We start from the raw sequence: 56676 nt of genomic DNA on the forward strand, positions 1-56676 counted from the left end.
AAATCCAGAATTCCAAAAAGATGTTTCGAAAATGAAAATGTCTGCTGAAACAGCAAATAAACTAGCAGCAGTTACAGATGACGATTATAAAGAAGGTCTTTCTTATAAACAAGCATTAGACCAATTTATAGTTCGTGTTGCATCTGATAAAAGTGCAGTAAATGGTTATCAAAAAATTCATGGCGACTTACTAGAAGGTATTCAACAAGAAAAAATGAGCGTTGAAGGTGTAAATATGGAAGAGGAAATGGTAAATTTAATGGCCTTCCAAAAATATTTCGTCGCAAACTCTAAAGCTATTACTACGATGAATGAAGTGTTTGATAGTCTATTTTCGATTATTCGATAAGTGATAATAATTGATTGGAAATATATAAGGAGGAGATAGAAATGAGAGTATCTACATTTCAAAATGCAAACTGGGCAAAGAATCAGTTAATGGATTTGAATGTGCAACAACAATACCATAGAAACCAAGTAACTTCAGGGAAGAAAAATCTTCTTATGAGTGAAGATCCACTTGCAGCGAGTAAATCATTTGCGATTCAACATTCATTGGCGAATATTGAACAAATGCAAAAAGATTTAGCTGACTCAAAAAATGTATTAACACAAACTGAAAATACTTTGCAAGGTATTTTTAAATCTTTAACGAGAGCAGATCAATTAACGGTACAGGCATTAAATGAGCCAAATGGTGAAAAAGAATTGAAAGCCATCGGTGCAGAGATTGATCAAATTTTAAAACAAGTTGTATATTTAGCGAATACGAAAGAGCAAGGTCGTTATATTTTCGGTGGTGATAGTGCAGAAAAGTCACCATTTACAGAAGATGGTACGTACCAGGGTGGACAAAATGATGTGAACTGGCAACTAAATGACGGTTATGAGTTAAAGGCATTCCGTAACGGAGAAGCATTATTATCCCCGGTTATAAAAACGTTAAAACAGATGAGCGAAGCGATGCAAAAAGGTGACCAAAAAGCGTTACAACCGTTATTAGGAGAAAATAAGAAAAACTTAGATGGCATCATTAACCGTACAACTGAAGTTGGTTCAACAATGAACACAATGGAGACGTTTAAAACAATTTTAAGTGAGCAAAATTTAGCGCTTCAAGAAAACCGTAAAGAAATTGAGGATGTTGATTTAGCGGTCGCAATTTCTGACTTGGCATATATAAATGCGACGTATGAAGCGACACTTAAAGCAGTTAGTACGATGAGTAAAACGAGTATTTTAGACTACATGTAATCTACAAGGAGTGAGAAAAATGGCAGGAACAACGATGACAGGTATTGGTGGTAGACAACAAATTTGGAACCTCGGAAATAATATGATCGATACTTCTAACCTAGTAGAATTAGAAATGCAAGCGTTAGATATGAGAAAAACACCATATACGAAAGAAAAGAACGACCTTACAAATGATAAATTATTATATACAAGTTTAAAATCAGAATTTAGTTCTTTCACACAAACGTTTAAAAACTTAGCGGCTTTTAAAGGGAATGAGAAAAAAGTAACGACAACACAAGAAGGTTATATTAATGTAAAAGCAGATGGTGGTGCGATTGCAGGAACTTTTAATATGACAATTACACAGCTCGCGCAACGTCATCAAATAGCTTCTAATGAAATTAAAGATATAAATGCGAAACTTCCTAAAGATGAAACATTAAAACTAGGTGGTAAAGAATTAAAAGTAACAACTGATATGACATATAAAGATTTAATTAATAAGATTAATGATGGAGATTATGGCGTATCAGCTTATACACTTGGAAATAAAATTTTCATGACCTCGAAAAAAGAGGGAACAGATGGACAGATTAAGTTTGAGGCGAACACATCTACACTATTTCAAGATATGGGTTTAGCTAAGGCGGATGGCACAGCGCTCAATACAATCAATGAAGCACAAAATGCTATGTATACTATTAATGGTATCAAAGGGGAAGGTTCTACTAATACAATTGAAGCTCTTCCTGGTGTGAAAATTGAGTTGTTAAAGGTAACTGAGCCGAAAGTAGAAGGAGCGCCAAATGCTGGTACAACAACAGATCCAAAAGCAAAAGGTATAGATCTAAAATTTACAGTAAATGACTCAAACGTAACAGACGCATCGAATGTTATTAAAAAAATGGTAGCTGATTATAATAAAGCTGTTTCTACAGTAGATATCTTTGCTGGAAAAGGTGGAGCTTTCCAAGGTCAAGCTATTATGCAAAGTGTACGTCAGGCAATGAACAATGTCGTAACATTTTCTCAAGATGGTAATTATTTATTCACATTTGGTATTCAATTAAAGCAAGATGGAACGATGGAAGTTAATGATGAAAAATTAACACAAGCATTAAAAGAAAAACCCGATGCAGCGAAGCAATTTTTCTTTAGTTCTAACGGTTTAGGAAAAATGATGGAAGAACCGCTTGATAAACTATTCGGTGATAAAGGTGTAGTCGGCGAGAGAGTTAAAAACATTGACTCACGTGTAAGTGATTTAGATAAAAAGATTAAAGATATTGAGACGCAAAACTTGCAAAAGCAAGATGAAATCGTGAAGAAGTATCAAAAGCTAGAGAGTACATTGGCGGCGCTTGATAGCCAACTCAAAACAATTAAAGCAATGACAAAACAAAAAAGTGATGATTAATGAAAGTTGAGGAAGTGATCGTATGCAAGCATGGCAACGTTATATGCAAAATGATATTATGACGAGTAATCCGATTAAAAATACAATTTTTATTTATGAAAGATGTATTGTAGAGTTTCGTAATTTAGAAGAACTTTTACATACTTTTAAACTACAAGAAGGGGACGCACTTCTTGAAAAATTAGAACGTATTTTTGAAGAACTAAAGCTTCAATTAAATCCTGAAATTACGAAAGATTTATATGATAGTCTCTATGGTTTATATGATTGGATTAGCATTCAAATTCAAACGATGAAAGTAACGCGTGAAGCGAAAGATATTGATGCAATTGTGAAAGTGTTACAAGATTTAATAGACGGTTACCGCGGAGCACTTGAAAATGAACAATGATATTTATCGGACGTTTGTCAGCTGTTTTAATGAAATCGGTGAATTGCAAGTGTCAGACAGAGAGTTTGCTGAGAAGAGTGAGATGTTAAATCGCTGGATGATGACATTGGATGAAGAAACGCGTGCACAAGTTGCGGCGGAGGTAAGCCCGTTCATTATTAAGGCAGCACAGCATATTCGGGATAAGCAAAAGATTTTGGAAGAAATGATTATGACAAATGATGGGCGAATGAAGGCTAATTCATTTTACGGTAAATATTAATAATAACGTCTGGAAACAGGTTCCCCTTTTAAAAGGGGGTCTATTCCTTCGTTTACATAAAGAACCCGCTGATTGAGGTTTCATTTTATGACTGTGATGAAATAATAATTGTAATCTAAATAATAGAAAAATGGACTTTAGTTTATATATTGAAATGTTCTATAGATTACCGTGTGTATACAGTTTTTTGCATTCTTTTTTATATTTTTATATTTTTCTAAAGACAACAATGAAAAAATGGAATAAAATATGTAAGGGTACATAATAGTAAATATTTTAATAAATGCATATAAGAAAATAAATAATGAAGTGAAACTTCTATCAGTGGATCATTAAGTTAGAAAAGGAAGGGTGTGGAATATGCCAGATTTAGTGAGTGATGTAAGCCATTATATGAATTATTTAGTGACGAAACGAAATACGGTTTCTAGTAATATTGCAAATGCGAATACACCTGGCTATAAAGCACAAGATGTAACATTTGCTGAGCAGATGAATAAAAGTAGTGCATTATATAAAAACAATGCGGCAGATTTAAAGAGCAATCCAGATTTATATCAAACGAATGAAATGCACTTGCCGACAGTAAATACGAAAAATACATATGCAAAGATTCAAACAAAATCAATGCAAACGAATAAAGACGGAAATAGTGTGGATGTAACGACAGAAATGCTAGATTTAATGAAAGCGAATCAGTTATACGGTATTTCAATTAACGCAATTAATACACAATATGCAATTAACCAAGCGGCACGCGGACGTTAAAAGTAGAAGGAGAGACAACGGATGTTTCAGGCAATTAATGCAAGTGGCTCAGGGCTAACAACAGCGAGAAAGTGGATGGAAGTTACTTCTAACAATATTGTAAATGCAAATACGACGGCGGCTCCGGGGGCAGATTTATATGAGCGTCGTAGTGTGGTGCTAGAATCAAACAATAGTTTTGCAAGTATGTTAGATGGGGCTCCTACTAACGGAGTAAAAATAAAAAGTATTGAAGCAGACAAAACGGAAAATTTAGTGTATGATCCGACGCATCCGCACGCAAATGAAGAAGGATATGTACGTTATCCCAATATTGATGTAACTGCTGAAATGACGAATGTAATGGTTGCTCAAAAAATGTATGAAGCGAATACGAGTGTATTAAATGCGAATAAAAAAATGCTTGATAAAGATTTAGAAATCGGCCGAGGATAAGGGGGAAGATAGTAATATGAAAATTCAACCAATGTTACATACACAACCATTTGGAGCAATTCAGTCAATTGGTGCACCGAAAACTTCTCAAACATCTGTAGTTGAGGGGAAAAAGTTTATTGATTTATTGGAAGATATGAATCAAACGCAAAACAATGCGCAAACAGCAGTATATGATTTACTAACTAAAGGGGTAGGAGAAACACATGACGTTTTAATTCAGCAAAAGAAAGCTGAGTCTCAAATGAAAACAGCTGCTCTCGTACGTGATAATCTTATTGAAAATTATAAGTCACTAATTAATATGCAAATTTAGGAAAGTGGACGGGTGTGTTTAAATGGAAAAGATGAAAAATGTTATCCAATCGTTAAAAACGTGGCATAAGTTAGTAATCGGTGCTGCGCTTTTAGCGATTGTAACAGGAGCACTTTTATACTTCACCTTGCCAGATAAATATGTTGTTGTATATCAAAATTTAAATGATGCAGATAAACAAGAGATTACAGCAGAATTATCGAAGTTAGGTGTCGATTACCAATTAGCGGCCGATGGTTCAATTCGTGTGCAAAAGAATGATGCTCCATGGGTTCGAAAAGAAATGAATGGGATGGGCTTACCGTTTAATTCGAAAAGCGGTGAAGAAATTTTATTAGAAAGCTCTCTCGGTTCAAGTGAACAAGATAAAAAAATGAAGCAAATTGTCGGTACGAAGAAGCAATTGGAGCAAGATATTGTAAGAAACTTTGCGACAGTTGAAACGGCAAATGTTCAAATTACATTGCCTGAAAAAGAGACAATTTTTGATGAAGAAAAAGCAAAAGGAACAGCGGCGATTACGGTTGGAGTGAAACGTGGCCAATTGTTAACAGCTGATCAAGTTGCAGGTATACAGCAAATGATTAGTGCAGCAGTTCCTGGTGTGAAGGCAGAAGAAGTAAGTGTTATTGATAGTAAAAAAGGTGTTATCTCAAAAGGAGCAGATGAAGCACATTCTAGTAGTTCCTCTTCTTACGAGAAAGAAGTAGAGATGCAGCACCAACTTGAAGGTAAATTAAAGCAAGATATTGATGCAACGTTAATGACGATGTTTAAACCGAATGAATATAAAGTGAATACGAAAGTATCTGTAAACTACGATGAAGTTACACGTCAGTCAGAAAAGTATGGTGATAAAGGTGTACTTCGTAGTAAACAAGAGCAAGAGGAAAGCTCTACTGCGCAAGAAGGGGCAGATACGAAGCAAGGTGCTGGTATTACAGCGAACGGTGAAGTGCCAAACTACGGTACGAACAATAATCAAAATGGTAAAGTTGTCTATGATAATAAAAATGGTAACAAAATCGAAAACTATGAAATAGATAAAACAGTTGAAACAATTAAGAAACACCCAGAATTAACGAAAACAAATGTTGTTGTATGGGTAGATAATGATACGCTAGTAAAACGTAGAATTGATATGACAACTTTTAAAGAAGCAATCGGAACAGCGGCAGGACTTCAAGCTGATCCGAACGGTAACTTTATAAATGGTCAAGTTAACGTTGTAACTGTTCAGTTCGATCAGCCGAAAGCCGAAAAAGAGAAAGAGCCAGAAAAAAGTGGTATGAACTGGTGGTTATTCGGTGGAATTACAGCTGGCTTATTAGCGATTGGTGGCCTAGTATGGTTCTTATTAGCAAGACGTAAGAGAAAGAAAGAAGAAGAGGAATATGAAGAATACTTAGCAGAAGAGGAAATTGCTGCAAGTAATGAAAGTATCTTGGAAATTCCTGAAGAAAAAATAGTGCCAGAGCCAAAACCTGAACCAGAAGAACCGAAAGAACCAACGTTAGATGAACAAGTGCAGGATGCTACGAAAGAACATGTAGAAGGAACTGCAAAAGTAATTAAAAAATGGTTAAACGGACAGTAAGGGAGGAACAACGATGTTAGATGAAATCTCCTCCAAAGAAAAAGCTGCCATCCTTATTCGTACATTAGAAGAAGGGGTGGCAGCAAAAGTCATTGAATATATGACAGCTGAGGAAAAAGAAGTATTACTTCGTGAAATCGCAAAGTTTCGTGTATACAAACCAGAAACGTTAGAAAATGTACTAGGAGAGTTCTTATATGAACTAAATGTAAAAGAATTGAACTTAGTCACTCCAGATAAAGAATACATTCGTCGCATATTTAAAAACATGCCAGAAGACGAACTGGAAAAATTATTGGAAGATCTTTGGTATAACAAAGATAATCCGTTTGAGTTCTTAAATTCACTTACAGATTTAGAGCCACTTCTTACAGTGCTTAATGATGAGTCACCACAAACAATTGCAATTATCGCTTCTTATATTAAACCGCAACTTGCGTCTCAATTAATTGAGAGATTGCCAGATCATAAGCGCGTTGAAACGGTAATGGGTATAGCGAAACTAGAACAAGTTGATGGTGAGTTAATTAATCAAATTGGTGAGTTGTTAAAATCGAAATTAAATAATATGGCATTTAGTGCAATTAATAAAACTGATGGCTTGAAAACAATCGTAAATATTTTAAATAATGTTTCACGAGGTGTTGAAAAAACAGTCTTTCAAAAGCTGGATGAAGTCGATTATGAGTTATCTGAGAAAATTAAAGAAAATATGTTTGTCTTTGAAGACTTACTTGGTCTTGAAGATCTTGCGCTTCGCCGTGTATTAGAAGAAATTACAGATAACGGTGTTCTTGCGAAAGCACTTAAAATTGCAAAAGAAGAAATTAAAGAGAAATTATTTACATGTATGTCTTCAAACCGTAAAGAGATGATTCTAGAAGAATTAGATGGCTTAGGACCGCTTAAGATGACGGATGCTGAAAAAGCGCAGCAAACGATCACTGGTACAGTGAAAAAGCTAGAGAAAGAAGGAAGAATTATCGTTCAAAGAGGTGAAGAGGATGTCCTTATTTAAAAACAGAATTCCGAAGAATTCTGTTTCTTTTTCTGAAGAAACGTATGAATTACAATTTCCAAAACCAGCTTCAGTTCAAATAGAAGAGGAAGAATTACAAGCTGATCATGCAGAACTTCGCGCCCAGCAAGAATCATTACATATGGAAATGAATCAGCTAAGGCAAGAGAAGCAAATGCTAGAACGAGAGCGGCAGCAGTTATTACAAGATAAAGAACAATTTCAAATGCATATTCATGAGCAAATGGAACAGATGGAAGCAGCGCGTGTGCAATTTCAAAAAGAACAACAAGAAACAGCATATGAATGGACAGAGTTATTATGGGATCAATCTTTTCATCTAGCAGAAAAAATCGTGAATCAAGCGGTAGATTCACGATTGCTTGATGTGTTACCTATTTTAACTGGCATCGTGCAAACATTGCCAACTTCGTTTGAAAAATTAATCATTACAGTACATCCAGAAACGTTTGAACGTATTCAAGAAGAGAAGGAGAATACGAAAGAATATTGGTTACTACAATTAGTAGAATGGAAATATGATTTCTCCTTGCAGTTTGGTGAATTTGTTCTGGAAGAAGAGAAAGAGTTCTTTGAATTTAAATTTGCACCTATATTTGCAAAACTTCGTCAGAAATGGGAAGAAGAGAAGTTATTTGAGGAGCAAAATGTATGAGCCGCCTGTTAATGAATGAGAACGAAAAATGGAATAAGTTTATTAAAACACCGCTGTATACGAAAGTAGGCAAAGTTCATAGTGTACAAGAACAGTTTTTCGTAGCAAAAGGGCCGAAAGCGAAGATTGGAGATGTTTGCTTCGTTGGAGAACATAACGTCTTATGTGAAGTGATTGCCATTGAAAAAGAAAATAATATGCTACTTCCATTTGAACAGACAGAAAAAGTATGTTATGGAGATTCAGTGACATTAGTTTCAGAAGATGTTGTTGTACCACGTGGTAATCACTTGCTCGGAAAAGTGTTAAGTGCAAATGGTGAAGTGTTAAATGAGGAAGCTGAAAACATTCCATTACAGAAAATAAAACTAGATGCACCACCTATACATGCATTTGAACGTGAAGAGATTACCGATGTATTTGAAACAGGAATAAAATCAATTGATTCTATGCTAACAATTGGTATCGGTCAAAAGATTGGTATTTTTGCTGGGTCAGGTGTTGGTAAATCAACTTTACTTGGAATGATAGCAAAAAATGCAAAAGCTGATATAAATGTTATTAGTTTAGTAGGGGAACGTGGCCGGGAAGTAAAAGACTTTATTCGAAAAGAGTTAGGCGAGGAAGGTATGCGAAAAAGCGTCGTTGTTGTAGCGACGTCAGATGAAAGTCATCTTATGCAACTTCGTGCAGCGAAACTCGCAACGTCTATTGCTGAATACTTCCGTGATCAAGGTAATAACGTATTACTTATGATGGACTCTGTTACTCGTTTTGCCGATGCACGAAGAAGTGTTGATATTGCTGTTAAAGAGTTACCGATTGGTGGTAAAACACTGTTAATGGAAAGTTATATGAAGAAGTTGTTAGAGCGGTCCGGAAAAACACAAAAGGGATCTATAACAGGTATTTATACGGTGCTTGTTGATGGGGATGATTTAAATGGTCCTGTACCAGATTTAGCACGTGGTATTTTAGATGGACATATCGTATTAAAGCGTGAGCTTGCAACGCTTAGTCATTATCCTGCAATTTCAGTATTAGATTCAGTAAGTAGGATTATGGAAGAAATTGTTTCGCCACATCATTGGCAACTTGCAAATGAAATGAGAAGGATTTTATCAATTTATAAAGAAAATGAATTGTATTTTAAGCTAGGAACGATTCAAGAAAATGAAGAAAATGCTTATATTTTTGAATGTAAAAATAAAGTAGAAGGCATAAATACATTTTTAAAGCAAGGTCGATCGGATAGTTTCCAATTTGATGATATCGTTGAAGCGATACAGCATATAGTATAAGGCCTCTGCCCAAGAGGTCTTATTTTTTTGTTTTTTAATATTTCACAGATTTTTTTGGAAAAAAACTATATAATAGAAAAAGAGAACGTTATAATAGAAAGGGGCTATGAAAACAGGTGGATAAACAGCAGTACGACACAATAAAATTGCAAATAAACCAAGAAAAAGAACATATTTTAAAAGAAGTGTATGAATTAACAGCTGAAAAAAGAAAAATAGAACAAAAAAAAGAATATGATTTATATGTTGTGAAATCGCGTAGTAAAGTCGTACAAACTGGGCAACGTATTATGGCTGGCATGCTTTCTTCACATACGTTTTCACCTGAAAGAATAGAAGAATGGAATCGAAAAATTAAAAAAACGGAAGGTTTTATTCAAAAAAATGAAAGCCTTTTAGAGCAAGTAAAAGAAAAAGAACGTGTCATTGATGAGATGTATCAAGAAGATTGCAAAAAGCTTGTGAAAGCACAAGAAAAGCTGGAAGAAAAAATGCTTCTGGATTTGAAAATGTGTATGAATGGATGAGGTGAATGTAGTGATACAGTCTGTATTACCGGTGCAACAAAGTTTACCTCCGCAAAAAGAAAAAGGGCTAGAAGTACAATCAAAAAATGAAGATTCTTCATTCGATCGTACGATGAGAATCGAAAATAAAAAACAGCCGCAAACGGAGAAAACGAACCGAGAAGAAGCACCAAAAGAAGAGAAAAAAGAATATAACCTTTCTAAACCATCGGTAACGAAAGAAGAACCAATTGTAAAGAAAGAAGAAAAAAAAGAGACAGAACAGTTGTTATTAGCTGTATCTGAGCAAATGGTTGCAATTGAGCAATTACATGTGCAGCCGGAATTGTTATATCAATACATACAAAAAATACAAGAGCTATATAAAGAATATGGCAATATTAAACTTAATGAATTACCTGTAGCTGAATTACAACAATTACAAGAACTTCTTTCAAATATGAATATCAAAAATGCTATATGTTTAGAAGATACAATGCAAATGGTATTAGACAAAATGAAGATGCCAGAGCAAGCGATGCAAGCATTGAAGGCTGTAGAAACAGAAACTTGTAATATTGCAAAGAAACAAGAAGAGTTTAAAGACGTAGATCTTCCGAAAGCTGAGAGCGATGATGCAAAGATAGAGTTGCCAGAAGTTGATGCATTAAACGATTCGAGCTCTGCAGGTGCAGAATTATTAAATAAAACAACGAGTACCGAACAAATAGGGAAATCAAATAGTGGTGCTGAGAAAGTTTCATTACCTGACTTAGGAAAGAAAATGGAAGCGCAAGTAGAATCGCTGCAAAAATTTGTAGTGAAACAAGAACGTGTTTTATTTCAGTTAAATCCAGAAAAACTTGGTACATTAACAGTGTTTATGAAAAAACACGGAGATCAAATTGACGTTCACGTAGAAATGGAAAAACACGATGCGAAAAAACGTGTTGAAATCATTTTTGATGAATTGAGATTAAAGTTAAAAGAAAAAGAAATCAATATTCAAATTAGCTATTCAGATAAAGATGAAAATCGTAAAGAACAGCGAGAACAAGAGCAAAGGCAAAAACAGAAATTAGCAAATACAAATCATGAAAAACAACAATCAACAGAATTTGCGGGATTATTGGAGGAATAAAGCGTGCCAACAGTTGGATTAAATACAACGAGTACAAATCATATTCCGTTACAAGCAGGAGCGCAAAAAAGTAATGTACCTGTTAATGGTGTACAATCGCCAGTGCAACAAAGTAATGGAGTTTCAGCAGGAGCGCAAAAGACTCCTGGGGTAATGGGGAAAGATGATTTCTTAAAATTGTTTTTATCAAGTTTCCAACATCAAGATCCATTTAATGCGATGGATATGAATCAAATGATGAATCAGACAGCGCAGTTATCTCTTATGGAACAAGTACAGAATATGACGAAAGCAGTAGATAAGCTGCAATCAACGATGTATTCAACAGCACTTGATGGTGGAATGAAGTTTTTAGGGAAATACGTAAGAGGTGTTGACGGTGACGGAAACAAAGTAACCGGTCAAGTAGAAACAGTTCGTCTTGCGGAAAATAACGATGTACAGCTCGTTATTAATAATAAAGTTGTCTCTCTTCGTTTCGTTGAGAGAGTGTCTGATAAACCGATTGGGGAAACGAACCCAGAAGACGCAAAGAAAGACGATCAAAAAGTAACTGAAGAAGTAAAAAATACAAATTCATAAGGAGTGTCCATACGTTATGATTAAAGCGTTATATACAAGTATTACAGGGATGAATGCAACACAAAATGCATTAAGTGTAACTTCAAATAATATTGCCAATGCACAAACAGTAGGTTATAAAAAACAAAAAGCAATGTTTGATGATTTACTATATAACAATTCGATTGGTGCAAAAGCCGATGATAAATATGCTGGAACAAACCCAAAAAGTATCGGTAACGGTGTAAAATTGAGCGGAACGGTTACCGATTATAGTGATGGTACAATTACGTTAACAGGTGGTAAAACACAAGCAGCAATGGAAGGTAATGGTTTCTTCGTTGTAGGTGATTCAAAAGGCGGAAATATGGAATTTACTCGTAAAGGTACGTTTGGGATATCTTCAGATTACTATATTACGAATACTGAAGGTCAATACGTATTTGCATACCCTGCAAATGAGGCAACTGGTGAAGTTGATTTATCTGGAATTCCAGGACCGTTGCAAATTCCAATGGGAACGGCAATTGGTGGTATTCGAACATCAAAAGGTGTAGTTGGAGGGAATATTCCAGCTGATGCAAAAGCAATCTCACAAGAGATACCTATATATGATAATGCTGGTAACACTTGGACGATGCGTGTGGAGTTTACACAAACGAGCGAACATAATTATTCATATAAAGTACAGATGCGCAATGATTCGAAAAAAGAAGGGTTTAAGGATGTTGAAGGTGCAGGCGGTAATATGGCATTTGATGCTGTTGGAAATCCAAGTCCGAAAGAGCAAGCAGCTAATATTCCATTTAATGGCGGCAATATAAAACTAGACTTAAGTAATTTAACGAATCATCCAACAGATAAAACATTATCAGTAACAGGCGTAGATGGTAGAGCGGCGGCGACTGTTAAAGATTGCTTCATTGCTGATGGTGGATATGTGATGGTAAAATATTCTGATGGAAGCATGAAAGCTGCTGGCCAATTAGCTGTTGCGATGTTCCCGAACGAAGGCGGACTAATGAAAACTGGTAATGGTAACTATACAGCGACGAATACGACGGGTATTTTAGCTCTTGGTGCATCTGGACAAAATGGAGCAGGAAAAGTACGTGGTAGTGCACAAGAAGGTGCAAACGTAGATTTATCTGTAGAATTTGTTGACTTAATGTTATACCAACGCGGATTCCAAGGAAATGCGAAAGTAATTAAAGTTTCAGATGAAGTATTAAATGAAGTTGTAAACTTAATTCGATAATATATCGCATGGAAAAAATGTAATGGAGTAGAAAGGGTTTTTTATTCGTATGACAAGACAAGAGCGAATTTTACAATTGCCTTTTTTCGAAAATAAACGTGAACTTGCCGAGCAAGTATTAAAAATAGAACGAGAAGAGCATGTATATTTACCAGATCAATTTGAAATTAAGCAAGTGCCTCCGTATTCATTTGGCGAAAAACAAGCGATCATTGGCCGTATCCATGAGTTTTATTTCATAAGTGTTGGTAGCGATAGTGTTTGGAAGTATCAACTGTTTAAGGATGAGATGAAGTGTCGTGAGTTTTTTGTTATGTTGCCAAATATTACGGATCAGCAGATAGCGTTTTGGTTTAATAACATAGAGTTATTGAAAGGTTCTTAAAAGCACTTTTTAGGTTTTGAGAGAGGACCTGGCGATGTTTTGGAGCGGTTAGTGCCTAATAGAGTCCCGACCGATGTGTAAGACCAGAGATATGTAGCGTTACTAGAGTAGTGTGGTAGTGTAAGAAGTGGTAATATAAAATAGTTTTAAGTTAATTTAAGGTAGTTGTATATACAATTAGACTGAATTTCTATAAAAGGAGAGGTGAGGAGGATGGCGCAAAATAAGTATCGCGTTACATTCATTTCGCCGAGTGAGGTTGAGCAGCGGACTGTAATGGCGGCGAATAGTTTGCCAGATTTAATTCGTAAAGTAGAAAGTATTATCGCAGATCCAAACGGTTATTTTGTGAATGATAAAAAAAATAATTGTTATTTTAAAGTGATTAAAGAAAATGTTACGTTTATTCAATATGAGTTACTATTTTCGGATAAGGAAATTCATATTGAAAAATTAAAACATATAGCACCGGTAGTATTAAAGCGATTATTCGAAAAAATAAATGACCCGGAATTATATGCACTCGCGCTACTTGATGTTGATATAGCAACGAAAGAATATGTGCTAGCAGAAATGAATTCTGAACTGAGAATAAGAGTAGAGACAGAGCTTTCGAAAAAATGGGAAGCAATGCCGACGGAAATTGTAGGTGCACAAGAAGTTTTATTAGAGGCACTTGCTTCGTTTATACAAGATTAATTGTTTTTTTATAAAATGAATCGTTCGACTATCTATATTTTTTATATAGGTAGTTGACTTTTTCTCTTTTATAAAGCTTAATAATTAGATATACGGAATTAATGGAAGGGGAGCGACACCTTTATGTCACAAGCACAAAGTATTTTATTAGAAAGCGGAACAAATGAATTAGAGATTGTTACGTACACTGTTGGTGAAAACCTATTTAGTATTAATGTAATGAAAGTACGTGAAATCATTAATCCATTCCCTGTTACAACTGTGCCAGAATCTCATCATGCAGTTGAAGGTGTTGTTCAAGTACGTGGTGAAATTTTACCTGTTATTAACTTGGCAATGGCTCTTAATTTAAAGTCAACAAAGCCACTTGATCAAACGAAATTTATCATCTCAGAATTAAACCAAATGAAAGTTATTTTCCGCGTTGATGAAGTGCATCGTATTCAACGTATTTCGTGGGAACAAATTGATGAACCAGCTTCATTATCTATGGGACTAGAAGAAACGACATCTGGTATTGTAAAACTAGATGGAAAAATCATCTTACTATTAGATTATGAAAAAATTGTATGTGAAATTAGCGGCACTGGTTATGACAATAAATCAATTGCAGGATTAGAACAAAAAACAGATCGAGCTGAAAAAGTAATTTACATTGCAGAAGATTCAGCGATGCTTCGCCAAATATTAGAAGAAACATTATCATCAGCTGGATATACAAAAATGAACTTCTTCAGCAATGGTGCAGAAGCGTTAGCGCAAATTGAAAAATTAGCGAAAGAGCAAGGCGAAAAAATGTTTGAGCATATTCACTTGCTAATTACGGATATTGAAATGCCAAAAATGGATGGACATCATTTAACGAAAGTGGTTAAGGATAGTGAAGTAATGAATCGTTTACCAGTCATTATTTTCTCTTCATTAATTACAAATGAATTATTCCATAAAGGTGAAGCTGTAGGAGCAAATGCTCAAGTAAGTAAGCCAGATATTCAAGAGCTAATTGGTTTAGTTGATAAGTTAGTGTTGTAAGAAAAGCACTTTTTTAGCTGGAATAGAGGAACTAGCTATGTGTGGCAGCGGTCAGTGCCTAATAGAGACCCATGCGATGTAAGACCAGAGATATGGAGTGTTTTTTAGGTAAATGGGACGAGATAGCCGCCGAGATAGCTTTAGAAGAAGCGAGACTTCGATTGAGGATTTGAAGACTGGGTTTATAACTCTATTTTGTTAGAGAGGAGAAGGAATTAGCCAATGCTACATATGGCTAATTCCTTTTTAGTATTCTATACTCTAAACTGGTAGAAAAATGAAAGGTTTCTTGGGTGTTTGTCGCTGTATGTGTGAATAATCTTCATTTAGAGATTTTTAATTTAAAAATATGAGTGAACGTATTTTTTTGGATTACTTTAGTAACATTTCGTGGTAACGCAAATTTTTTCGGTGAAAAAACATCCGAAATACCATATAATATAATTAAATGTAATTAATATGCAATTTTACATATTATTAAAAAACATTTTCCAAATTTTTATACTTTCTATACATTTTTGTATGTTTATTATTTGACAGATAATTTCGAACTGTTATAATATGGATATGTAAAAATTGCTATTTTCTTAAAAGACATGGGAGTCAGATGAGAATTGTGAAAGGATGAGGGGGAGTGGCACAGATTATGTATCACCACACAGCAATTAATGTATTAGGTCTTTTACAAAACATGTCAAATAATAAAATGAACGATATGCAACTAGAAGCGGAATTAAAAAAAATAGAAAAAGAATTCCAAATAAAGTATGAAGAGTTAGTTGATTTACATAATAGAATGGTATTATTTCAAATAGATATAGAAAAAAATGGCGGGATGCGAGCATATGAAAAATCAGCAATTACATGGCTGAAGTCTGAACTAGAGCTACTGTATGAAGTGTATCAATTTTGTCAACGTCACGGTTTAAACATTTTAAATATTTCAAAATACGTAAGTAAAAATGAACTAAATCTTTTTCCAAAAACAGAAAGTCAATTGCAAAATACGTATTATAAATTGAAAAAACGTGAAATACCATTTGAAAATATTGAAAAACAAAAACCGGGACGAAAGCGAAAATATATACCAGTAAAAGAGACAATCGTTGCAAGAAAACAAGAAAACGAGTACGAATTAAAAGAAGAAATCCAGCATAAAGAGGATGAAAAAAATCTTGTAACAGTTATATCTGGTATCGTTGATAACTTTGAAACAATTAATCAATGTAGTGAAAGGAAAGAAGACGAACTACATCAGTTTATGGAAGGTATTTATAAGCTTTCTAGCATGGCAGCAGGGCGTTCTAGAGAAGCAAAGAATACACGTAGTCTAGAAGGCGAATTGCAGTCGTTACAACTAGAAAATGAAAGGCTAAAACGAGAGAAAGAAGAGCTTGTACAAGATATTAAAGGCATGACGCAGCTTTTAATTCATTTCATTACAAGTTCTGATATTGATCAAATTCGTAAATTACCAACTTTCGTACAAGATTGTAAAATGGAATTACATAAACTAGGGCTATATAATGCACAAGACGGAAAAATGAAAATAATGGTTGACCGTAGCGGACAAGTTATGACGGTAACACAGTAATAAAATTTGGGTACAAAATAAAAGGGAGATACATAGTTTATATGTATTTCCCTTTTGTTTTGTATGGAATCGTTCCAAAGATGGAAGATTCATTTTTAAGATTGTAGTAGTTTAGAGACCATTTTCGGAATTTGGTTCGCTTGTGAAACCATACTAATTGCAACTTCAGTCAATAATTTGAACTTTAAAAAATCACTCATCTCCTGCGCCATTTCTGCATCTTCAATTCGAGATGCAGCATCTGTTAACGCCATACTTTGGCTATTTAAATTTTCAATATTAAACTGTAAACGATTTATCATTGCACCAAGGTCGGCACGATGAAGTGACACACTTTGCAAAGCCTCTTCAATTTTAAGGAGCGCCGCTCTGGCTTCTTGTTCTGTTGAAATCTTGATGTCGTGTTGTGTAGGGGAAGGGGGAATATGTTTCGTCATATTTATCGTATGATCGATATCGTCTAATGTAATAGGGCGGTTTTGACCGTCAAATACAGATAAATCATTAAACTCAGTCGTCTCGCCAATATAGCCAATTTGTTCTGTTAAAGACTGAAACTCTTTATTCAGCGAATGACAGTTTTTATTTGAATTTGTACCGTTTGAGGATTGAACGGCCAAATCACGCATACGCTGTAAAATATTCGTCACAGTTTGAAGGGCAGCTTCGGCCGTGCGAAGCATCGATATTGCATCCTCATTATTACGAATCGCCACGCGCATACCACTTGCTCTCGCATGCATACGAGTCACAATTGCAACATTAGCGGGATTATCAGAAGCATGGTTTAACTTCTTACCAGTCGCCAAATGCTCCATTACAACATTCATACGCTTTTCATTCTCATACAACGACTGCCTAGCATTCCTACTTAAAACATTCGTACCAATACGCATAATAGACACTCCTTATAGATTGATATAGTCAGTGTTCTAAAGCTAATAAACGGTTATGAAGAGAAAAAGAGACTTATGCTCACTTTATCTTTTTGTTTTCATACACGGAACGAGAATAAAATAGGCCCTGACCGCTACTAAATATGGCTAGAGCTTCTCTTTAAGCTAAAAAAAATCTTTCAATCTATCTATATAGAAAAAATAAACCTCTCTGCAAGCAGAGAGGTTTATTCAGGAAACTAACTCAAATGGCTTATTGTAATAATTTAGAAACCATTTGTGGAGTTTGGTTTGCTTGAGAAAGCATGCTGATACCAGCTTCGTTCAAGATTTTGAACTTAGTCATTTCAGACATTTCTTTCGCCATGTCAGCGTCTTCGATTTGAGAAGCAGCTGAAGCCATGCTAGCAGATTGGCTCTTAAGGTTGTTTACGTTAAAGTCAAGACGGTTTAATGTAGCACCTAGAGTTGCACGGTTGTCGGCAACTGTTGTTAGAGCTTTATCAATTGCTTTAACAGCTTCTAAAGCATTATCTTTTTCAGCTGCATCTGTTGCTTTAGGAAGTACAGCTGCTTTTAAAGCATCTTTAATATCATCTACGCCAGCTGCAGTATCATCTGCTGCACCTGTTTTAAATCCTTTAAGAGCATCTTCAATACCTTTAACTTGTGTAGCGTCCATACTCCCTTTGATGTTATTAAGAGCATCTTTAATAGCTGTAACATCAGCATCCTTAGAATCTTTTGTTAAGTCAGCAATTCCTTTAGTAACTGCGTCAATGTCTTTTTGTTCAATTTTAGTACCAGCACCAGCACCAGCACCAGCAACAGCACCAATAGAAATTTTATCAATTCCTAATTTTTCAAGAGTAACTGCTTTTAAATTAATACCAATTTGTTGTTCAGAACTACTTGAATCAAGTGTTTGAATCTTAACTTCGCTATCTTCTTTTAATAAGTTCTTATCATTAAATTGAGTGTTGTCTGCAATGTAAGTGATTTGTTTTTGTAATTCATCAAATTCTTTTTGTAGTGCAGATTTGTTTGAATCAGTATTCGTACCGTTAGCTGATTGGTTAGCGATGTCACGCATACGAAGTAAGATGTTAGATACTGAGTTCATTGCTGAATCAGCTGTACGGATTAATGACATACCGTCTTGTGTGTTGTTAGCTGCTACATTTAGACCGCTTTCACGTGCACGCATACGAGTTGCGATTGCAAGACCAGCAGCATCGTCAGAAGCGTTGTTGATACGTTTACCACTTGATAAACGATCCATAGAATTGCTCATTTTTGATTGGTTTTGACGCATGTATTCTTGCGTACGTAAACTGTTAATGTTTGTATTAATTCTCATAATTAAGAACCCCCATTTTTTTATATTGACTTTTCTGCAAATTGAAAAACGGTAATATGCGAAAAAATCAATTTCGAGATTTATTGTAATCCCTGTCATAGCGGGTGTCAACTAAAAATTCGAATTAATAAATATAAAAAAATAACAGTTTAACAATATATTCATTTTTTTATTACATAATTATTAAAAGGATTATTGCAAACTTTAAAAAAAAACTCTAATATTAGATTATCTTTGTTTACCGAAAAGGTGATATTATGATAGTTGGAAATATAGTAAAAGAAGTGCTTGCATATAAGAAAGGACAAATTCAGCAAAAGCTAAGTAGTCCACAAGCATTCGTTAGTAGTCGTTTTCAAGAGAAGTTGCAGAGTGAACCTGCGAAGGAGACGAAGGCTACTACGCAGCCGGCAAAAGTAGAAGATATGAGTCAGCCGGTACAATCTACGAAAATAGAAGCGGTTGTTAATAAACCCGTAGAAACTATTAATAAAGTAGAGGAAGCGAGTAAGTCTGAAGAAAAGGCTGAAACGAAGAAAGCAGATGAAGTGCAAGTTGCGCAAAAAGAGTTTGAACGACGTTTCCCAGAAACGAAAAATGAGGCTGCTGATACGTGGGAATTAACGAAGAAGTATAATATTCAAAAAATACGTTCTTCCAATGAAGGGAAGTATGAGGATATTATTGATCGTGTAAGTCGTACATATGGAATTCCGAAAACGTTAATTCAAAAAATGATTGAAGTAGAGTCTAATTTCAATCCGAAAACGGTGTCACATGCCGGTGCGATGGGACTTATGCAGCTTATGCCAGCGAATGTGAAGGAGATGGGTGTGAAGAATCCCTTTTCACCAGCTGAAAGTATTGAAGGTGGCGTGAAAGAGTTAAGCGGTTATTTAAAGAAAAATAACGGCGACTTAGTATTGGCACTTGCTTCTTATAATGCTGGTCCTGGGAATGTGAGAAAGTACGGAGGCGTACCGCCATTTAAAGAAACGCAAGGATATATTAAAAAAATATTAAATATCGACGTTTCAAAATAAGAAGTTTCATATATAGAGAGAACATGAAATTTTCGTGAACATGATATGGGAGTTGGCTAGATTTGAAATTACAAGATGATATTCCGTTAACAATTTATTTTGAAATCGGAAATACGAAAAAGAAAATTGAAGATCTGCTTCATATTACGAAAGGTACATTGTATCGTCTTGAAAATTCAACGAAAAATACGGTGCGTCTTATGCTTGAGAATGAAGAGATTGGAACCGGAAAGATTTTGACGAAGAATGGGAAGATGTACGTTGAAATCGTTGAATTGAAAAGGTAGGGAAGGGGATTGTCATGAGTGGCGAAAAATTAAGCCAAGAGCAAATTGATGCCCTGCTGAAGGCGGTAAATGAAGGCGAGGAAATGCCAGCTTTCGCACAAGAAGCAGGAAAGCAAGAGAAATTTCAAGAGTATGATTTTAATAGACCAGAGAAGTTCGGTGTTGAGCATTTACGTAGTTTGCAAGCGATTGCTTCTACGTTTGGAAAACAGACGTCACAGACGTTATCAGCGCGTATGCGTATTCCAATTGAACTAGAGCCTTCAACAGTTGAGCAAGTTCCATTTACGAGTGAGTATGTGGAGAAAATGCCGAAAGATTATTATTTATATTGCGTAATTGATCTCGGTTTACCAGAGCTTGGAGAAATTGTTATTGAGATTGATTTAGCATTCGTTATTTATATTCATGAATGTTGGCTTGGCGGAGATAGTAAGCGTAACTTTACGATGCGCAGACCGTTAACAGCATTTGAGTTTTTAACGCTTGATAATATATTCTTGCTTCTTTGTAAAAATTTAGAGCAATCATTTGAAAGTGTTGTTGCGATTGAACCGAAATTTGTAACGACAGAAACAGATCCGAATGCATTAAAGATTACGACAGCGAGTGATATCATTTCATTACTTAACGTAAATATGAAAACAGAGTTTTGGAATACGACGGTGCGTATCGGAATTCCATTCTTATCTGTTGAAGAAATTATGGATAAGTTAACGTCTGAAAATATTGTCGAACATTCTTCAGACAAGCGTAAAAAGTATACGTCTGAAGTGGAAATAAAAGTAAATCAAGTGTACAAACCTGTTCACGTTGCAATTGGTCAGCAGAAAATGACAATGAGTGAGATTGAACAAATTGAAGAAGGCGATATTATTCCGCTTCATACGAAAGTTTCGGATGAATTACTTGGTTATGTAGATGGAAAGCATAAATTTAATTGTTTTATTGGAAAAGATGGAACGCGTAAGGCGCTCCTATTTAAAAGTTTTGTAGAGTAGGAGGATCCATATGAAGCATGAAGTATCTCCCGTGTCATTAATGGGATTAGAAGATTTTGCAGGAAAGCGAAATGAAGCAGGTAAAGCACATATTGATACTGTTTCAGATATTTCGATTGAACTTGGTGTAAAGCTTGGAAAGTCATCTATTACACTTGGTGATGTAAAGCAGTTAAAAGTTGGCGATGTTCTTGAAGTAGAGAAAAACTTAGGACATAAAGTAGATGTGTATTTAAGTAATATGAAAGTCGGCATCGGTGAAGCAATCGTAATGGACGAGAAATTCGGTATTATCATTTCTGAAATTGAAGCTGATAAGAAACAAGCGGCGCTTATGAAAGCGCAAAGTCAAATGCAAGATAAAGAGTAGAGGAGGAGTCATATGTCGTATATGACGACCTTATTTCAAGTCGTTTTACTGTTTGGTGCGCTCGGCTACGGTGCATATTATATGACGAAAAAGACGCGCAAACAGCAGTTTTTTAAGCAGGGTGAAAATGGCCATATACAAGTAAAAGACGGCGTTTATTTAAATCATCAAACGAGTGCCTTTTTATTTGAAGTGGACGGAAAGCAAGTGTTCACTGTTATTAGTAATAACGGTGTGCAGTCTGTGCAATTAACCGGAACAGGAAATCAGTTTCAACAAGCACTAGAAGACGCGGTGAAGAGTGAAACGAAAAAAGTAGAGGATCCATCATGAGAATAAAGAAACAGTTATCATTATTAGCCGTTATTTTCGTATTTTCTATCGTTTTTTCAATTATTTTTGTAAATCCAGCGTATGCAGCCCCGAACGGTTTTATTAATTTCGAAAATGGGAAAGAGTTTACGAGTAATTCAAGTGTACAACTATTTGCGCTCGTTACCCTTTTATCATTATCTTCTTCTATCGTTCTATTATTTACACATTTTACTTATTTTATGATCGTTCTAGGGATTACACGTCAAGGACTTGGGGTAATGAATTTACCACCAAACCAAGTGCTTGTTGGACTTGCATTATTTTTATCACTCTTTACGATGCAGCCTGTACTTGGGCAACTGAAGAGTGATGTGTGGGATCCGATGACGAAAGAGAAAATAACAGTAAGTCAAGCTGCGGAAACGACAGCTCCTATTATGAAAGAATATATGTCAAAGCATACGTATAAGCATGATTTAAAAATGATGCTGAAAGTACGCGGAGAAGAGTTGCCGAAAGATTTGAAAGATCTTTCACTATTTACGCTCGTACCATCCTTTACGTTAACGCAAATTCAAAAAGGTTTACTAACAGGGATGTTCATTTATTTAGCGTTTGTATTTATAGATTTGATTATTAGTACACTTTTAATGTACCTCGGGATGATGATGGTACCGCCGATGATTTTAAGTTTACCGTTTAAAATACTCGTTTTCGTATATTTAGGTGGATATACAAAAATCGTCGACATTATGTTTAAAACGGTCGCCTGAAGCGTTTGATGCTATGTGATAGGAGTCATATAAATGAATACGTCACCAATTATAGATATTTTTCAAACCTTTTTTTATAAAGGGGTTATGATTTTAATGCCGGTTGCCGGCGTAAGTATGATTGTCGTTATTATCATCGCTGTCATTATGGCGATGATGCAAATTCAAGAGCAAACGCTGACGTTTTTACCGAAAATGGCGAGTATTGTCCTCGTTATTATCATTTTAGGTCCGTGGATGTTCCAAGAGTTAACGACACTTATTTTAGATTTATTTGATAAAATCCCATCGCTATTGCGTTCGTACTAAGATAGGTGAACTGAAATGAATATGGAATTATGGGCGGCAACGTTTTTTGCGTTTTGCCGCATTACTTCATTTTTATATTTTTTACCGTTTTTCTCAGGACGATCCATTCCAGCAATGGCGAAGGTTACAGTTGGACTTGCTCTTTCAATTACAGTGGCTGATCAAGTGGATGTCTCTCACATCAAGACAGTTTGGGACGTTGCAGCTTATGCAGGAACGCAAATTGTAATTGGATTATCACTTTCAAAAATTGTAGAAATGCTGTGGAACATTCCTAAAATGGCCGGGCATATTTTAGACTTTGATATCGGTTTATCACAAGCAAGTTTGTTTGATGTAAATGCGGGCTCACAGTCTACTTTACTATCAACCATTTTTGATATATTTTTTCTCATTATTTTTATTTCACTTGGCGGCATTAATTATTTCGTTGCCACGATTTTAAAGTCGTTTCAATATACAGAGGCGATTTCAAAATTGCTGACGACTAGTTTCTTAGATAGTCTACTCGCAACGCTATTATTTGCGATCACATCAGCGGTTGAAATTGCTCTTCCGCTCATGGGAAGTTTATTCATCATTAACTTTGTTCTTATTTTAATTGCAAAAAACGCTCCGCAATTAAACGTTTTTATGAATGCATACGTAATTAAAATTACGTGCGGTATTTTGTTTATTGCGATGAGTGTACCGATGCTCGGTTATGTGTTTAAAAATATGACGGATGTATTACTTGAAGAGTATACGAAACTATTTAACTTTTTCTTAACGAAGTAGGGGGACGCGCATGGCAAAGGATAATAAAACAGAAAAGGCCACCCCGCAGAAGCGTAAAAAATCGCGTGAAGAAGGGAATATTGCCCGGAGTAAAGATTTAAATAATTTATTTTCCATTCTCGTATTAGCAGTTGTCGTTTATTTCTTCGGAGATTGGCTAGGGTATGAGATTGCGAATTCCGTAGCGGTGCTGTTTGATCAAATTGGAAAAAATACAGATTCAACCGAGTATTTTTATTTAATGGGGATTTTATTACTGAAAGTATCGGCTCCGATATTAATACTCGTATACGCTTTTCATTTATTCAATTATATGATTCAAGTCGGGTTCCTATTTTCTTCTAAAGTCATTAAACCGAAAGCATCACGTATTAATCCGAAAAACTATTTTACGAGACTGTTTAGTCGTAAAAGTTTAGTAGATATTTTGAAATCACTGTTTTATATGGGATTAATCGGTTACGTCGCTTACGTTCTTTTTAAAAAGAATTTAGAGAAAATCGTGAGCATGATTGGATTTAACTGGACTGCGTCACTTACTGAAATTATTAGGCAAATTAAATTTATTTTCTTAGCAATTTTAATTATTTTAATCGTTCTTTCTATTATTGATTTCATTTATCAAAAATGGGAGTACGAGCAAGATATTAAGATGAAAAAAGAAGAAGTGAAACAAGAGCATAAAGATAATGAAGGGGACCCGCAAGTAAAAGGGAAACGAAAAAACTTTATGCATGCAATCTTGCAAGGAACAATTGCGAAGAAGATGGATGGCGCAACGTTTATTGTAAACAACCCGACTCATATTTCGGTCGTACTTCGTTACAATAAACACGTTGATGCAGCACCAATTGTCGTTGCAAAAGGGGAAGATGAGCTCGCGTTATATATACGAACGCTTGCCCGTGAACAAGAAATACCAATGGTGGAAAACCGTCCGCTTGCTCGTTCTTTATATTATCAAGTCGAGGAAGATATGGCGATTCCAGAAGATTTATACGTAGCTGTAATTGAAGTTATGCGCTATTTAATTCAGACGAACGAACTTGAAGTATAATAGCGCGTTTGGAGGAGATCTCTTTGTTTAAGATAGAGTCTGCAAGAACCTATTTTTCTATCTTTTTAGCAGCGTCATTCGTAGTGGCGCTCTTAATTCCACTTCCACCATTTATACTTGATATCATTATCGTTTTTCTACTAAGTATGTCAGTGCTTATTTATATGCGAGCGACAAGTATTAACGAGTGGGATGAATTAAAGTCATTTCCAACGATGTTGTTATTAATCGGGATTTTCCGCGTATCGATTAACGTTTCGACGACGCGAGCGATTTTGACAGATGGAAATGCAGGTCATGTTATTGAAGAGTTCGGCCAGTTCGTAATTGGCGGAAACTTATTAATTGGTATCGTTATTTTTACAGTATTAATCATATTCCAGTTTATTGTTGCAAACGGTGCGTCTCGTACAGCTGAAGTCGCAGCTCGTTTTACACTTGATTCTTTACCAGGGAAACAAATGTCTATCGATGCTGATTTAAACCAGCGTATTATTTCAGAAAAAGATGCACAAGCAAAACGAAAAAAATTAAATATGGAAACAGAGTTTTATGGGGCGATGGATGGTGCCGGAAAGTTCATTAAAGGGGACGTTATTTTCGGGATTGTCATTTTATTCGTAAACATTATTTTCGGTTTAATTGTCGGAATGATGCAGCAAGGGATGAGCTTTGCAGATGCGGCTCTTCATTATACACAGTTAACTGTCGGTGACGGAATCGTAAACCAAATTGGATCGCTAATGCTTGCAATTTCAACAGGTATTATCGTAACGCGTGTATTTGACGGCTCACCAGATACAGTAACAGAAGGTATCTTTAAAGAGTTATTAGCGCATGAAGTCGTTGTATATGCGCTCGGTGGTTTATTTATCGCAATGGGTATTTTTACTCCGCTACCGTTTCTACCATTCGCACTCGTTGGCGGAACAATTATCTTCTTAGGAATTCGTAATAAAAATCGAATAAAGAAAGAAAAAGAAGACGAGCTTCAAAAAGAAATAGAAATGATCCAAGGCGAAGATGAGCAACTGCAACAAGTAGAAGATTCATTTGGAGTATTTACGGATAAATATCCAATTATAGTAGAACTCGGTTTAGATTTAGCAGCACTTGTAAAGCAGAAAATTAACGGGGAAACAGCGCGTGATAAAGTTGTTCTTATGAGGAAGTCAATTATTACTGACCTTGGTATTAACGTTCCTGGAATTAACTTTAAAGATAATACGAGCTTTAGACCACGCGGACGTTACATTATTCGAATTAAAGGTGCGAAGGCGGCTGAAGGTGTTTTAAAATCAGGTTATTTATTAGCACTGAAAACACCAAACGTAATGGCTGATTTAGATGCAGAGCCAGCGAAAGATCCAATTTTTGGTGAAGATGGATATTGGATTTTAGAGCATATGGTGCAAGATGCACAAATGAAAGGCTATCAAGTGTTAGAGCCACTTAGCATATTAATTACACATTTAGATGTTGTCGTTAGACGTAATCTTCATGAATTAATTCAGCGCCAACATGTAAAAGACTTAATTAACTCGCTTGAAAATGATAATGGCGTTCTATTAGAAGAGATTAAGAAAAAAGAAATTGATTTATCACTTGTTCAAAATGTTATTAAACAACTTCTAAAAGAAGGTATTTCTATTCGTGATTTACCAACAATTATTGAAGGTATTATTGACGGCAAAGAAATTTATCAAAACCACGTTGATGGTGTGACATCATTTGTTCGTGAATGTATTTCAAAAGTTATTTGTGAAAATGCGAAAAATCCAGACGGAAAAATATATGCAGCGCTCTTCTCTGATTCAATTGAGTTAGATGCGGATGTTGTGAATAATTCATATCAAGGTTACTTATTAAACTGGGATTTAGATTTAGAAACACGTGTCGTTGAGCAAGTGCAGCGCGTCTTTAAGCAAGCACGTTTAATGGGAAGAGAACCAGTGTTATTAACACGTAGAAAAGATTTTAGATTTGCGATTGTAAGACTGCTAGAACGTTATCAAGTGGAAGCACAAGTACTTTGTATTAGTGAATTAGCACCAGAAATTGTTGTGGATCAAATTGCCTATATTGAATAGTAGGGGGTGAAGTAATGGAAAGTACAGAAAAGAAAGAAGCGTTAATGCGAATAAAAGCAGCTTCGAAAAATGAATTGTATCGAAAGTTATTTGACCAATATGGTACAGATTATTATTACGTTGTCGATGAAAGTGTAAAACGAAATATACCGTTTTTCTGGAAAAAGGATTATGAAATGTTAGTTGCTTTTCCAGAAGAAAAACAGGAAGAAGTGAATGAAGGTACAGCTCAATTTCATGAACAGTTAATGGATGTTGTGAATGATCCTTCAGAACAAATTGTGAAGGCGAATGGAATTCAATCAGTACTGCACAATTTAGAAAACGTAACGACTTCTATGTCATACGCGGCGATGCAAACAGGAAATAGTGAAGAATGGGCAAGAAAAAAAGAGAAACTATTAAAGCTGTTTGAAAAAGGAATTGTCGTGGTGAAACAGACGAAAGAAACGGAAGTAACGAAAAAGAAAAAAGTTGTGAAACAAGTCGTTCCGGTAAAGAAAGAAGAAGTAGTTACAAAGAAAGAAAACCAAGAATCTGTACCGTTTATTATTCAAAAAGTAATTCGGATGCTAGAACAAAACGATGTGGAACAATATTTCATTCATGCATATGCTGAAAAGTTAAAAATAAAGTTTGAAAATGCGACGATGATTACGGAAGAAGAAGTTATCAGGTACATATTGGAAGATATGAAATCTCATTTCAATACGGAAAACGTCTTTGAAAAAGAAGTACAAACAATTGCATTAATCGGTCCAACTGGCGTTGGTAAAACGACGACACTGGCGAAAATGGCATGGCAATTTCACGGTAAGAACAAAACAGTTGGTTTTATAACGACAGATCATTCGCGCATAGGGACAGTGCAGCAATTGCAAGATAACGTAAAGACAATTGGATCTGAAGTAATTGCTGTGCGTGATGAAGCTGCAATGACAAGAGCGCTTACGTATTTTAAAGAAGAAGCACGCGTCGATTATATTTTAATTGATACAGCAGGGAAAAATTATCGTACGTCAGAAACAGTGGAAGAAATGATTGAAACGATGGGACAAGTAGAACCAGATTATATTTGTTTAACGTTATCAGCTTCAATGAAAAGTAAAGATATGATTGAAATTATTACAAACTTTAAAGATATTCATATAGATGGTATTGTGTTTACGAAATTTGATGAAACAGCAAGTAGTGGCGAATTGTTGAAAATTCCAGCAGTATCATCAGCTCCTATTGTATTAATGACAGATGGCCAAGACATAAAGAAAAATATACATATCGCTACAGCTGAACATTTAGCAAAACAAATGTTACAAACATCGTAGAAAAGAGGTGAAGAATAAGGCGCTTGCCTTATTCAAACGAATATGAACGGTCTTTATATAGGTTCTATGGGCATGATGAATTACATGCAGCGCATTAATGTTCATTCGAATAACGTTGCAAATGCTCAAACGACAGGATTTAAAGCAGAAAATATGACGTCTAAAGTATTTGATGTACAAGACACATATCGCCGCGGAGATGGGGCGGTAACAAATATCGGTTCGGTCGATTACGCTGTAGTACCAGCTGCAACGCATGTGAATTTAGTACAAGGAAATATACAAATGACAAATAGCGCTACAGATTTCTTTTTAGATGACGGCGCGGCCGGCACAACATCATTTTTCGTTACTTCTAAAAATGATGAAACGTTTTTAACGAGAGATGGTAGTTTCACATTAAATAGTGATCGTTATTTACAAACGTCATCTGGTGCTTTCGTAATGGGAGAGAATAATGAACGTATTCGTATTCCAGAAGGAGCAAAGGTTGCTGTACAAGCAGACGGTACATTATATGATGAAGTAACACAAAATAATATTGGTCGTTTACAAACAAAAACAGTAGATGCAGAAACGAATGCTCGTCTCGTACAACGTGAAAATAAAAGCTTTACACTAGCAGAAGGAAACATTGCTAATTTACCGAACGGAACAGGAATAGTAAAAAATCATATGCTAGAAAATTCAAATGTAGATATGACGAAAGAGATGGCAGATCTTATGACAGATCAAAAGATGATTCAAGCATCACAGCGCGTTATGACGTCATTTGATAAAATTTATGAAAAAGAAGCGAATGAAATATTGAGATAGTGGACTCCTAATAAAGGAGTCTTTTATTAATTTTAAATTTCAGAATTATCAATTGACTTCACGGAGTTTCTTTTTTATATTAGTAGGTATAACTATAACTACTAAAGAGGTGAGAGTATGACAACGGCATTATATTTAGAAGATGCATACAAAACGAGTTGCGAAACAGAAGTGATAAGAGTAGAAGGGAATAAAGTATTTGTAAAAGAAACAGTTTTTTATCCAACTGGTGGAGGACAGGAATGTGATACGGGTGTCATTGTACAAGATGGGTCTGTATTTGAAGTTGAAAAAGTAAAGAAGGAGCAAGGAGAAATAGTTCACTATATAAAAGATGAAGCTCAAGTAAAGTTAGGTCCAGTTAAATTAGAGATAAATTGGGAAAGACGTCATAATTTAATGCGTCATCACTCTTTACTGCATCTTATCGGAGCTGTTGTTTATGAAAAGTATGGAGCTCTATGCACCGGAAATCAAATTTATCCTGATAAAGCACGTATCGACTTTAATGAGTTACAAGAGTTATCGAGCGTGGAAGTAGAAGAAATTGTTGAGGAAGTGAATAAACTTATTAAGCAAAATAAAGAAATTTCCACTCGTTATATGAGCCGCGAAGAAGCAGAAAATGCTGTAGGAATGATTAAAACAGCAATAAATCTCCTGCCAACTACTATCCAAGAAATCCGCATTGTTACAATTGAAAATTTAGACGAACAAGCTTGTGGAGGCACACATGTGAAAAATACGAGTGAAATAGGAACACTTGTTATTGATAAAGTAAAAAGTAAAGGGAAGCAAAATCGTCGTTTTGAAGTAAGAGCGATTTAGATTGTGAGGGGTTACCGATGGATGAAATTATAAAGGAATTACAAAAGTTAGGATTTTCCCAATATGAATGTAAAGCGTATATTGGATTGTTAAAACATTCCCCAGTAACAGGCTATGAAGTAAGTAAACAAACAGGAGTACCTCGTTCTATGATTTACGAGGTACTCGGTAAGTTAATGGATAAAGGAGCGGTGCATATTGTACCTTCTGAACCAGTTAAATATGTACCAGTACCAGCTACGGAATTAATGAATCGAATGCGAAAAGACTTTGAGAAGTCCTTTGAGTTTTTAGACCAGAAATTAAATGGTTTAGAACAAGAAAGACAGATTGATGTAATTTCGCATATTCGCTCAAATGATCGTGTTTTAAAAGAAATATGCAATATAATTGGTAGAGCAAAGGAAGAGTTATGGATTTCTGTATGGGAAGATCAAGTGCATGAAATTGAGCCATACATACATCAAAAGGAAGAGGAAGGTGTGAATATATTCTCAATCTTATTTGGAGCTCCAGAAACAAAGATAGGAGCGACATTTCACCATAATTATATGACGCCCCACGTTGTTGAAAAGAGAATGGGTGGTCATTTAACTGTTATTGCTCGTGATGGAGAGGAAGTATTAATTGCGAACTTTTCAAATGATAGCACTTCATGGGCCGTTACAACGTATGACCCAGCGCTAGTTCTCGTTGCTACAGAGTATGTGCGGCACGATATTATGGTTGAAGAAATCACGAAGGAATTTGGGGCGGATAAGTTAGATACGTTATGGCGTGAAAATATAGATTTAGTTCATGTCGTAACAGGAAAACGAACTTTAGAAGGAATGGAGGATGATAAGGATGAGTAAAGTTCAGGCACATGTAGCTTTGCAGAGCGATGATACATTTCAGCAAGGAGTAAAAGATTGTTTACCAACTGTATTTGGTTACTTGAGCATCGGTATAGCAGCTGGTGTAATTGCAAAAACAGCTGGTTTCTCCATCATTGAAATTGCATTTATGTCCACTTTAATTTATGCAGGTTCTGCCCAATTTATATTAGCTGGTATGTATGCAGCCGGTGCTCCTGCTTCCGCAATTATTTTTACTGTATTTTTTGTTAATTTACGCCATTTATTAATGAGCGCAGCGCTTGCACCGTACTTTACGAAAATTCCTCTATTTAAAAACTTAATCATCGGTTCTCAAATTACAGATGAAACGTTCGGTGTTGCAGTGCAGCATGCAGCGCAAAAAGGATATTTAGGCGAAAGATGGATGATTGGGCTAAATGTAACGGCTTATTTAAACTGGATTCTTGCTACTATTATCGGCGGGCTATTTGGTGAGTGGATACCAGATCCACATACATACGGGATGGATTATGCATTACCAGCAATGTTTATCGGATTATTTGCACTTCAGCTCATAAGTAGTAAACCAAAGCTAGCAATTCATTTAAGTGTTGCAATTGTAGCGATTATTATCGCATACGTTTCACACTTATTTATGCCAGATAGTATAGCGGTTATTATCGCAACATTACTAGCTGCGACGATTGGAGTGTTGATTGAAAAATGGAAATGAGATTAGACGTATTATTACTTTTATTAGGAGCAGGAGCTGTTACACTCGTGCCACGTATTTTACCTCTACTCGTATTTAGTAAACTACAAATTCCAGAATGGGGTTTAAAATGGTTAAATTACATACCAATTGCAATATTAGCAGCACTTTTAGCACAAGTTTTATTTATGCACGAGACGATGCAGTGGGATTATCTTATTGCAGCAATTCCAACATTTCTTGTAGCGATATATACTCGTAGTTTATTAGGTACAGTATTAACAGGAGTGATTGTGATTATTTTGTTACGTTTCTTTTTCTAAAAAGGATTACGCTCATATCATAGCGAAAAGTGTAATAACATAAAAAATATAGGGGTGGTGTTATGATACTTTTAACGATAGGAGCAATTTTGTTAACGTTGTTTATTTTCTTTATTATCGGTTTCGTTACGTTTATGATGTTTGTTGATAAGGCGACACCTCAAATATATTATACACCTTGTGAATCAGTGACAGTGAAAACTAAAGGTAAACATAGAAGGAAGAAAAGTTGAACGTTAGCTTTTCTTCCTTCTTCTATTACATCCCCGAAAGAACTAACAACAATAATCCAAATAAAAAACTAGTCAAGGAAAGAAAACCGATACATATGGAGAATACACGATTATTTCCCCATTCACGCCAGAAAGTTATAAAACCTAAAATACAAAGGAAAAACCAAATGGGTAAGAATATGAACTCACTAACTTTCTCGGGGAGTAGCGAATAAAAAGTTGTTACATATAAGATCCAATTAGTAAAAAATAAAATGCAAACGATAATAGATTGTAAGTAGGGGCGGTTGAAAAATCCTCCTTTTTTTACGGTTATAAAAATGATAGTTAGCGCTGAGATAAAGGCAATGAGTATGAAAACAAGTAAGAGTAATGTCAGCGTCATTTGAGTCTCCTTCATAAGCTTGTTTTTATCCTGCATTAACGGGCAGTAAGACCCCCGCCTCAAAATTCAGCGTAAGAAAAGAGGTTATGTGGGGGATGAACAACCCCCACTGATTAAAGTTTCACTTTACAAGAAATGAATCTATTAAATTGTATGCTTGTTTTGTAGAGTGCTCGTTATATTTTTCAGTGTACGGATTTAGAAATCCATGTTCACCGTGTAGTTGTTTTATTTCTAATAAAGGGTTATTCTGTTGCTGCAATGTTTGAATGAAAGAGGATACTGAAAAACTAGCTTCTTTTTCAGGGAATATAAGTAATGTAGCGCATGTAGGCTTTATGTGAACATAGTCGCGTATACGAGAACCGTAACATCCGATAATAAAATTTATTTTCGGATTGTTACTACATAGCCATGAGATGGTAGCTCCAACGCTAAAGCCGATAAGTCCAATATGTGTATAACTACTAGAAAGATGAGAAATGAATTCTTCAATTTGCTTTTTTCCATCATCAAATCCAATATGATTTACAAAATGTTCATATGCCTTTTCTTCATCACGATAATGAAATGCATGTTGTAAGTGTAGAAGATTAGGACAGAATACGTCTATATGAGATGAAGTAAAGTGCTGGGTAACGTGATGCATATGGTCGTTCACACCATATATTTCATGAACAATAACGAGAGCTAATTTTTCCTTCATAGTTATAAAGTACCTCTATGAAACTTAAATTCTTTCTCAACAAGACAAATACGCAGGTGGAAGTTTTCATACCATTGCTCACGACCTCTTTTTTTCGCTTCTTTATGTAAGGTGTTCTTCTTCCAATTTTCAATCGCATCAAGTGATTCCCAATAAGAAATTGTTATTCCGAGTCCAGAATTACCTCGTGCACTTTCTACACCTAAAAATCCAGGTTGTTGCTTTGCAAGTTTCTCCATTTCTTCGGCAACGGTATTATAGTCTGTTGTATCATTTGATAAATTAGAAGTGAATATAACTGCATAATAAGGCTTGTTTTTTTCTAAAGTAGATGCCATTATTTTTCCTCCTTAATGTATAGTACGAATAATTAATCCATAGTTTGTATTTTAGCAGGTCACAAAAAGAAAAGAAGTAGAAAATTCTTATTTTTTCAGCTCATGTAAAATAAAGGGTTGAAGAAATTTATAATAAGTAATCTGAAAGAAGAAAAATGCCACTTCAAAAGAGAAGTGGCATTTCTTATATTTCCTCTAAGCTATTAACTGGAACAGTTAATTCGCGTCCTGGGTTTTTTACTTCATATATGCGGGCGGTTTCATTGCTTTCATCGACGTGTTGAATCATAACAGGCATGCCTTGAAAATTGACATTGGCTTGTTCTGCTGACATAGAAAGCTCTATTGCACGTTGTATATTCATTTATATTCCTCCCATCATTATTATTTTTGCTAAAAAAGAGGAATAATATACCATTTAGAGACATTCTTAAAGTTTTTGTATTATTTGTAATGTTTCTTTAATAAATGAAGTGAAGATGGAATCAGGATAGCTATCTATTGCTTGAACGGCTTCTTTTGCCTCTTTTAAGGCAGATTTTTTATCTTGAAGTTCTATATAGCAAAGGGCACGATAAGACCCAGCTGTTAATACCCACGATTGATCAAGTGGATGACTCATATAATCTGGTATGGTAGCGTGTTTTAATATTGCCAAAGCTTCCTTATAACGTTTTAAGCCATACAAAGATTTTCCTTTTTCAAGATAATATAATCCATCTTCTTGAAAGATTGGTTCATCTTTTAGTTTTTCTCGAAATTGTTCTAGATGTTTTAATGCGATTGTATATTCATTAGTAATTGTGTTGTAATAGTATGCTTTTAAAATATCAATAATTGCGATGGATAGAATATCTTCTGTAAAAATGGCAAATTGCTCAGATTTTTTTATGTAATATAAATATTGTTCTTTATCAGCTGTAATGACTTTTTGGTAAGATAAAATCCGGTAAAATTCATCTGTTTTATAATACACTTGATGCTTTTTTGAAAATGCAAGTGCATCTAAAATGACTTTTTCACATTTTTCATAATTGCCGTATGCGAGTAAAATAATGGCTTCTTTTAAGTATAGTTGTATATGTGTAATCAGATCCATTTCTAAATTCTTTGCTTTATATTCATCACGAATTGTAGCAATCATCTGTAAACATTCTTTATATTTTTTACGTTTGAAGAGCATATAGTAAAACAGTAGTTTCGTTTCAGTGCTTTCTCGATATAAAGTATATTTTTCAAATATAGAAACAGCAGTTTCAACGTAATATTCAATATGATAATCGTTCATAATAACTGCTCCTGTTAGGAACTGTTTATATAAGCGAGCTGTATTTAAAGTAGAAGGTAGCTCTGTTTGAACGATAGGTAGTAAAGTCTTGTATACTTCATCGCATTTATTTGCTTTTATTAATGGCTCCATTTTTTGAATGAGTTCTACAATTTCTCCTTCATCTTCTTCTAATAAAAAGCTCATTTCACATTCAAGTTTTTCAGCAATATATTGTAATGTTTTCATAGAAGGTGTAGCTTTTCCATTTTCAATTTGACTTAGCATACTTTTTGTGAGTTCTGAACCTGCTAGATCAGTTTGAGTAAGCTTTTTTTCTTTTCGTAACGTTTTAATTTTTTCACCGAGAGTAGCCATATAATTGCTCCTTTATAGTTAGAAAGTTAAATGTCATTAAACTTTTTGTTGTAAAAATTGGAAAGTTAATTATATAATAAGTTTAACACAATTTAACTTTTAAGGGGAGAGTGTCAAAAATGGGGGATATAAGTATAGGACAACATGATTCAAGAATGAAGATTGCAACGAGAAATATTATTTTAATGATGATTGGGAAAATGACGTCTTTATTAGGCGCAAGTATTTATACGTTCGCAATGGGGTTATACGTATTAAAGACTACTGGTTCAGGGATGGGGTTTGCAACTACGCTCGTTTGCGGATCACTTCCAAGGATGATCTGTGGTCCAATTGCTGGTGCTGTAGCAGATCGCGTCAATCGAAAATGGCTTGTCATTGGTACTGATTTATTAAGTAGTTTAACGATGCTTAGTATGTTTATTCTTGCTACTATATTTGGACCATCACTTCTTTTTATTTATATTTCAGCAGCATTATTATCAATTTGTGCAAGTTTTTATTCCGTTGCATTAACTTCGTCTATTCCGAGTTTAGTAGATGAAGGACGTATTCAAAAAGCGAGTGCTTTAAATCAAACGGCGGCTTCTTTATCAAATATTTTAGGGCCGATTATTGGCGGGATTGTATTTGGTTTCTTTTCAATTCAGTCGTTCTTTTTGTTGAATAGCATTACATTCTTTTTAGCAGTTATTTTGCAATTATTTATTGTATTTGATTTATATAAAAAAGAAGTGGCTGAGAGTAAAGAGCATTTCTTGACGAGTATAAAAGAAGGTTTTTCATATGTAAAACGAAAACATGAAATATATGGTTTAATGAAAATAGCATTGTGGGTAAACTTTTTTGCGTGTGGTCTAACCGTTGCACTTCCATACATTATCGTACATACATTGCATTTATCTTCAAAGCAACTTGGTACTGTAGAGGGAATGTTAGCAGTCGGGATGTTAATTGGTGCGATTGCTTTATCGGTGCGTAAAGAAGTGAATAATCCGTTTCGTTCAATTTATACTGGACTGTTTTTGTTTGCAGGTTTAAGTTTATGTACAGTCTTTCCGTTGTTAGTTATCATTCCAAAAGTAGCAAGTTTTATTTACTATATTGCTTTTATGATGTTAACTGGTATAGCAATTATGATTGTAAACATTCCAATGCAAGTACATATGCAAAAAACGACAGATCCGAGCTACCTAGGGCGTGTGTTTGGCCTACTTGAAACAATTGCGACTGCAATCGCACCACTTGGTATGATTGTATATGGACTACTATTAGATATGTTGCCAACTAGCATTGTTATGATGACATTAGGCGTAGGTTTATTGTTAGTTGTATTAGTAGGAGTAAAGAAGCATGTAATGAAAAAGCAAGTGGATGTGTCTGTCTAAAAGGAAATGTGACTTAATAAAATAAAAATGACTAAATTAGTATTTTAGTTTTTGAAACTCTTTTTCATGTATGTTAAAGTAAAGTGAGCTTGCAAAGAAAAGGAGACAACAGCATGAAAAAATTAAGTTTTGTTATGCTTTTTCTATTAGTCGTAATGGCTGGATGTAGCAATTATGACACATATATTGAAACAGGTATGCAATCATTGAAAGATGAAAAGTATAGTGATGCAACAATGTGGTTCGAAAAAGCAGAAAAAGAGAAATCAGGAAATGAAGCGAAATCATATAAAGAAGTTGCTGAGAAAATGGATCATGGAGCAACAGCATTAAAAGACGGTAAGTATTTAGAAGCGAAAGACATTGCAAATGAAGTGTTACAAAAGAAAAAAGATGATGAACTTGAAAAAGCTGTAACATCAAATGCAGAGAATATGCTTCAAAAAGCAAAAGATGTGGAAGAGAAAGTAAATGAAAGAGTGGCAAAGCGTAGAAAGGTAGAAGAAGAAGGAATCGATAAAATTATTAAAGCTGTCGATAGTATAGATGAAGTGAAAGAAAAAGAGAAGAAAGTATCAGAAGCATTAGATAAGGCTGAAGAGGCGCAAGCAAAAATTGAGGCAAAGAAAAATAAATAGATTTATAGTTTAAAAGGCTGTCGTGCATAACGACAGCCTTTTAATTTTTTGTTGCAAATGAAGTGATGCTCTGTAGTAAAAAAGAAATGATTTTAGAATTCCATCTGTCCTCATGATGAATCGTATAAATATTACGCTGAAATTCAAATTCAGGGATTGGTATATAGCATAGCTCATTTCGTTGTATTTCTTGTTCGATAGCAAGTTTAGAAATCAAGGCAATTCCATTACCATATTTTAAAATTTGTTTCATCGTTTCTAATGAATCTAATTCAATTTCTGATTGGAATGTAATGTTGTGCGCTAACGTCCATTGTGTAAGTAAATCTCTCGTTGTAGATGGGTTACGATGCAATAGTATGCGTTCCTTTTCTATATTTTGTAACGATACATTGTCTTTTTTTGAAAAATGATGTTCTTTGGAAAAGGCAAGAACAAGTGTATCGGGCATTATATTCGTTTGTTTTAAAAGTGGTTCATCAAATGGAGCAGCGGAAATTATCCCAAGATCGATTTCGTGATTTTGTAGCATCATTCGAATTTCAGGGGCTGTTTTCACTAGTAGCGTTATTTTTATATTGGGAAATTCACATTGAAATTGATGAACGACTGCTGGCAAAAGATAAGTCGCTGGTACATAACTAGCGCCGATTGTTATAGCACCTTTATGAAAATCTTTAAACTCTTGCGTGACACGTCTAGCTTCTTTCATAAGTGCATCTATTTTACAAGCATAATGGTGCAAAGCCTCACCAGCCTCTGTTAAGAAATACCTTCCAGAACGTAATTCGAATAAAGACACACCGAGTTCTTCTTCTAAGCTTTTTATATGAAAAGTAATAGTTGGTTGTTTAACGCCAAGTTTTTCTGCAACGATTGTAAGCTTTTTGTATTTCTTAATAAGTACTACAATTTCTAATTTTAAGAGATTCATTATGAATTGCCGCCTTTTTTATTTTAACTATAGAAAAAATCTATAGAAATAAATAGTTTATTAGAAGTTTTTTAATTTAATCTTTACAGTACATTAACATTAAGTATAAATCTTCCATATAGAATGAAAGCAGGTTAAGAATGAGGGGAGAGAGGTGAGACGATGGATATTAAAATTAATGGATTAGAAAAAACATTTGGAAAAACACAAGCGTTAAAGCCGTTGCAGATTGTAATGAAACAAGGGGAATTCACTACACTTTTAGGACCTTCGGGATGTGGGAAAACGACTTTACTTAGAATGATAGCAGGACTTGAAGAACCGGATAAGGGAGAAATATACTTTGGAGACCAGTGCATGTATTCTGCTACAAAAAAGATAAAGACATCTCCTCATGAACGGAATATCGGTATGGTATTTCAAGATTTTGCTTTATGGCCGCACATGACTGTTTTTGAAAATGTTGCATTTGGTTTAAGAGCTACAAAGCAAACGAATCATTTACGAGAAAAAGTAGAAGATGCAATAAAGCGAGTTCGCCTGCAAGGTATGGAGAAAAGGTATCCACACGAACTTTCTGGTGGACAGCAACAACGTGTCGCATTCGCTAGAGCAATTGTAACAAAACCTCATTTTATTTTGTTTGACGAACCGCTAAGTGCGCTCGATGCAATTTTGCGAGAAGAAATGAGAATAGAGCTTATGGATATCGTTCATTCCATTGGTTTAACTGCACTGTATGTCACTCACGACCAAACAGAAGCAATGTCAATGTCAGACCAAATTATTGTCATGAAACAAGGAGCAGTATTACAAAAAGGAACACCCGAAGATATTTATGTGAAACCGTCTCATGAATTTGTTGCCAAATTTGTTGGTAAGGCGAATTGGCTTGTAGAGGGTAAAAAAATGGTTCGTCCAGAGCATGTGAGCTGGACGAAAAATGAAGTGTGCGAAATGTATACAGGTGAAATTAAGCACGTTACATATGTAGGAGAACGGTATGAAATAAAAGTAAACATGGGGGCACTCGGAATATGGACAGCTTATCACAATAGTAAATTAAGCATCGGGAAACCAGTATCGTTATATGTACCAAAAAAATGTATTCATCATATAGGGGGAGAGTCGTATGAAGAAATTCAGTTCGCTTAAGTCTTTATTTGTATGTACTTTACTATTTTCTACTGTAGTAACAGGTTGTAGTTCAAAGACAGGTAATGCAGATGCAAAAAGTAAAAATATGAATGAAAAGAAAATTGTTGTATATAGTGCAGGGCCAAAAGGGTTAGCAGAAAAAATTCAAAAAGACTTTGAAAAGAAAACTGGTATAAAGGTGGAAATGTTTCAAGGGACAACTGGTAAAATTTTAGCGAGAATGGAAGCTGAAAAGAAAAATCCAGTCGTTGACGTTGTCGTACTCGCTTCCTTACCAGCGATGGAAGGATTAAAGAAAGAGGGTCAAACGTTAGCTTATAAAGAGGCGAAACAAGCTGATAAGCTGCGTTCTGAATGGTCAGATGATAAAGGACATTATTTCGGGTATAGTGCTTCAGCATTAGGGATTGTGTACAATACAAAAAATGTGAAGACGGCGCCTGAAGATTGGAGCGATATAACGAAAGGAGAATGGAAAGGGAAAGTGAATCTTCCAGATCCAGCACTTTCAGGTTCAGCTTTAGACTTTGTAACAGGATACGTGAAAAAGAATGGACAAGATGGATGGAATTTATTTGAGCAGCTTAAGAAAAATGAAGTTACAGTAGCAGGAGCAAATCAGGAAGCGTTAGACCCAGTTGTAACAGGTGCGAAAGATATGGTCATTGCGGGTGTTGATTATATGACGTATAGCGCAAAAGCAAAGGGTGAACCTGTTGATATTGTATATCCAAAAAGCGGAACAGTTATTAGCCCACGTGTAGCTGGGATTATGAAGGATAGTAAAAATGTTGAAGGTGCAAAAGAGTTTATTGATTATTTATTATCCGATGATGTACAAAAACAAGTTTCTAAAGCGTATTTATTGCCTGGTAGAACAGATATAAAAGCTGAAAATAGACCAAATGTAGAAGAGATTCCAGTATTAAATATTGATTGGAAAACAGTTGAGAAAGAGCAAGATGAAATAGGAAAACAATTTAAGAAAGTATTTCAATAAGATGGTGATTCCATGGTAAATCGATTCGTATCAGTAAGACAAGTTGGAATGACGGTAGCGTTATTACTTGTGGCGATGTTAATCGTCATTCCACTTTTTCTTATTTTATTTTCTAGTGTATATGAAAATAGCAGTTGGAATTTTTTAAAGCCTTTTGAAGTGATGCAGAGTGGTGGATTAGCTGGGATTTTTCTAAATTCGATGCTTCTAGGTGCACTCGTTGTAATAGGTGCTACAATATTTGCATTTTCATTGGCATTTATTATGAGCAAAACAGATGTAGGAAAGTATAGTAAGTTAGATATTGTTTTTATGATTCCATTTATGACACCGCCGTATATTGGATCGATGGGCTGGATTTTGTTCATGCAACCTAACGGCTATTTTGAACAATTTTTCCCGATGTTAAAGACAGTTTCATCATCGTTTTTTAGTTTAGGAGGTATGGTATTAATTATGAGTCTGCATTTATTCCCATTCCTTTATTTCATGCTGAAAAACACGTTACTTCAGATTGGGAGTAGTAAAGAAGAAGCTGCAGCAGTTCATGGCGGAAGTTTTTTCTATCGCTTAAGAAAAATAATATTGCCGTTATTAGTATCAAGTTATGTAATGGGTGCTTTACTCATTTTCGTAAAGACGATTGCTGAATTTGGAACACCGGCTACATTCGGACGTAGAATAGGATTCCACGTGTTAACATCAGAAATTCATAAATTTATTTCGAGTTGGCCAATTGATTTCAGTAGTGCAACAGCGTTATCTTCTTTATTACTTAGTGCTTGTATGCTCATTTGGTATATGCAAAATGTATTGAATCGAAAGTATTCATATGCAATGGTTAGTGGAAAAGGTGTGAAATCTAAAAGATATACTTTGTCTATATTTACGCGCGTTGTAGCATGGATGTATGTAGTTGGTTTATTAATCGTATCAATTGGAATTCCATACTTTTCTATACTTATTGCTTCTTTTTCAAAATTAAGAGGCGGCGGTTTACATGTAAATAACTTTACAACAAGTCATTATGAGGCATTGTTTACAATGGGGTCTCCGGGATTAGAGGCTTTATGGAATAGTTTTCTTTTTTCACTCGTAACAGCGATTATTGCGGTAATGATTGGAGTCTTTTTGGCACTTATGATTCGAAAGGGGAAAAAAACCTCTGAAAAATGGCTTGATATGTGCGGTATGTTACCGAATATGGTACCAGGAATCGTTATGGTTGTAGGTCTTATTCTATTTTGGAATTCACCATATATGCCTATGTCAATTTATAATACACCAATCATGGTTATCGTAACGTATGTTGTTCTGTTTTTACCTTACACGGTGCAATATGTAAAATCATCACTTGGACAAATTGATAATTCTCTCGTGCAGGCAGGAAGTATTTTTTCTGGAAATTATATTTATATTTTTAGAAAAATAATATTGCCTCTTATTATCCCAGGCATTCTTGCCGGATGGGCGATGACATTTACAATTTCAATAAGAGAGTTAGTAGCATCACTTCTCGTATTACCTCCATCAGTAGAAACGTCAGCAACGTTTATTTTTGCTCAATTTGAACAGGGTGAAGTATCTATAGGAATGGCGATGGCCGTTGTTTCTGTTGGACTTACAACAATGTGCTTATTACTGCTGCAACATATGGAGCAAAAGCGAAAAGGGGTAGCATGATGAGAGTGGAAGTATGGGGAGGAGCAGGAGAATACGGTCGCTCTTGCTATTTTGTAAAAAATAAAGAGACGAAAATAGTATTTGATTGTGGTATTAATCGATCTTATGAGAATGGTTATCCAAAAATAGAGAGAGAAGCTGTTCCATTTTTAGATGCGGTATTTTTATCACATATTCATGAAGATCATACGATGGGTTTACCTTTATTAGCGAAGTATGGCTATAAGAAAAAAATTTGGACGACTCGTTATACGAAGGAGCAACTGCCGTTATATTATGAAAAATGGAGAAACTATAATGTGATGCAAGGATGGAATTTACCTTATAGCGACCAACATATAAAAGATTTAAATTATGTATGTATTGATGAGATTAGCAATCCAAATGAATGGTTACAAATTACTCCTACATTGCGGTTTCAGTGGGGGTATAGTGGGCATGTATTAGGAGCTGTTTGGTTTTTAGTTGATATGTGTAATACATACGTATTTTATTCAGGCGACTATTCAGCAGAGTCTAATATACTACGAGCTAATTTACCTGAGAAATTGGGCCACAATATAAAAGTTGCAATTGTAGATGCTGCTTATCACACAGAGGATGTTTCGCAAAATGAAAGATTAGACGATCTATGTGCAGAAATTGAACGAGTTATGCAAAATGAAGGAATAGCATTATTACCGCTGCCACAACTTGGTAGGGCGCAAGATATAGTATTGTATTTATATGAACGATATAAAGAATTTCCGCTTATAGTAGATAAAGAAATTTTGGCTGGATTTGAAGAGATGTTCATATATAAAGGTTGGATAAAAAATAATGAAGAACTTAAATGGATTATGGAGAGTTTAAAAAGAAACATAATAGTTATGGATAATGACATTAGTATGCAAAATAGTTACGGAATAGTTGTAATGAGTGATGCGAATATGCAAACGAAACGAGCACAGTTATACTATGAACAACTTCGGAATGAAAAACGGAATGCCGTTATTTTTACTGGGCATATTGCGAAAGGGAGTTTTGCAGAAAAAGTTATGAAAGAACATGTAAGGAGTACATGTAGGGTGAAGAGAGTTCCGTATAAAGTTCACCAAAGTATAAGAGACGTTAAAGAGATGCTAAATACATTATTACCAGAACATACGGTGTTAGTGCACGCTTTGAAAGAGGATACGGATCGATTACAACAAAAGCTAAGTACAGCAGGGTATGAAAATGTATATTCACTTGCAATGGAACGTATAGAAGTCATTTGAAATGTAAAGGGGATAGGTATATGAAAAAAGTATTTGTATTCGTAAGCATTTTCTTTTGTTGTTTCCTTTATAACGTTAAGGAAGGGTTTGCAGCTAGTCCAATGAAACCTAGTTTTGAAGTAAAGTTATTATTGAAGCCAGAACAAGTATTAGGTGATAACAAAGAGATGAAGCAAGAGGTGCTAGAACATTTCCAGGCTGGTACAAAATATGAAAGAATACAAGTGCAATTTTTAGATACTGCGAATAAAAGTTTAAGCGAGGAAGGTTGGTTTGCTAGAATTCGAAAGAAAGAATTTAGTAAAGATTTTGAATTAACATATAAAAAAAGATATCCTATTCCAAATGGTGTAATTCAAGATGCACTAGAAGTAGCTAAAAAAGAAGGATTCGATAGTAATACGGATAGTTATGAGGCGGAAATAGATTGGGGATTTGAGAAGAAAACATTAAGCATTTCAAATAAGAAAAGTTACAGCGCTAAAGGATATGGGATACTTGATTTACCAAATGAACAAGCTGCTCAAAACATGTTAATAGAAAAATTACCAGGGAAAATGAACAAATGGTTGTATACAAATTGGGGAGAGGAAATGTTAAAGAGTTCCCGTATTTACGGTCCTGTATTAATGAAACGATATACAGGAGAGTTTGAAAACATAAAAGCAAATATTGAAATTTGGCCATTAAGTAATACCGGAAAATTAGAAGATGACTTCGTAATAGAAGTGTCATTTAAAACAAATGAAGAAAGTATTGCGACAAAGCAAAGGGAATTATTAATGGCGAGTTTAGAGAAAAAAGGCTGGTTGTTACCGAAAGATAGTTTGAAGACAGAGCTTATTTTTCAGTAAATGAGAAAAAAGGAATCCATATTTCGTGGATTCCTTTTTCCAATATATGAGTATTAAGCTAAGTCAGCTGACACGAACATATCACTATTTTGAAGGTTTTTAGAGCGTAAACTATAAGCAACTACCTTCTTTTTATATTGTTTTACAACATCAACATGCTCCTCGTGACTATAAATATAAAATGTAAAATTCTTTTTGCCACGTTTTGCATTGATAATTAAAGGCGTACCCTCATTGTGTGGTGGTGCATAATAGCGATCTAAAAATAAACCTTCGTTAAAATCATGAATAATTTTTGATTTCTGTTCGCCTTCTACGTTATTTCCATGAATTGTAATAGTCACATTCTCTTCTTCAAGTTTTGGATGTGTTTCGTACTTGCTAATAATGGATTCAATAACAGTGTTAGGAAGGCTAGAAACGATAATTTTAAATGCTCCAAATACAACTAACATTACAATAAACCAAGTCGTCATAGTATATCATCCCCTTTATTCTATTTAATAATATAACTCATATGGTAATAGTACATATGGTGAAGTTTTGTATAATTTGTGAAAAATATGCCATTTTCACGAACGAAATGTTAGAAAAATCAATTTTGTTACAAAAAGTTGAAATCGAAGTATTTTAAAAGAAAAAGGTTTATAATAAAAATATAACTAATAACCACATTACTAATTATAAGGAAGTGTAACTATGAGTACTGTAGCAATCGTATATGGTATTATTCTTTCCACAATTATTGTTTTGTTTTTCGTTGGGGTTTCACGTTATATTCATAAATGGAAAGAAGGCGTTGCGAAATTAAATCACATTGAAGAAGAACTTAGTGATTTAATGTTACATCATGGTAAGTAAACATTTATTTTTTAACTAAACAATGTGAAGAATATCACAAAACGTGCTTTCCTAATGAAGGCATGTTTTTTTGTTATGTGAAAGTTAGACATATTCATGAGATTTTCCATACAATACAGTGTGAAATAAAAAAATGATTCTTTGTTTGTAGGGATATTTATTCTTTTTTGTATAATTTTGTAATTCAGTTCGGTATAATTATGATATAGAAGGAAATTTGTTAGAGGGGGTATATTGTGAACATATTAAAGATTATAGGAATAATTGCAGGAGTCATTATAGTAGCTGTTATAGCTTTCTTTGTTATTATGAATTACTATTTGTCAAAAGAAGATCCTGATTACGTATTAAAGTACATAAAAGAACATAAAGAAGATGAAACATGTTCATTACTTATTAAAAGAAATGGAGAAGTATTAACTTCTATAAATGAAAATAAAAAATTGCCATTAGCAAGTATGGCAAAAATCATAATAGCAGTTGAATTTGCTAAGCAAGTGTCAGAAGGAAAAATCAATCGTGATGAACAAATTTCATTGCAGGAGCTAGAAAAATATTATGTTAAAAACACTGATGGTGGGGCACATCCTGATTGGTTAGAAGATGCAAATGCGAGAGAATTAGTGGAAAATGGACAAATCGCTTTAGAAGAAGTTGCAAAAGGAATGATTCATTATAGCTCTAATGCAAATACGACATATTTGTTAGATAAGCTTGGAATAGAAAGAGTAAATGATAGTTTAAAAGAGTTAGAGCTTACTAGTCATGACAAGTTCTCTTCGTATACTGCTTCACTATATATGAGAGGGTATGTAGAAAAAGAGCTTCATGAGCCAAAAAATCAATCGTTAGAAATGATACGTAACATGTCAAAGGAAGAATATAATAAACATGTGTTACAAATTCATGAATGGATGAAAGATGAAGAAGAATGGAAAAAACGGGATATTCCATTAAAGGTAGATATGGAATTTCAGCGAATTTGGTCAGATCGATTAGTGGGTGCAAACGCTAAAGATTATATGAGTATAATGGAAAAGATAAATAGTAGAAATTATTTTCCAAAATCAATGCAAGAAGAGATCGAGAACATTTTCAAAGGAACAGTTAAAAATAGTAAGTTCGAATATGCTGGTCAAAAAGGTGGTTCTACCGCATTCGTATTGACAAAAAGCTTGTATACTACAGATAAGAAAGGGGATAAAGTAGAAATTGTCATTATGTTTAACGATATAGAAGATCAAGTTTCATATCAAAAACTGAGAAATAATATAGATTATTTTATTCAAGATGCTATAACAGATGAAGAGTTTGGAAATAAATTATAATGAAATAATTTTATTATGTAAACAAAGGGGCACTTATGAAAAGTGCTCTTTTGTAATACAGGATTTTCCAATCTTATTATTGAATATAGATGGAAAATAAGATTGGAGGTTAAAAAATGACAACAATATATTTCGTTCGCCATGCCCATTCTACATATACAAAAGAAGAACGGGAACGATCTTTATCTGAAAAAGGGCACTGTGATGCAGAAAATGTAACGCATTTATTAAAAGATAAACATATTGATGTTGTTATTTCTAGTCCTTACAAAAGAGCAATCCAAACTGTACAAGGAATTGCGAATACATATAAATTATCAATACAAACTGAAGAAGATTTGCGTGAAAGATTATTGAGCACAGAGCCAGTATCAAATTTTAATGATGCTATGCAGAATGTGTGGAAAGATTGGAGTTTTGCATACGAAGGCGGAGAATCGAATGCTGTAGCACAAAAGCGCGCTGTAATATGTATACAAAATATATTAAAAAAATATGAAGGTAAGAATATTGTAATAGGTACGCATGGAAATATTATGGTATTAATAATGAATTATTTTAATTCGAAATATGATTTGGAGTTTTGGAAAACACTTCATATGCCTGATGTGTATAAATTAATTTTTGATAAAAATCGTTTCATTTCTGCTGAAAGAATAGAGAAAACAGGTCATCGGTTAAATATTTTGTAAAAGTTTATCAAAAAAAGAGGAAAGAGAGAAGTTATTGTAGAAGTATGACTTTGTAACATAAAAATTATATGTTAAAGGAGGCTGTTTACATGTTTGAGAAAGAGAAAGAAGGGCTTATTGAAGTTCACAACGTATATGAAATTGCACCAGCAGATGGAACAATTATTGGTATGGCAACAGAAGAAGAAATGGAAATTGCTGCTGAACTAGAGCTGCAGTACTATGCCCATTCTCGTTTGCTAGAAGCAAATATTCAGTTAGACGGTTCCTCCTATAAAGAGTTACTTCAGGAGTTCCAGGAGTACGAAAGAAAATCAATGAGCTTTTGGCGAGCAATACATAAGCGTTTAGCTGTGCCATGGGCATGGGTATTACGTATTGATGTTGCGAATGGCCCTATTTATGTAAGTAATGGGAATGCTTATTACGAAGAAATCGATGATGAAGAAGATTATGAATAGATAAGTAAGGAAGCAACTTTAGTTGCTTCCTTTTTTTATTTATAGAGATTGAACAGCCCCAATAATAATATCAGGCCGATCAATTTCGATTCCGTGACCAGCATGTTCGGCAAGTATATATTGGCTATGTATTGAGAGTTGTAATTGTTCATGGATCAGTTCTTGCCACATTGCTTCAAGTTGTGTTGCTTCCTCTTTTGGCATGCCACCATTAGTCAATTGAGTAATAGAATATTGAGGATCTCTACCGATAACGATTAATGGTATTTCTAATGTTTTACATAGCTCTTTTAGTGAGAGAGCACAGTTTTTCCACTCCGATAGTTCAGAAGCTGTCGCTTTATATAATGAAGGCGAGGTAGAGAATCCAATTTGCTGTTTTGATTGATCGGTGAGAATAGGTTTTAGTTCATTATAAAGTGTGTCTACATCCATTTTGGAGTATGTATTATATTTTTCAAGCCACATATCATCCGAGTCAGTTTGATCAGAAATTGGTAAATGAAGTTCATCTAAACGGTGTAAGTTCATCGAAGTAGAATCAACTAAAATAAGTGCTTGCAGCTTATCTTCATGTAACATCGCAAAATGTTGTGCACATAATCCTCCATAGGAATGACCGATTAGAATAAATGGCTCTTGAATAGCTAGTTTGTTTAGTAACATATGCAGCTCTTTTGTAACTTGCCTTATTGTACGTGGTTGATTTCCTAGCTCACTTTTCCCGTAACCTGGGCGATGGTATGAAACGACTGTAAAGTGCTGTGAAAGCTTTTTTATAATAGGAAGCCAATCATAAAATGAGCAACTCATTCCGGTTTGAATGACTACAGTTTGTTTACCACCTCCTTTTATATGTACTTCTATATTTTGCCCCATTATTTCTACAAATTTATGAATGTTAATTCCCCCTAAGCTTGAAATAATTTTTGAAAAGCAAAAACGATACACCAAACACCCATACCGAGTAGGACAGATGTACTAAGTGTAAATGAATTTTTTAAACCAATATAGACGATAAATAATAGTAGTGCTGATGCGGGGAATCCATATAATACTCCTAAAGCAAATTGACTCAATTCTTGTTTATTCCCGCCTTCGAATGAAATCCAAAATAGACTAAGTAAACTTACGAGAGGAAGAGCAGCAATAAAGCCACCTATCGTACTATAATGTTTGGCGACTTCAGTGATAACGCCGATAATAAGTGCCGAAACGATTACTTTAACGAGGAAATGCATATTTTGCCTCCTTCGCTAATAACGAAAATGCTTTTTCAATTAATTGTAGTTCTTCTTTTGATAACTGTGATTCTAATATTTTTATCTTTTCTTTATCTAGTAAAGTATGTTTTTCTAATACTTCAATTCCTTCAATTGTTAATGTAAGGTTTACCACTCTTTCATCTTTTTTATTTCTCTCTTTAACGATGAAACCCTTTTGAATAAGGCGCTTTATATGTTCAGATGCTGTGTTATGAGAAAGGCTAAGCTCAGTAGCGACTTTTCCAATTGTTATATCTTTCTCACGAGAAACGATTTGTAAAATACGAATTGCTTGGTGGGAAAGGTTGTCCTCGTATTCGTATCGTAAGTGATAATAAATGCTCTCCCAATGTTGATTAATGTTGTTCATAATAATAAATCCCCTTTTTTATATCGTATAGTAAGATATATTCGTCATTTTAGAAATAAAATCCTTTTATTTGGATAAAAAATGTTGAAAAAGTTTATTTTTATTGAAATATAAGGTAATCTATGTGTAAAGGTATAGATTTAGCAAGAGAGAGGATGATAGCTGTGAATACATTCAAATGGATGAGTCATGAACAGATGTATGTAGATGAAATACATGTTGAAAAATGTGGTCCTCTTTCAGTCGGCGTATATGGGGGAAATCAAGAAAGTGATGCATATGAACGAGGAGATGCGGTACTTGCTTGGTGGGACCCTGAATTACAATTTGAATTTGTTATGATTTTTGATACACACCACAAAACAAAAAATATTGATTATATAATAGAAGCGATTTCAGAAAGAAAAGAGAAATTAAAAGAGTTATTTTCCTATCCAATACATTTAGCTTTTCATCATACACATATGTACTTATTAGCGTTATTTACAGATGAGTTATTTATTAAAAAGTGTGATCAAGATGATGAGGAACTCGCTTGCTTAATTTGTTTACGAAAAGGCGAATTTTTATATTGGTTATCAGTTGGTGATTGTTTCGCGTATTTATTCCATTCTGAGAAAACGAAAAATGGAAAAGGACGATTAAATAAACGGAAAAATTACGAATATATTGGCAGGAAAAATATTTTTGCAGCAAATACACCTTGCTTTACGTCAGGTGTAAGGGGATTAGAAAAAGGAATGAATCACATTGTAATGGCAACAGATGGTATTTTAGAGTGTGACAAACGAAGGTTTGATGATGATCAATCTTTAGTAGAAATATTACATGACGGGAATAGCTTACAGATTGAGCCAGTATTAACAAATGTACTGCAGTGGAAAGGTAGAGACTGTGCCACGATTATTGGATGGTCTATTGATACTGATAATAAACAATGTGCTAATTAATATAAAAGGAGTTCAAGGCTTTTATCCTTGAACTCCTTTTTGTTAAGCAATATGGATGTGATATGTTTTCAACCATTCATTTACTTGTAGCATATACTCCATGGCACTTCTTGCTTCAAAATTGTTAATCGCTTTATTACTTTGATCAGCAATTGAAAGTAAGATGGAATGGTTAATAAGTGAGAAAATAGGGTTGTTTTTATTGTTACACATATCAAGTGTTAAATTACGGATTGTTTGTAAGTAGTGTGGATCTTGTGAAGTTGGATAAGCGCTTTTTCTTCTATTGCGTACATCGTCAGGTAAAGCTGGTTGTAGTGCTCTACGTAAAATGCCTTTTTCAATATTATCAATACTTTTTATGTTGAAAGGAACATTCCATAAATATTCAACTAATCTATAATCGCAAAACGGTACACGAACTTCAAATCCAACAGCCATACTCATACGATCTTTACGGTCAAGTAAGAAAGGAAGGAATCTTGTTAAAAATAAATAAAACATTTGACGTTGTTTCGCGGATTTTTTACTTTCGCCTTCAAGAGTAGGTACTTCAAGTATCGCTTCTTGGAATCGTGTATCAATATAGTCTTCTAGATTACATTGGTTACTTACTTCATTTAGTAGAAGAGGAGATGTATTTTTCCAATTTGTTAGCCAAGGAAACTTATCTACATATAGTAGTTCTTCTTGATGAAACCAAGGATATCCACCGAATACTTCATCAGCCGATTCGCCGGATAAAGCTACGGTCGCATCTTTTTTCATTTCGCAAAATAGTAAATATAGTGAAGTTTCCATTTCACCAGCACTCGGTAAATCTTTTGCATGAAGGGGAACGAATAAGTGATTTGCTAATTCTTCAGCATTCACAATGATATCATGATGCGCTGTCCCGACATGTTCAGAAACGCGTTTTACCCAAGGAGCGTCTAAACCAGTGCGAGCAAATGTCAGTTCGAAATCTTTTGCGCTATTTACAAAGTCAACAGAATACGTATGAAGTGTTTTATTTTCAGCAGCAAATTCTTTACCCGCAAGTGCAGTAATACCGCTAGAGTCTAATCCGCCTGATAACATACAAACGAGAGGAACATCGGCAATTAATTGTCTTTTTACTGTATCTTGTAAAATAGATAAAATATGCGAAGATGTATCTTCTATAGAGTCTGTATGGAACTTACTTTCTAAATTCCAATACTTAGTAACTACTTTTTTATGACGTGTAAATGTTATAGAATGTCCAGCACGTACTTCTTGAATATGTTTAAAGACGCCACATCCTGGAGTGCGAAATAAGCCTAATCCAAATATTTCATTTATTCCATTCGCATCAATTTCAGCAGGGACAGATGGATGCGCTAATAATGCTTTAATTTCAGAGCCGAAAATAATACTGCCATTTCTTTCTGTAAAAAAGAGTGGTTTTACACCTAAATGATCTCGTGCTAAAAACAATTGTTGCTTCTGATCATCCCATAAGGCAAAAGCGAAAATTCCGTTTAAATGTCGTACGCAGTCTTCTTTCCATTCTAAATAAGCATGTAGTAATACTTCTGTATCTGAATGGGTTTCAAATGCATGCCCACATTTTTGAAGCTGCTCTCTCAGTTCACGGAAATTATAAATTTCTCCATTATAAGTAAGAGCATACGTATAATCACCAGCACGAAATGTCTTAGGCTGTGTCCCGCCTTCTGGATCAATTACAATTAAACGCCGGTGTGCAAAGGCCGCATGAGGTGAAAACCAAAATCCTTCAGCATCCGGACCACGATGCTCAATACTATTTGCCATCTTTTTTAAAATAACATGTTGATTTGAAAGGTCTTCTTTCCAATCTACCCAACCTGTAATTCCACACATACACATCTCATCTCCTAATTTTTAAAATAGATTAATGAAATAAAATGTACACTAAATTAAAGAGTGACTATATAAATAGTGTACTACATGAATTAAATTACAGACTTGAGAAAGTTTTCTTTGAATGCATAGTTATGTGAGAAAATGGCTAAGGGAAAGTATTCCATTACATACAAAAAATAAAAAAGATGAGAGAAAAAATTTTCTCAGACGTTATATAGGGTGTAAAAGCTTTTACAAAACAATAAGGGGAATCGCTACATGAAATCAAATGAGAAAAATTTTATAAAAAGATTACAGCGGCAAAAAGAAGACGCGTTAGAATTCGTTGTCGATACATACTTACCACTCATAAAGGGGATCACGCATAAAGTTCTACTTCCCATTCAAAATGATGGACTCATAGAGGAATGTATAAACGATATATTTCTTTCCATTTGGAATAACGCAAATAAATTCCATGGAGAGCCGAGTGATTTTAAAAAGTGGATTGCAGCGATTGCGAAGTTTAAAGCAATTGATTATTACCGGAAATCGACTAAAACAGTAGAAATCATTTCAGATGAGTTTCATATCAGTACAGAAAAATCAGCAGAAGACGAATTAATCGTTATGGAAGATAGGGAAGAATTATTGAAGCTCATTAATCAATTAGAACCGCTAGATCAAAAGGTGTTCATTATGAAATATTTACTTGGTATGAAGACAGAGGAAATAGGTGACAAGTTAGGATTAACTCGGGCAGCAATTGATAATCGAGTGTACCGGGGGAAAAAGAAACTACAACAAAATGCTACGAATATTAGTTTTGGAGGTAGTGCAATATGAAAGACATTTATGAACTATTAAATGATATTGATATAGATGAAAAAGAACTAGAAGAAATTGAGGCTTCTGAAATTGAAAAGGAAAAAGTAAAACGAAATGTAAAACAATCGATACGTACGAAGAAAAAGATGAAAAGTTGGAAAAAAGGTGTCGCTGCTGCATCAATTTTAGTAGGGTTATCGGTTGCAACTCTTGGTATCGGTTTTCCTACATATGCCGGGGGATTGCCAATTGTAGGTGACATATTCCGATTTTTAGATAATGGTAGAACGGGGTTATATGAAAATTATAAGGAATTTTCGACTGAGTTGAATATGACAAAAGAGAGTAATGGGGTTAAGGTTACAATTAATGATGTAATTTCTGATGGCAGAACATTATCTATAACGTATTCACTGGAAAGTGAGCAGGACTTAGGGGAGGATCCTATCATATTAGGTGGATTGGATATAATGGACGCTCATGGTAGTTCAGGCAGTGGTAAAATGACTAAAGTTACTGAAAAAAAGTATGTAGGTATGGTAACAACGACGCATCATGATAGCAATAAAAAGGACAAAGTAAACTTTAGATGGAATATAGAGAGAATAGAGATGCCAGATAGGAAAAAATCAATACAAGGTAATTGGAATTTCGCGTTAACTGTAAAATCAGTGGATAGTAAAGAGAGAACAATTGGTGGGAGTTCAGAAAAAGAAGGTATAAAAGCAAATATGGAAAAGGTCGCAATATCGCCAGTTTCATTTATTCTTTATTACAATCAAGAGGTTTCTAAGGGCGCGAGGAAAGAATGGGATAGTGTAGATGTTGAATTGACGGTTAAGGATGATTTAGGGAATATTTATTCGGGTGAAGGAAATGGGGGAAGTGGCAACGATCCTTACAATATCCATTGGAGTGCCACCTTCCAAAAACTAAACGAAAATGCAACAAAGCTTATCGTTACACCTCGCGTGCACTTGCGAGTACATACACCTGAAAATCATGGTGGAGTAGAGTATGTGAATGGGAAAGAGAAGAAAATAGAAGTGCCGAAAAAAGAAGCGAAGAGCAAAGATATTGTGTTAGATGATATTGTCATTGATTTAAAGAAATAAAAGAGAGACTGCCTAAAATCATTTAGGCAGTCTTTTTTCGTTAAGAACTAGTGACGAATAGTGCATGCGGATGCTGCGTTTTATACTCATCTTTCCACGGAATGTTTAGTTGTTCCCACGATTCGCCGCTATCATTGGATTGAAAGACGCCATTGTTATTTAACGTGTAAAACGTATGTGGTTCGGCTTCGTTTGTAGCAAACATCGAAATGACTGTACCGATTGCAGATGGTAGTCCTTGTTGTACTTGCTGGAAAGGAGTATCTTTCGTTTTTCGATAAATATAAGACTCATAAGGGATACGATGATGAGCGAGATCAGCACTTGGCGCGGCAGAAACGAGAATCGTATCACAATCAGCTGGATCAATTGCCATGCTGTATAAATAATGATGTTCAAGTCCTGCACTACATGAGATCCAGCTGTTTCCATTGTTATAACTCTCAAGATAAGCACGATCAGGTCCGCCCATAAATCCGTCACCACATGATGCATAAAGGCGATTTGGTGCTTCAGGGTGCATAAGTAATTGATGAGCATCGATAGGAGCACCGAATTTTTTATCAATCCATGTATGCCCTTTATCATTACTTTGAATAACAGCACCAGCTTCGATTGAAACGTGTATTGTATTAGGGTTGTTTGGATCAACTGTAATCCAGCGTACGTGATGGGTAAAAGGTCTAGGCGGGAAAGCCCATGTATAAGAAGATAATAATGATTTCATATTTTTAAGTTCAGTCCACGTTTCACCACCATTTTCAGAGCGAAATAAAGCGCTCGGTTCTGTGCCGACATAAACGACCCCATATCCGTTAACTTGTTCATTTGAGCTTATTGTTATGGAAGTGATAGAGGAGTGCAAAATACCATCTTCTTTAGGGAAATCAAAGTAACGATAAGAATCTCCAATTGGTCTCCATGAATCCCCACTATCGTCACTTAACCATAGACCTCGTCCAAATGTTCCGCAATATACACGATTCTTTTGAAATGGATCAACAGCGATACAGGTAGGTTGCATATTTTGTAAGTGATAAGTCGTTTCATAGTTATCATTGTGTTCTTTCACTACAACAAGTTCACGTTCCATACAGAGAAATAAACGTTTCATTTAAGTAACCTCCTTAAAAATTCTTTCATTAGTAAACAATATGAAAATAAAAAAGAAGTAGTCTTGTTTTATTTGAGAAAAAGGGATTGTTTAAAAAATAGCGAAGTGTGTATACAGAGGAAGCGGGCGTTTACAATCAGTCAATTCGGGATAAACACGGGGAGTTTGTTTCATACTAACATACAGATATTGTACTTAAAGGAGTATAAGTATGGGACATTCGCATGGTCATGGTCATTCAAAAAATAAAAAGGCGTTACTAATTGCCTTCCTACTAACAACAAGTTTTATGATTGCAGAAGTTGTTGGTGGATTTGTAACAAATAGCTTAGCACTACTATCTGACGCGGGGCATATGCTAAGTGATGCAGTATCTTTAGCTTTAAGTTTACTTGCGTTTAAACTCGGAGAAAAAACAGCAACAACTGCGAAAACATACGGGTATAAGCGAGTCGAAATGTTAGCAGCATTATGTAACGGTGTCGTTCTTATTGTCATTTCGGTATACATTTTTATTGAAGCAATCCGTCGTTTTAAAGAACCAATTGAGATTGCTAGTAATGGGATGCTCATTATTGCAGTCCTTGGTCTGCTTATTAATATTTTATCAGCTTGGATATTAATGAGAGGCGGAGATGTGAAAGGTAATTTGAATTTAAGAAGTGCTTTCCTGCACGTACTAGGCGATCTATTGGGTTCCGTCGGAGCGATTATTGCTGCGTTACTTATTAAATTTTTCGGATGGACGGCTGCAGATGCGATTGCTAGTATTCTTGTGTCTATTTTAGTCATTATTAGTGGATGGCGTGTAACACGTGATACGGTTCATATATTAATGGAAGGTGCACCACAGCACATAAATGTTAAAGAGGTAAAAAGTACGTTATTAAATATTCCGATTGTCAAAGAAGTTCATGATTTGCACATATGGTCTGTCACATCAGATTTTCAAGTATTAACATGTCATCTTATTATTAAAGGGAATGAAACGCAAAGTGTATTAAAAGAGGCTACGTATGTATTAAAGGAGAAATTTCATGTAGAACATGTCACCATTCAAGTAGAAATAGATGGTGAATTTAATCATGATGAGACAACTTGCAAAGTATGAAAGAAAAAGGATAAGAAAAAGTGTCATAACATTTTTCGCACGGCATACATATATATAATGTGGCCACAAATACTTTGCAAGGTAAATATTTCATGAAATTACTTTACTTATAAAGAGTCATCTTTTATAATCAAAAGTGGTAATTGATAAAGATTATCATTTTCAATGATCGTAGAAAGGAGTTTTTTAAAAGATGAGTAGTCAACTCCGTTTTGCTGTTGAAAATCGTAAGAGGCATTTAATTGATGAGTTAATTGGAGCAGGTGTGTTTAAGATTCGCGACCGACAATTATACGAGCTGTCTTTAGAGGAATTGGAAAAAGAGTACGAAGATATGGAAGATTATGCGAATATTCAGGCGTAGCTATATAGATTAGTAAAAGGAGAGCTGGTTACGATTTTGTGTAACCAGCTCTCTTTTTATTTCGTAGAAATTATTTTTTGTATTTCATTCATGGGACGGATCCAGTTTTGGGTCATTATTTGTTCCATTTGTTTTTCGTCCTGCTTCTGTAATGCTTGAATGATAGAGTGATGTTCTTCAATAGATTGACTTGCTGGAACAAAGTTTTGGAAAAACAAATATTCAAGACGTAAAACGTGAAGTTGCATATTTTCTAGAAAGGGTTCAATATATTGATTTTTAGCAATAGAAGAAATTGTATTGTGGAATTGTATATCTAATTCTAAAGCTTGTTTTGCGTTTTTTTTCGCTATAGAGTGCTGAAAATGATCATTTATTTCAGAAAGTAGTTGAATATCAGCGTCTGTAATGTTTTGAAGAGCTTGCTTTCC

Annotated in this window: 69 protein-coding genes (2 of these 69 cut by a window edge); 54 read left to right on the forward strand and 15 right to left on the reverse strand. The window is 34.7% G+C overall.

All coding sequences use genetic code 11. From position 1 onward, the window contains the following. From flgK to AC22L0_RS04740, 20 genes are all read left to right on the forward strand, one after another. Window positions 1-349: the final stretch of a flagellar hook-associated protein FlgK gene (flgK, locus tag AC22L0_RS04645; RefSeq protein WP_001239711.1), read on the forward strand. The gene continues 950 nt to the left of window position 1, outside the view; the window shows 349 of its 1299 coding nt (coding positions 951-1299); its start codon lies beyond the left edge, outside the window; its stop codon occupies window positions 347-349. Window positions 350-390: 41 nt separating this feature from the next. Further along, on the forward strand, window positions 391-1254 hold the full coding sequence (locus tag AC22L0_RS04650; RefSeq protein WP_001266405.1) for a flagellar hook-associated protein 3: 864 nt from the start codon (window positions 391-393) through the stop codon (window positions 1252-1254). Between the two features lie 19 nt (window positions 1255-1273). After that, window positions 1274-2656: a flagellar hook-associated protein 2 gene (locus tag AC22L0_RS04655; protein ID WP_087966016.1), complete on the forward strand. Its 1383-nt coding sequence runs from the start codon at window positions 1274-1276 to the stop codon at window positions 2654-2656. A 22-nt stretch (window positions 2657-2678) separates the two neighbouring features. Beyond that, window positions 2679-3047, forward strand: coding sequence for a flagellar export chaperone FliS (locus tag AC22L0_RS04660; protein ID WP_001149516.1), 369 nt, complete (start codon window positions 2679-2681; stop codon window positions 3045-3047). Further along, complete coding sequence (locus AC22L0_RS04665; RefSeq protein ID WP_001058088.1) at window positions 3037-3309, forward strand: hypothetical protein; 273 nt, start codon at window positions 3037-3039, stop codon at window positions 3307-3309. The genes AC22L0_RS04660 and AC22L0_RS04665 overlap by 11 nt, the downstream gene beginning before the upstream one ends. Before the next feature lie 360 nt (window positions 3310-3669). Further along, window positions 3670-4077 carry a flagellar basal body rod protein FlgB gene (flgB, locus tag AC22L0_RS04670; RefSeq protein WP_001113108.1) on the forward strand — a complete coding sequence of 136 codons (408 nt, stop codon included), beginning with the start codon at window positions 3670-3672 and terminating at the stop codon, window positions 4075-4077. Between the two features lie 21 nt (window positions 4078-4098). Continuing rightward, window positions 4099-4512, forward strand: a complete 414-nt coding sequence (flgC, locus tag AC22L0_RS04675; protein ID WP_000484680.1) for a flagellar basal body rod protein FlgC — start codon at window positions 4099-4101, stop codon at window positions 4510-4512. 16 nt (window positions 4513-4528) lie between these two features. Beyond that, complete coding sequence (fliE, locus tag AC22L0_RS04680; protein WP_000701672.1) at window positions 4529-4828, forward strand: flagellar hook-basal body complex protein FliE; 300 nt, start codon at window positions 4529-4531, stop codon at window positions 4826-4828. A gap of 22 nt (window positions 4829-4850) precedes the next feature. Further along, the gene (locus tag AC22L0_RS04685; RefSeq protein WP_053514213.1) at window positions 4851-6425 is read left to right on the forward strand and encodes a flagellar M-ring protein FliF C-terminal domain-containing protein; all 1575 of its coding nucleotides are present in this window, start codon (window positions 4851-4853) and stop codon (window positions 6423-6425) included. A gap of 13 nt (window positions 6426-6438) precedes the next feature. Beyond that, complete coding sequence (gene fliG, locus AC22L0_RS04690) at window positions 6439-7443, forward strand: flagellar motor switch protein FliG (RefSeq protein ID WP_000883364.1); 1005 nt, start codon at window positions 6439-6441, stop codon at window positions 7441-7443. Beyond that, on the forward strand, window positions 7430-8119 hold the full coding sequence (locus tag AC22L0_RS04695; RefSeq protein ID WP_000051691.1) for a FliH/SctL family protein: 690 nt from the start codon (window positions 7430-7432) through the stop codon (window positions 8117-8119). Before fliG ends, AC22L0_RS04695 begins: the two co-directional genes overlap by 14 nt. Further along, complete coding sequence (gene fliI, locus AC22L0_RS04700; protein WP_044796752.1) at window positions 8116-9420, forward strand: flagellar protein export ATPase FliI; 1305 nt, start codon at window positions 8116-8118, stop codon at window positions 9418-9420. The genes AC22L0_RS04695 and fliI overlap by 4 nt, the downstream gene beginning before the upstream one ends. Window positions 9421-9536: 116 nt before the next feature. Further along, window positions 9537-9947, forward strand: a complete 411-nt coding sequence (locus AC22L0_RS04705) for a cytoplasmic protein (RefSeq protein ID WP_087966015.1) — start codon at window positions 9537-9539, stop codon at window positions 9945-9947. A gap of 10 nt (window positions 9948-9957) precedes the next feature. Then, complete coding sequence (locus tag AC22L0_RS04710; RefSeq protein WP_140160729.1) at window positions 9958-11067, forward strand: flagellar hook-length control protein FliK; 1110 nt, start codon at window positions 9958-9960, stop codon at window positions 11065-11067. Window positions 11068-11070: 3 nt separating this feature from the next. Then, window positions 11071-11649, forward strand: a complete 579-nt coding sequence (locus AC22L0_RS04715) for a flagellar hook assembly protein FlgD (protein WP_001143460.1) — start codon at window positions 11071-11073, stop codon at window positions 11647-11649. Window positions 11650-11665: 16 nt separating this feature from the next. Then, a complete protein-coding gene (locus AC22L0_RS04720) occupies window positions 11666-12886 on the forward strand; it encodes a flagellar hook protein FlgE (RefSeq protein ID WP_058839178.1) in 1221 nt (406 codons plus the stop codon). 49 nt (window positions 12887-12935) lie between these two features. Beyond that, window positions 12936-13271 (forward strand): DUF3964 family protein, encoded by a 336-nt coding sequence (locus AC22L0_RS04725; protein WP_000198166.1) that lies wholly within the window; start codon window positions 12936-12938, stop codon window positions 13269-13271. A 213-nt stretch (window positions 13272-13484) separates the two neighbouring features. After that, entirely contained in the window at window positions 13485-13970 is a 486-nt protein-coding gene (locus AC22L0_RS04730; RefSeq protein WP_000068301.1) for a hypothetical protein, read from the forward strand. 123 nt (window positions 13971-14093) lie between these two features. Further along, window positions 14094-15002 carry a chemotaxis protein gene (locus AC22L0_RS04735; RefSeq protein WP_000075943.1) on the forward strand — a complete coding sequence of 303 codons (909 nt, stop codon included), beginning with the start codon at window positions 14094-14096 and terminating at the stop codon, window positions 15000-15002. Between the two features lie 646 nt (window positions 15003-15648). Then, window positions 15649-16596 carry a DNA-binding domain-containing protein gene (locus AC22L0_RS04740; RefSeq protein ID WP_140160728.1) on the forward strand — a complete coding sequence of 316 codons (948 nt, stop codon included), beginning with the start codon at window positions 15649-15651 and terminating at the stop codon, window positions 16594-16596. Window positions 16597-16691: 95 nt separating this feature from the next. Here AC22L0_RS04740 and AC22L0_RS04745 read toward each other — a convergent pair whose 3' ends face one another. Both AC22L0_RS04745 and AC22L0_RS04750 read right to left on the reverse strand, forming a co-directional pair. Next, window positions 16692-17492, reverse strand: coding sequence for a flagellin N-terminal helical domain-containing protein (locus tag AC22L0_RS04745; protein ID WP_087966010.1), 801 nt, complete (start codon window positions 17490-17492; stop codon window positions 16692-16694). Between the two features lie 253 nt (window positions 17493-17745). Beyond that, complete coding sequence (locus tag AC22L0_RS04750) at window positions 17746-18852, reverse strand: flagellin N-terminal helical domain-containing protein (protein WP_087966008.1); 1107 nt, start codon at window positions 18850-18852, stop codon at window positions 17746-17748. Between the two features lie 257 nt (window positions 18853-19109). Here AC22L0_RS04750 and AC22L0_RS04755 point away from each other — a divergent pair, with 257 nt between their 5' ends. From AC22L0_RS04755 to AC22L0_RS04835, 17 genes are all read left to right on the forward strand, one after another. Beyond that, the gene (locus AC22L0_RS04755; protein WP_087966006.1) at window positions 19110-19895 is read left to right on the forward strand and encodes a lytic transglycosylase domain-containing protein; all 786 of its coding nucleotides are present in this window, start codon (window positions 19110-19112) and stop codon (window positions 19893-19895) included. 62 nt (window positions 19896-19957) lie between these two features. After that, the gene (locus tag AC22L0_RS04760) at window positions 19958-20182 is read left to right on the forward strand and encodes a flagellar motor switch protein FliN (protein ID WP_000775712.1); all 225 of its coding nucleotides are present in this window, start codon (window positions 19958-19960) and stop codon (window positions 20180-20182) included. Between the two features lie 14 nt (window positions 20183-20196). Next, complete coding sequence (fliM, locus tag AC22L0_RS04765) at window positions 20197-21183, forward strand: flagellar motor switch protein FliM (protein WP_087966004.1); 987 nt, start codon at window positions 20197-20199, stop codon at window positions 21181-21183. A gap of 10 nt (window positions 21184-21193) precedes the next feature. After that, complete coding sequence (gene fliN / locus AC22L0_RS04770; RefSeq protein WP_000680010.1) at window positions 21194-21553, forward strand: flagellar motor switch protein FliN; 360 nt, start codon at window positions 21194-21196, stop codon at window positions 21551-21553. Window positions 21554-21565: 12 nt separating this feature from the next. Further along, the gene (locus AC22L0_RS04775) at window positions 21566-21886 is read left to right on the forward strand and encodes a hypothetical protein (protein WP_000121176.1); all 321 of its coding nucleotides are present in this window, start codon (window positions 21566-21568) and stop codon (window positions 21884-21886) included. After that, the gene (locus AC22L0_RS04780; protein WP_001220582.1) at window positions 21883-22641 is read left to right on the forward strand and encodes a flagellar type III secretion system pore protein FliP; all 759 of its coding nucleotides are present in this window, start codon (window positions 21883-21885) and stop codon (window positions 22639-22641) included. Before AC22L0_RS04775 ends, AC22L0_RS04780 begins: the two co-directional genes overlap by 4 nt. A 33-nt stretch (window positions 22642-22674) precedes the next feature. Further along, entirely contained in the window at window positions 22675-22950 is a 276-nt protein-coding gene (locus tag AC22L0_RS04785) for a flagellar biosynthetic protein FliQ (protein ID WP_001098085.1), read from the forward strand. 15 nt (window positions 22951-22965) lie between these two features. Beyond that, window positions 22966-23727, forward strand: a complete 762-nt coding sequence (locus tag AC22L0_RS04790) for a flagellar biosynthetic protein FliR (RefSeq protein WP_001055718.1) — start codon at window positions 22966-22968, stop codon at window positions 23725-23727. Between the two features lie 10 nt (window positions 23728-23737). After that, complete coding sequence (gene flhB / locus AC22L0_RS04795) at window positions 23738-24784, forward strand: flagellar type III secretion system protein FlhB (RefSeq protein ID WP_001040115.1); 1047 nt, start codon at window positions 23738-23740, stop codon at window positions 24782-24784. Between the two features lie 23 nt (window positions 24785-24807). Beyond that, complete coding sequence (gene flhA / locus AC22L0_RS04800) at window positions 24808-26874, forward strand: flagellar biosynthesis protein FlhA (RefSeq protein ID WP_000472585.1); 2067 nt, start codon at window positions 24808-24810, stop codon at window positions 26872-26874. Window positions 26875-26888: 14 nt separating this feature from the next. After that, window positions 26889-28199: a flagellar biosynthesis GTPase FlhF gene (gene flhF / locus AC22L0_RS04805; protein ID WP_061655901.1), complete on the forward strand. Its 1311-nt coding sequence runs from the start codon at window positions 26889-26891 to the stop codon at window positions 28197-28199. A 42-nt stretch (window positions 28200-28241) separates the two neighbouring features. Beyond that, a complete protein-coding gene (locus AC22L0_RS04810; RefSeq protein WP_001013935.1) occupies window positions 28242-29015 on the forward strand; it encodes a flagellar basal-body rod protein FlgG in 774 nt (257 codons plus the stop codon). Window positions 29016-29132: 117 nt separating this feature from the next. After that, window positions 29133-29843: an alanyl-tRNA editing protein gene (locus tag AC22L0_RS04815; protein ID WP_000205398.1), complete on the forward strand. Its 711-nt coding sequence runs from the start codon at window positions 29133-29135 to the stop codon at window positions 29841-29843. A 17-nt stretch (window positions 29844-29860) separates the two neighbouring features. Then, window positions 29861-30697: a TrmB family transcriptional regulator gene (locus tag AC22L0_RS04820; RefSeq protein ID WP_000343380.1), complete on the forward strand. Its 837-nt coding sequence runs from the start codon at window positions 29861-29863 to the stop codon at window positions 30695-30697. Continuing rightward, a complete protein-coding gene (locus tag AC22L0_RS04825) occupies window positions 30690-31415 on the forward strand; it encodes an AzlC family ABC transporter permease (RefSeq protein ID WP_487272158.1) in 726 nt (241 codons plus the stop codon). Before AC22L0_RS04820 ends, AC22L0_RS04825 begins: the two co-directional genes overlap by 8 nt. Then, window positions 31406-31717 (forward strand): AzlD domain-containing protein, encoded by a 312-nt coding sequence (locus tag AC22L0_RS04830; RefSeq protein WP_087966000.1) that lies wholly within the window; start codon window positions 31406-31408, stop codon window positions 31715-31717. Before AC22L0_RS04825 ends, AC22L0_RS04830 begins: the two co-directional genes overlap by 10 nt. Window positions 31718-31779: 62 nt before the next feature. Beyond that, window positions 31780-31950, forward strand: a complete 171-nt coding sequence (locus AC22L0_RS04835) for a DUF3951 domain-containing protein (RefSeq protein ID WP_000602244.1) — start codon at window positions 31780-31782, stop codon at window positions 31948-31950. A gap of 25 nt (window positions 31951-31975) precedes the next feature. On the opposite strand, the gene AC22L0_RS04840 is transcribed toward AC22L0_RS04835, so the two are convergent. The 5 genes from AC22L0_RS04840 to AC22L0_RS04860 all read right to left on the reverse strand — a co-directional run bounded on the left by AC22L0_RS04840 (window position 31976) and on the right by AC22L0_RS04860 (window position 35024). Continuing rightward, window positions 31976-32335 carry a hypothetical protein gene (locus AC22L0_RS04840; RefSeq protein ID WP_002100887.1) on the reverse strand — a complete coding sequence of 120 codons (360 nt, stop codon included), beginning with the start codon at window positions 32333-32335 and terminating at the stop codon, window positions 31976-31978. Between the two features lie 121 nt (window positions 32336-32456). Continuing rightward, window positions 32457-33041, reverse strand: a complete 585-nt coding sequence (locus AC22L0_RS04845; RefSeq protein ID WP_000660115.1) for a dienelactone hydrolase family protein — start codon at window positions 33039-33041, stop codon at window positions 32457-32459. A 2-nt stretch (window positions 33042-33043) separates the two neighbouring features. Further along, complete coding sequence (locus AC22L0_RS04850; RefSeq protein ID WP_000168851.1) at window positions 33044-33379, reverse strand: antibiotic biosynthesis monooxygenase family protein; 336 nt, start codon at window positions 33377-33379, stop codon at window positions 33044-33046. A 184-nt stretch (window positions 33380-33563) separates the two neighbouring features. Continuing rightward, window positions 33564-33743 (reverse strand): H-type small acid-soluble spore protein, encoded by a 180-nt coding sequence (locus tag AC22L0_RS04855; RefSeq protein WP_001025731.1) that lies wholly within the window; start codon window positions 33741-33743, stop codon window positions 33564-33566. Window positions 33744-33809: 66 nt separating this feature from the next. Further along, window positions 33810-35024 carry a helix-turn-helix domain-containing protein gene (locus tag AC22L0_RS04860; protein WP_087965998.1) on the reverse strand — a complete coding sequence of 405 codons (1215 nt, stop codon included), beginning with the start codon at window positions 35022-35024 and terminating at the stop codon, window positions 33810-33812. A gap of 119 nt (window positions 35025-35143) precedes the next feature. Here AC22L0_RS04860 and AC22L0_RS04865 point away from each other — a divergent pair, with 119 nt between their 5' ends. Further along, a complete protein-coding gene (locus AC22L0_RS04865; protein ID WP_087965997.1) occupies window positions 35144-36412 on the forward strand; it encodes an MFS transporter in 1269 nt (422 codons plus the stop codon). A gap of 113 nt (window positions 36413-36525) precedes the next feature. Then, window positions 36526-37050, forward strand: coding sequence for a COG3014 family protein (locus AC22L0_RS04870; protein ID WP_000736437.1), 525 nt, complete (start codon window positions 36526-36528; stop codon window positions 37048-37050). A 40-nt stretch (window positions 37051-37090) separates the two neighbouring features. On the opposite strand, the gene AC22L0_RS04875 is transcribed toward AC22L0_RS04870, so the two are convergent. Continuing rightward, on the reverse strand, window positions 37091-37984 hold the full coding sequence (locus AC22L0_RS04875; protein ID WP_001050594.1) for a LysR family transcriptional regulator: 894 nt from the start codon (window positions 37982-37984) through the stop codon (window positions 37091-37093). Window positions 37985-38146: 162 nt separating this feature from the next. On the opposite strand from AC22L0_RS04875, the gene AC22L0_RS04880 reads away from it, so the two are divergent. From AC22L0_RS04880 to AC22L0_RS04900, 5 genes are read left to right on the forward strand one after another with little or no spacing between them, the layout of a single operon-like run. After that, entirely contained in the window at window positions 38147-39139 is a 993-nt protein-coding gene (locus AC22L0_RS04880; protein ID WP_000351800.1) for an ABC transporter ATP-binding protein, read from the forward strand. Continuing rightward, window positions 39117-40142 (forward strand): ABC transporter substrate-binding protein, encoded by a 1026-nt coding sequence (locus AC22L0_RS04885; protein WP_048568545.1) that lies wholly within the window; start codon window positions 39117-39119, stop codon window positions 40140-40142. The genes AC22L0_RS04880 and AC22L0_RS04885 overlap by 23 nt, the downstream gene beginning before the upstream one ends. Before the next feature lie 12 nt (window positions 40143-40154). Then, window positions 40155-41825, forward strand: coding sequence for an ABC transporter permease (locus AC22L0_RS04890; RefSeq protein ID WP_087965994.1), 1671 nt, complete (start codon window positions 40155-40157; stop codon window positions 41823-41825). Continuing rightward, window positions 41822-43084, forward strand: a complete 1263-nt coding sequence (locus AC22L0_RS04895) for an MBL fold metallo-hydrolase (protein WP_137070146.1) — start codon at window positions 41822-41824, stop codon at window positions 43082-43084. Before AC22L0_RS04890 ends, AC22L0_RS04895 begins: the two co-directional genes overlap by 4 nt. 20 nt (window positions 43085-43104) lie before the next feature. Next, the gene (locus AC22L0_RS04900; protein ID WP_016109712.1) at window positions 43105-43938 is read left to right on the forward strand and encodes a hypothetical protein; all 834 of its coding nucleotides are present in this window, start codon (window positions 43105-43107) and stop codon (window positions 43936-43938) included. A 53-nt stretch (window positions 43939-43991) separates the two neighbouring features. On the opposite strand, the gene AC22L0_RS04905 is transcribed toward AC22L0_RS04900, so the two are convergent. After that, a complete protein-coding gene (locus tag AC22L0_RS04905; RefSeq protein ID WP_000214592.1) occupies window positions 43992-44414 on the reverse strand; it encodes a YfmQ family protein in 423 nt (140 codons plus the stop codon). A 41-nt stretch (window positions 44415-44455) separates the two neighbouring features. Here AC22L0_RS04905 and AC22L0_RS04910 point away from each other — a divergent pair, with 41 nt between their 5' ends. The 5 genes from AC22L0_RS04910 to AC22L0_RS04930 all read left to right on the forward strand — a co-directional run bounded on the left by AC22L0_RS04910 (window position 44456) and on the right by AC22L0_RS04930 (window position 47280). After that, on the forward strand, window positions 44456-44572 hold the full coding sequence (locus AC22L0_RS04910) for a hypothetical protein (RefSeq protein ID WP_001987133.1): 117 nt from the start codon (window positions 44456-44458) through the stop codon (window positions 44570-44572). 65 nt (window positions 44573-44637) lie between these two features. Next, window positions 44638-44799, forward strand: coding sequence for a hypothetical protein (locus AC22L0_RS04915; RefSeq protein WP_000108701.1), 162 nt, complete (start codon window positions 44638-44640; stop codon window positions 44797-44799). A gap of 236 nt (window positions 44800-45035) precedes the next feature. Next, window positions 45036-46127, forward strand: coding sequence for a serine hydrolase (locus tag AC22L0_RS04920; RefSeq protein WP_087965992.1), 1092 nt, complete (start codon window positions 45036-45038; stop codon window positions 46125-46127). Between the two features lie 116 nt (window positions 46128-46243). Beyond that, window positions 46244-46819, forward strand: a complete 576-nt coding sequence (locus tag AC22L0_RS04925) for a histidine phosphatase family protein (RefSeq protein ID WP_087965990.1) — start codon at window positions 46244-46246, stop codon at window positions 46817-46819. Between the two features lie 89 nt (window positions 46820-46908). Beyond that, window positions 46909-47280: a hypothetical protein gene (locus tag AC22L0_RS04930; protein ID WP_000461766.1), complete on the forward strand. Its 372-nt coding sequence runs from the start codon at window positions 46909-46911 to the stop codon at window positions 47278-47280. Between the two features lie 39 nt (window positions 47281-47319). Here AC22L0_RS04930 and AC22L0_RS04935 read toward each other — a convergent pair whose 3' ends face one another. From AC22L0_RS04935 to AC22L0_RS04945, 3 genes are read right to left on the reverse strand one after another with little or no spacing between them, the layout of a single operon-like run. Beyond that, the gene (locus tag AC22L0_RS04935) at window positions 47320-48231 is read right to left on the reverse strand and encodes an alpha/beta fold hydrolase (protein ID WP_114159456.1); all 912 of its coding nucleotides are present in this window, start codon (window positions 48229-48231) and stop codon (window positions 47320-47322) included. After that, complete coding sequence (locus AC22L0_RS04940) at window positions 48192-48521, reverse strand: DUF3147 family protein (protein WP_000545642.1); 330 nt, start codon at window positions 48519-48521, stop codon at window positions 48192-48194. The genes AC22L0_RS04935 and AC22L0_RS04940 overlap by 40 nt, the downstream gene beginning before the upstream one ends. Next, window positions 48505-48915, reverse strand: a complete 411-nt coding sequence (locus AC22L0_RS04945) for a MarR family winged helix-turn-helix transcriptional regulator (RefSeq protein WP_001059784.1) — start codon at window positions 48913-48915, stop codon at window positions 48505-48507. The genes AC22L0_RS04940 and AC22L0_RS04945 overlap by 17 nt, the downstream gene beginning before the upstream one ends. Before the next feature lie 122 nt (window positions 48916-49037). Here AC22L0_RS04945 and AC22L0_RS04950 point away from each other — a divergent pair, with 122 nt between their 5' ends. Then, a complete protein-coding gene (locus tag AC22L0_RS04950; protein WP_087965988.1) occupies window positions 49038-49865 on the forward strand; it encodes a PP2C family serine/threonine-protein phosphatase in 828 nt (275 codons plus the stop codon). 42 nt (window positions 49866-49907) lie between these two features. On the opposite strand, the gene asnB is transcribed toward AC22L0_RS04950, so the two are convergent. Then, window positions 49908-51731, reverse strand: a complete 1824-nt coding sequence (gene asnB, locus AC22L0_RS04955) for an asparagine synthase (glutamine-hydrolyzing) (RefSeq protein WP_487272159.1) — start codon at window positions 51729-51731, stop codon at window positions 49908-49910. Between the two features lie 261 nt (window positions 51732-51992). Here asnB and AC22L0_RS04960 point away from each other — a divergent pair, with 261 nt between their 5' ends. Both AC22L0_RS04960 and AC22L0_RS04965 read left to right on the forward strand, forming a co-directional pair. Further along, window positions 51993-52559, forward strand: coding sequence for a sigma-70 family RNA polymerase sigma factor (locus AC22L0_RS04960; protein WP_000840007.1), 567 nt, complete (start codon window positions 51993-51995; stop codon window positions 52557-52559). Then, entirely contained in the window at window positions 52556-53656 is a 1101-nt protein-coding gene (locus tag AC22L0_RS04965) for a DUF4179 domain-containing protein (RefSeq protein WP_003312848.1), read from the forward strand. Before AC22L0_RS04960 ends, AC22L0_RS04965 begins: the two co-directional genes overlap by 4 nt. A 40-nt stretch (window positions 53657-53696) precedes the next feature. Here the strand turns inward: AC22L0_RS04965 and AC22L0_RS04970 are convergent, their stop codons facing one another. Next, entirely contained in the window at window positions 53697-54770 is a 1074-nt protein-coding gene (locus AC22L0_RS04970) for a WD40/YVTN/BNR-like repeat-containing protein (protein WP_000825299.1), read from the reverse strand. A gap of 211 nt (window positions 54771-54981) precedes the next feature. On the opposite strand from AC22L0_RS04970, the gene AC22L0_RS04975 reads away from it, so the two are divergent. After that, complete coding sequence (locus tag AC22L0_RS04975) at window positions 54982-55881, forward strand: cation diffusion facilitator family transporter (protein ID WP_087965985.1); 900 nt, start codon at window positions 54982-54984, stop codon at window positions 55879-55881. 193 nt (window positions 55882-56074) lie between these two features. Beyond that, window positions 56075-56245 carry a Fur-regulated basic protein FbpA gene (gene fbpA / locus AC22L0_RS04980; RefSeq protein ID WP_000098302.1) on the forward strand — a complete coding sequence of 57 codons (171 nt, stop codon included), beginning with the start codon at window positions 56075-56077 and terminating at the stop codon, window positions 56243-56245. A gap of 56 nt (window positions 56246-56301) precedes the next feature. On the opposite strand, the gene AC22L0_RS04985 is transcribed toward fbpA, so the two are convergent. After that, window positions 56302-56676 carry the 3' portion of a GntR family transcriptional regulator gene (locus AC22L0_RS04985; RefSeq protein WP_087966365.1) on the reverse strand. It continues 297 nt past the right edge of the window, so the window shows 375 of its 672 coding nt (coding positions 298-672); the start codon falls outside the window, past its right edge; its stop codon occupies window positions 56302-56304.

It is taken from the genome of Bacillus sp. LQ01 (assembly GCF_057624735.1).

Coding starts and splice junctions, on each gene's coding strand:
- AC22L0_RS04650 (WP_001266405.1), top strand. CDS start 391: ATGAGAGTATCTACATTTCAAAATGCAAACTGGGCAAAGAATCAGTTA.
- AC22L0_RS04655 (WP_087966016.1), top strand. CDS start 1,274: ATGGCAGGAACAACGATGACAGGTATTGGTGGTAGACAACAAATTTGG.
- AC22L0_RS04660 (WP_001149516.1), top strand. CDS start 2,679: ATGCAAGCATGGCAACGTTATATGCAAAATGATATTATGACGAGTAAT.
- AC22L0_RS04665 (WP_001058088.1), top strand. CDS start 3,037: ATGAACAATGATATTTATCGGACGTTTGTCAGCTGTTTTAATGAAATC.
- flgB (WP_001113108.1), top strand. CDS start 3,670: ATGCCAGATTTAGTGAGTGATGTAAGCCATTATATGAATTATTTAGTG.
- flgC (WP_000484680.1), top strand. CDS start 4,099: ATGTTTCAGGCAATTAATGCAAGTGGCTCAGGGCTAACAACAGCGAGA.
- fliE (WP_000701672.1), top strand. CDS start 4,529: ATGAAAATTCAACCAATGTTACATACACAACCATTTGGAGCAATTCAG.
- AC22L0_RS04685 (WP_053514213.1), top strand. CDS start 4,851: ATGGAAAAGATGAAAAATGTTATCCAATCGTTAAAAACGTGGCATAAG.
- fliG (WP_000883364.1), top strand. CDS start 6,439: ATGTTAGATGAAATCTCCTCCAAAGAAAAAGCTGCCATCCTTATTCGT.
- AC22L0_RS04695 (WP_000051691.1), top strand. CDS start 7,430: ATGTCCTTATTTAAAAACAGAATTCCGAAGAATTCTGTTTCTTTTTCT.
- fliI (WP_044796752.1), top strand. CDS start 8,116: ATGAGCCGCCTGTTAATGAATGAGAACGAAAAATGGAATAAGTTTATT.
- AC22L0_RS04720 (WP_058839178.1), top strand. CDS start 11,666: ATGATTAAAGCGTTATATACAAGTATTACAGGGATGAATGCAACACAA.
- AC22L0_RS04725 (WP_000198166.1), top strand. CDS start 12,936: ATGACAAGACAAGAGCGAATTTTACAATTGCCTTTTTTCGAAAATAAA.
- AC22L0_RS04730 (WP_000068301.1), top strand. CDS start 13,485: ATGGCGCAAAATAAGTATCGCGTTACATTCATTTCGCCGAGTGAGGTT.
- AC22L0_RS04735 (WP_000075943.1), top strand. CDS start 14,094: ATGTCACAAGCACAAAGTATTTTATTAGAAAGCGGAACAAATGAATTA.
- AC22L0_RS04740 (WP_140160728.1), top strand. CDS start 15,649: ATGTATCACCACACAGCAATTAATGTATTAGGTCTTTTACAAAACATG.
- AC22L0_RS04745 (WP_087966010.1), bottom strand. CDS start 17,492: ATGCGTATTGGTACGAATGTTTTAAGTAGGAATGCTAGGCAGTCGTTG.
- AC22L0_RS04750 (WP_087966008.1), bottom strand. CDS start 18,852: ATGAGAATTAATACAAACATTAACAGTTTACGTACGCAAGAATACATG.
- AC22L0_RS04755 (WP_087966006.1), top strand. CDS start 19,110: ATGATAGTTGGAAATATAGTAAAAGAAGTGCTTGCATATAAGAAAGGA.
- fliM (WP_087966004.1), top strand. CDS start 20,197: ATGAGTGGCGAAAAATTAAGCCAAGAGCAAATTGATGCCCTGCTGAAG.
- fliN (WP_000680010.1), top strand. CDS start 21,194: ATGAAGCATGAAGTATCTCCCGTGTCATTAATGGGATTAGAAGATTTT.
- AC22L0_RS04775 (WP_000121176.1), top strand. CDS start 21,566: ATGTCGTATATGACGACCTTATTTCAAGTCGTTTTACTGTTTGGTGCG.
- AC22L0_RS04780 (WP_001220582.1), top strand. CDS start 21,883: ATGAGAATAAAGAAACAGTTATCATTATTAGCCGTTATTTTCGTATTT.
- AC22L0_RS04785 (WP_001098085.1), top strand. CDS start 22,675: ATGAATACGTCACCAATTATAGATATTTTTCAAACCTTTTTTTATAAA.
- AC22L0_RS04790 (WP_001055718.1), top strand. CDS start 22,966: ATGAATATGGAATTATGGGCGGCAACGTTTTTTGCGTTTTGCCGCATT.
- flhB (WP_001040115.1), top strand. CDS start 23,738: ATGGCAAAGGATAATAAAACAGAAAAGGCCACCCCGCAGAAGCGTAAA.
- flhF (WP_061655901.1), top strand. CDS start 26,889: ATGGAAAGTACAGAAAAGAAAGAAGCGTTAATGCGAATAAAAGCAGCT.
- AC22L0_RS04810 (WP_001013935.1), top strand. CDS start 28,242: ATGAACGGTCTTTATATAGGTTCTATGGGCATGATGAATTACATGCAG.
- AC22L0_RS04815 (WP_000205398.1), top strand. CDS start 29,133: ATGACAACGGCATTATATTTAGAAGATGCATACAAAACGAGTTGCGAA.
- AC22L0_RS04820 (WP_000343380.1), top strand. CDS start 29,861: ATGGATGAAATTATAAAGGAATTACAAAAGTTAGGATTTTCCCAATAT.
- AC22L0_RS04825 (WP_487272158.1), top strand. CDS start 30,690: ATGAGTAAAGTTCAGGCACATGTAGCTTTGCAGAGCGATGATACATTT.
- AC22L0_RS04830 (WP_087966000.1), top strand. CDS start 31,406: ATGGAAATGAGATTAGACGTATTATTACTTTTATTAGGAGCAGGAGCT.
- AC22L0_RS04835 (WP_000602244.1), top strand. CDS start 31,780: ATGATACTTTTAACGATAGGAGCAATTTTGTTAACGTTGTTTATTTTC.
- AC22L0_RS04840 (WP_002100887.1), bottom strand. CDS start 32,335: ATGACGCTGACATTACTCTTACTTGTTTTCATACTCATTGCCTTTATC.
- AC22L0_RS04845 (WP_000660115.1), bottom strand. CDS start 33,041: ATGAAGGAAAAATTAGCTCTCGTTATTGTTCATGAAATATATGGTGTG.
- AC22L0_RS04850 (WP_000168851.1), bottom strand. CDS start 33,379: ATGGCATCTACTTTAGAAAAAAACAAGCCTTATTATGCAGTTATATTC.
- AC22L0_RS04855 (WP_001025731.1), bottom strand. CDS start 33,743: ATGAATATACAACGTGCAATAGAGCTTTCTATGTCAGCAGAACAAGCC.
- AC22L0_RS04860 (WP_087965998.1), bottom strand. CDS start 35,024: ATGGCTACTCTCGGTGAAAAAATTAAAACGTTACGAAAAGAAAAAAAG.
- AC22L0_RS04865 (WP_087965997.1), top strand. CDS start 35,144: ATGGGGGATATAAGTATAGGACAACATGATTCAAGAATGAAGATTGCA.
- AC22L0_RS04870 (WP_000736437.1), top strand. CDS start 36,526: ATGAAAAAATTAAGTTTTGTTATGCTTTTTCTATTAGTCGTAATGGCT.
- AC22L0_RS04875 (WP_001050594.1), bottom strand. CDS start 37,984: ATGAATCTCTTAAAATTAGAAATTGTAGTACTTATTAAGAAATACAAA.
- AC22L0_RS04880 (WP_000351800.1), top strand. CDS start 38,147: ATGGATATTAAAATTAATGGATTAGAAAAAACATTTGGAAAAACACAA.
- AC22L0_RS04885 (WP_048568545.1), top strand. CDS start 39,117: ATGAAGAAATTCAGTTCGCTTAAGTCTTTATTTGTATGTACTTTACTA.
- AC22L0_RS04890 (WP_087965994.1), top strand. CDS start 40,155: ATGGTAAATCGATTCGTATCAGTAAGACAAGTTGGAATGACGGTAGCG.
- AC22L0_RS04895 (WP_137070146.1), top strand. CDS start 41,822: ATGATGAGAGTGGAAGTATGGGGAGGAGCAGGAGAATACGGTCGCTCT.
- AC22L0_RS04900 (WP_016109712.1), top strand. CDS start 43,105: ATGAAAAAAGTATTTGTATTCGTAAGCATTTTCTTTTGTTGTTTCCTT.
- AC22L0_RS04905 (WP_000214592.1), bottom strand. CDS start 44,414: ATGACGACTTGGTTTATTGTAATGTTAGTTGTATTTGGAGCATTTAAA.
- AC22L0_RS04910 (WP_001987133.1), top strand. CDS start 44,456: ATGGTAATAGTACATATGGTGAAGTTTTGTATAATTTGTGAAAAATAT.
- AC22L0_RS04915 (WP_000108701.1), top strand. CDS start 44,638: ATGAGTACTGTAGCAATCGTATATGGTATTATTCTTTCCACAATTATT.
- AC22L0_RS04925 (WP_087965990.1), top strand. CDS start 46,244: ATGACAACAATATATTTCGTTCGCCATGCCCATTCTACATATACAAAA.
- AC22L0_RS04930 (WP_000461766.1), top strand. CDS start 46,909: ATGTTTGAGAAAGAGAAAGAAGGGCTTATTGAAGTTCACAACGTATAT.
- AC22L0_RS04940 (WP_000545642.1), bottom strand. CDS start 48,521: ATGCATTTCCTCGTTAAAGTAATCGTTTCGGCACTTATTATCGGCGTT.
- AC22L0_RS04945 (WP_001059784.1), bottom strand. CDS start 48,915: ATGAACAACATTAATCAACATTGGGAGAGCATTTATTATCACTTACGA.
- AC22L0_RS04950 (WP_087965988.1), top strand. CDS start 49,038: ATGTGTAAAGGTATAGATTTAGCAAGAGAGAGGATGATAGCTGTGAAT.
- asnB (WP_487272159.1), bottom strand. CDS start 51,731: ATGTGTGGAATTACAGGTTGGGTAGATTGGAAAGAAGACCTTTCAAAT.
- AC22L0_RS04960 (WP_000840007.1), top strand. CDS start 51,993: ATGAAATCAAATGAGAAAAATTTTATAAAAAGATTACAGCGGCAAAAA.
- AC22L0_RS04965 (WP_003312848.1), top strand. CDS start 52,556: ATGAAAGACATTTATGAACTATTAAATGATATTGATATAGATGAAAAA.
- AC22L0_RS04970 (WP_000825299.1), bottom strand. CDS start 54,770: ATGAAACGTTTATTTCTCTGTATGGAACGTGAACTTGTTGTAGTGAAA.
- AC22L0_RS04975 (WP_087965985.1), top strand. CDS start 54,982: ATGGGACATTCGCATGGTCATGGTCATTCAAAAAATAAAAAGGCGTTA.
- fbpA (WP_000098302.1), top strand. CDS start 56,075: ATGAGTAGTCAACTCCGTTTTGCTGTTGAAAATCGTAAGAGGCATTTA.